A 44,729-nucleotide genomic window follows, 5' to 3' on the forward strand; every position below is an offset into this window, starting at 1 on the left:
TCGACGAGGCGGACGGGCCGCGTTGCAGACGGCGCTCGGCGCGGGCGGCACCGGCCGGGGTGCGGCCGGCGCGATGCGCGGTGCCCAAGGGCAGCTCAAGGACCTGGAGAAGCGGCAGAAGTCGCGGGCCACCCGGGCCCAGCGGGACGCCCTGGACCGGGCCCTGGTCGACCTCGCCGGCTTCTACCGCGACGCGCTGATCGCGGCGCTGCGCGCGCCGGTCGCCCCGGTGCACACCGACACCGCCGCGCTGGCCGAGGCGGGCGCGCAGAAGTGGCACGCCGAGGGGGCGCTGCGCCGGCTGGAGGCCGTGCTGGAGTGCCGGGCCGCCATCGAGGCCAACGTCAAGCCGCGCATCGCGGTGGAGGCGATGATGCTGTCCCTCTGGAAGGGCTGACCGCCGACCCCTGCTCCGTCCACAGGCCATCGACAGGTCCGATTGGTGTGCGGTACGGTCCGGTGATGCCGTGGTGACCGTGGCGGCACACTCAGTGAGTGCGCTGCCGGGAGGAGTCCGCGATGCCTCGGGGGGAGATCGACGAGGCCTGGATCGAGGAGGCGGTGCGGCGCTACCGCCGCATCGAGGCGTTGCAGGCCGAGTTCGACCAGGCGGTGGCGACCGTGGAGGTCACCGTGCGTTCCCCGGACGGGCTGGTCGAGGTGGTGGTCACCGCCGGCGGCCGGATCACCGACGTGCGCTTCCTCGGCCCGCTGCACCAACGCCACCACCGGGACGTCGCCGCCTCCGTGCGCGCCGCCGTGGCCGCCGCCGCCGACGCTGCCCAGTGGGCCCGGGAGAAGCTGCACAACGAGACCTTCGCCGCGTACCGGCCGCTCGCGGGAGCCTGACGTGGACGAGCTGCGCGCCCTCGCCGCCCGGCTGGACGAGGCCAGCGCCACCCTGGAGGCGCTCGCCCGCGCCGTCACCGCCACCGACCCGCCGCACCCGGCGTTCGGCGCGCACGTCCCGGGCCGCCCCGGCGAGATCGGCCGGGCGCTGCACCGGCGGTGGACCGACGCCACCGGCGACCGGGCCCGGGAGGCGGCCGTCGCCGCGACCCGGCTCACCGCCGCCGCGTCCGCCGTGCGCAGCGCCGCCGACCGGTACGCGGGGGTGGACGACGCCGTCCGCCGCCGGCTGGGCCGGGAGGTCTGATGGACGCCCTGGACCGCCTCGCCGAGCCGGGGCTGGACCTGCTTGGCCGGGTCGACACGCTGCTCGCCGGCGGAGCGCCCGAGGGGCACCGGCTCTGGCCGCTGCTGCGCCGCATGCAGGTGCTCCCCGGCGACGCACTGCGGGGCTTCCTCGACCTGCACCCGGCCCCGCTGACCGGCGCCGGCCACGCGGTGCGCGGGCTCGTCCGGGGGTACGACGAGGTGTGCCGCACCCTCACCGACCCCGCCGCCTGGTCCGGGCCGGCCGCCTCGGCGTACGACCAGGCGCGCTCGGCGCTGCTGCGCCACCTCGACGAGGGCCCGGAGAGCCTGGTGGGCCGGCTGGAGGCCACGGCCGGGTACGCGGACGCTCTCGCCGACTGGATAGAGGGCAGCCGCCTCGCGCTGGCCCGCGCGCTCGCCGACGTGCTCGGCTCCGCCGAGGCGGTCCGGGTGCACGCCGCCACCGCCCCGGGAGCCGAGCCCGGCGTGGCGGGGCTGCTCGCGGCGGCCGACATCGCCCACCGGGTGCTGGCCGTGCTCGGGGTGGCGTACGACGGGGCGGAGACGCTGCTGCGCCAGTGGTCGCCGAGCCTCGCGGAGACGACCTGGCGCGGGTCGACGGCCGGCGTCGCGTACCACGACTCGCCGCTGCGGGTCCGATGACCGGCGGTGACGTGCGGGTGGGTGTCGGGCGTCACCGCGTCGTAGGGTGATGGCATGGGCATGCTCTGCGCGGTCAGCTTCAACCGGTACGGGCGTCTCTACTACCTCGACCCGGGCGAGTTCCGGCCGCAGGTGGGCGACCGGGTGCTGGTCCCCACCGACGACGGTCCCGAGGTCGCGGAGTGCGTCTGGGCCGCGCAGTGGGTCAGCGAGGACACCGACGGCTTCCCCCGGCTCGCCGGCCTGGCCGGCGACGACGACCTGCGCCGCGACGAGCTGCTGCGGCGGCGCAAGGCCGAGGCGAAGGTGGCCGCGAAGCGGCTGATCCGCGAGCACGGCCTGCCGATGAAGGTGGTCGCAGTCGACCACGTGCTCGCCACCGCCGACGGCGGCGGGGACCGCACCACGGTCTACTTCACCGCCCCGCACCGGGTCGACTTCCGGTCCCTCGTCCGCGACCTGGGGGCCACCCTGCACTGCCGGGTCGAGCTGCGCCAGCTCTCCGCCCGGGACTCCGCGCGGGTCCAGGGCGGCATCGGCTCCTGCGGGCGCGACCTGTGCTGCGCCACCTTTCTCACCGACTTCGAGCCGGTGACGATCCGGATGGCCAAGGACCAGGACCTGCCGCTCAACCCGCTGCGCATCTCCGGGGCCTGCGGCCGGCTGATGTGCTGCCTGAAGTACGAACATCCGCTGTACGCCAGGTTCCAGGAGTCCGCCCCGGCCATCGGTGCCCGCGTCACGACGCCGGAAGGGGAGGGCCGCGTGGTCGGCCACAGCGTTCCGAGAGACGCGGTGACCGTCCGCCTGGACGCCGACGGCTCCCGCTGCTCGTGCAGCCGGGCCGCCGTCTGCGCCCCTCGCCAGGCCCACGACCAGCACTACACCGGCTGAGGCGGTCAGGGCTCCAGCACGACGGGCGGCTCGGCCAGCCGCGGGGTCAGCGGGTCCTTCGGGGTCAGCCAGGAGGCGGTCGGCGATCGGTCGGGGTTCAGCCGCCAGTCGCGGGCGACCCGGTCCACCGCGATCGGGTAGACGGTCAACGTGCCGTCCGGGTCGATGCGCATCCGCAGGAACGCCTTGGCGTCCTCGATGCCCTGGCCGGCGAACAGTTCGTTGACGTTCACCCCGAACGCCCCGGCGACCAGCAGGTACGCCGCCACCAGTTCGCTGGCGAGGAGACCGATCAGCGGGCCGTACACCACCGCCGCGGCGGCCACCGGCAGCGGCCAGGGCCAGTCGTGCAGGGGCACCGCCAGCCAGGCCCAGGTGCCGGCGGCGGCGAGCGCCACCTGCGCCACCCCATGTATGACTCCGAGGATCCAGTGCCGCACGTGCCGCTTGCCGCTGGCGCTCGGCGGCTTCGCGAAGAAGACCGCACCTAGCATCGTCACCACCAGCATCGCCACCAGCGGGACGCTCAGCAGCCGTTGCTCGGTGCCGCCGGCCCGGCCCGTCGCCACCCCGGCCATGGCCAACATGAGCAGGGTGTGCACGGTGCCCAGCAGGGTGCCGAACCCCGGGTTGCGTCTCGGCAGCCGGGCGAAGACCCCCCAGCCGTACCGGCGGGAGCGGGCCCGGTCGGGGAAGCTGGCCGCGAGGTCGTACGGGAGGCTGCGGCTGGCCCGCCGGGACAGGGTGTCCTTCGGTGGCACCTCGATCCGCTCCGGCAGGTGGTGGGTCGGGTACAGGTACGCCCCGCCGCTGCCGCAGGTGATGAGCTGCCGGTCCGGGCCGGAGTACCGGGCGTAGTGGTGCAGGTCGCCGGAGATCAGCAGCCGCACCCGCGCCCCGGTCGGCGCGACGATGGTCCGCAGGAAGTAGTCGATCGAGTCGTACGCCGTGGGATGGTCGGCGGCCTTGACCCACGTCGGTGCCGGCACGGCCAGGATCACCCGGCTGCGCGGCCCCAGCCGCTTCGCGACGGCGTCGAAGTAGGTGAGCTGCGGGTCGTCCAGGTACGAGCCGGACTGGTCGTCGAGGCCGAGCAGCCACCAGTCGGCGGGCAGCTCGACGGCGAAGTACGAGCGGGACTGGCCGGTGCCCCAGCCGCCGAAGTGCCGGTCCCGGGAGCGGACGAACAGCCGCAGGAAGGCGGTCAGCCCGTCGTACCAGTCGTGGTTGCCGGGGACCGCGAACAGGGTGGGCCGCTCGGGCGGCGTGACCGGCAGCGCGGCCTGGTACGGACCCTTGCACCGGTCCTCGTACGCGGAGTACGACGCCGACGGGTAGACCTGGTCGCCGCCCATCACCAGGGTCTGCGCCCGGGGCAGCCGGTGCCCGTCGACCGCCAGCTCAGGCTGGGCGAGCAGGTACGCGACCGAGTACGTGGCGTTGAAGCCGTCGCCCAGGTCGGCCACGTAGTCCAGCCACAGCCCGCCGTCCGGCCCGACCTGGCGGAAGACCCCGTCGCCGAACGCGTTCTGCAACTCCCGCTTGTCGAGGTACGCCCCGAACAGCGCCGCCAGCAGCGTACGCAGGCCGGTGCTGATCAGCAGCAGCGGCGCTAGCCACGGCACGGGCTTGCGCGGGGTGAAGCCCAGCTCCAGCGGGTCCGTGCTGCGCGGGCGGCGGGACGTCCGGGCGAAGGCGCGGTCTTCGTCGGGATCATCGATGGGGGCCGGGCCGTCGACGGGGGTGCGATCGTCGGTCACCCGCCGCAGCGTAGTCCGGACGGGGCCGATTTGCTGTCGGGTGCGAGCAGGGACGGGCCGGATGCCCGGTTGGCGGGGCGGCACCTCGTGGCCCCGGGGTCGCCGCAAGACATCCCGCTGTGGCGGCGGCGGGGGTGTGCCGTACACTTAACGATCGTCGCCGCCTTAGCTCAGTCGGCTAGAGCGACGCACTCGTAATGCGTAGGTCGACGGTTCGATTCCGTCAGGCGGCTCAAGGTGAGGCCCTGACCAGCATCAGCGCTGGTCAGGGCCCCTGTTCATCGATGTGTTTCGCATCGCCCCCCGAAAACCCCCAGAAACGCCTACCGGCGATCAGGTTCAGCACACCTGCCAGCGGGGGTGCAGGGGTTACCTGGCCCGGCGCTTCCCGCGATCTTGAGGCGCAGAAGCAGTGATCTCGGGACCTGCCCAAGCTGTTCGAGGATGTCGGAGCGCGACGCTGTTTGCGCACCTGCCCGCACTCAAGGCCGCGCTGGAAGCCTGGGCGGCGGTGCCGGTCCAGCCCGGTCCGGTCGGTTCGGAGGATCGTCTTGACCTGATGCGCATGACAGTGCCATCCGGTTGAGGCCGGTTTGCCGCCGTGGGCACGAACGTGGGGTGGCGCTGCTCAGGGGAGCAGGAAGGCCAGCCGTTCATCGGCAGCGCCGGGGGTGATCTCGATGATCTCGGCGGTGACCACGTTCTCGGCGACGAACGGGTCGGCCTTCACCCGGACCTCCAGGTCCGCGGGCGTGGTGTTGTGGGCCAGGACCGCGCCGCCCTGCCCTGGGGCGATGCCGCCGACGAGCAGGAACACCCCGTCGTCGAGTCCCTGCTGGATCCAGGCGTTGTGGCCGGCCATGTGCTGCGGAGCGGCGGCCTTGTTGTCGGAAAACCGGAGCAGGACAACGTACATGTGATCCCTCACGTGGTGGGTTGTAGCGCGTGCAGCCACGCGCGCATCTGGTCGACTTCCCGGCGGATGTAGTTCTCGTCGCGGTAGAGGTTGGCTAGCACCGCCACTCCTTGGCTGAAGGTGAGCACGTGCATCGCCAAGTCCTCGGATCGCTCGGCGTGCCCGAGAAGCCTGAACTGCTCGGTGAGCCAGTCCCGGAACAGGGTGAGCAGCTCCCCGGCCTGCATGAGCATCGTGTGCTCGAGTTTCGCCAGCTCGGTGGTCATCGTCCCGAGCGGACAGCCGTGAGCCTGGATGTCTGCCCGGTTGACGTGCACGATCTCGATGAACCGCAGGATTCGCGCGGCCGGGTCCGGCTCCTCGGCCTCCCACCGGGCCAGCCAGCCTCGACGCTCGTCGAGCCGTGCCGCGATCACGGCGTCGAGGATCGCAGCCTTGGACTTGAAGTGGTAGTAGAAGTTGCCCCGCGACAGGCCGACTGCGGCGGCGATGTCGGCGAACGAGGTGTGCTCGAAGCCGCGCTCGTAGAACAGCCGGTCGGCCGCCCGCACAATCTGCTCACGGGTCGCGATGGCTGTCATCCCGGCCCTCCTCGTTGTAGGACGCCTGACCTGGAACGCGAACTCTAGGTCAGGCGTCCTACGTCCGTCAAGGCGGTTGACAACGCTAGGGCAGTCGCCCTAGCGTCACGCCTCGTCTAGGACGCCCGTCCTACGACGTTCGCGTACCCCGGAGCTCCCGCATGCCCGCTGACCTGTTCGCACCGTTTCCGCTGGGCGACCTCTCGTTGTCCAACCGCCTGGTCATGGCCCCGATGACCCGCAACCGCGCCGACCGCCACGGGCACGTCACGCCGATGATGGTCGAGCACTACCGGCAGCGGGCCACCGCCGGCCTGATCATCGCCGAGTCCACCACCGTCTCGCCCTCCGCCGTCGGATATCCCCTCACCCCCGGCCTGCACAGCCATGCCCAGGCGGAGAGCTGGCGGGCGCTGACCGAGGCGGTGCACACCGAAGGCGCCCGGATCTTCGTGCAGTTGCAGCACTGCGGCCGGATCTCCCACCCCAGCCTGCTGGACGGCGCCACCCCCGTCGCCCCGTCGGCGATCCGGCCGGATGGGCAGGCGGTCACCTACGACGGCATGCGCGACTTCCTGGTCCCGAGGGCGCTGGACGTCGCTGAGATCCCGGGCGTCGCCGGCCAGTACCGACAGGCGGCCGAGCTGGCGCGCACGGCGGGCTTCGACGGCGTGGAGGTCCACGCCGGCAACGGATACCTCATCGACCAGTTCCTCCGGGACGGCACCAACCAGCGCACCGACGGCTACGGCGGAACCGCCGCCAACCGCATGCGGTTCCTCGGCGAGATCCTCGACGTGGTCTGTGACGTGTGGCCGGCAGGCCGGGTGGGTGTGCGCCTCACCCCGGAGAACAGCTTCAACACGATGACGGACTCCAACCCCCAAGCCCACTTCGCGTACTTCCTCCAGCGGCTCAGCCTGCGCGCCCTGGCCTACGTCCACATCCTCGAAGGAGGCATGGCGACCAAGGCCACCGCCCTGGACTACCGCGCACTGCGGGACAACTACGACGGCACCGTCATCGCCAACAACGGCTACGACCTCTCGCGTGCGCAGGCGGCGGTGCGAACCGGTGCCGCGGACCTGGTCGCGTTCGGCACACCGTTCCTCGCCAACCCCGATCTGGTCCACCGCTTCCGGGAAAACCTGCCTCTGGCCCAGGCCGACCCAGCCACGTTCTACGGCGGCGACGAGACCGGCTACACCGACTACCCGCCCCATCGGCCGTCGCCGCAGCCGTCGATGCGCTGACCGGCGGGGCTGCGCGCCTGAGCCCGGCGGCAGGAGCACGCCGGCGCCATGCCTGGCTGCCGTCCCCCCGTTTACTCCCCGAAACCCCTGCGAACGGTTGACCGGCGGCGACAAGTGATGATCACTTTGCCCGTTCGTTTGCGCAGGTCAGCGCCGAATGCTGACAGTCGATGACAACGCCAGAGTCGCAGGGTTCGAGGAGCGTAGGTCGACGGTTCGATTCCGTCAGGCGGCTCGGTGGGGAAGCCCAGGTCAGATGGCCTGGGCTTCGCCGTTTCCAGAGGTCGACAACAGCGCCGCCGGTGGTTCCGGTCCGCAGATAGCCCGCACCCCGGGCCGTGACTGCCTCATCAGGGCCCCGGCTGTCGTCAGATGATGCCGAGGAGGGTCGCGGGCATGACTCACTTCGGCGATCAGCATGGCGTAGAGAAACCTTGATGATCTTCTGAGCCGGCCATGTCCGTCTTGCTGCCCCCAACAGCGGCGCTTCTACGCCAAGCCGCCCAAGCCAGACACCATCACGACTTTGCCGGGCCCCTGCCCGCCGGTACTGCTGGTCCTGGCGTCGTTCAACGCGCCAGAGCAGCTCTAGCCGCCAACTTGCCGCGTCGAGCAGGGAGCGGCCCGGACCGATCTTCGAAAGCGCGGATCGGTCCGGGCCGCGGCGAGGCAGACCTCCAGTCCTACGACATCGGTGCCGCCTCAGCCACGCCGCCACAGCTGGACGGCGAAGCCGTTGCAGGTGTAGAGCGAGAGCCGGGCACCGTTCACGTTCTTCCAGTCATAGTTGTCCAGGCACATGTTGCCGGCGACGTTGCGCAGCGAGAACCAGCCGTTGCCCTTGTCGATGATCTGCCACTGCTGGGCCGTCGTGTTGTCGCAGGCGACCAGGCCGACGTCGGCGTTCAGCGCCGTGCTGGCGTTGATGTTGGTCAGACAGGTGCCGGTGTTGCGGTTGCGGATCTCGTACCCGCTGGTGCCCTTGTAGTTGAATTCGAACTCCTGCGCGGTGTTGCCGTTGCAGGTGTACAGCCGCACGAGTGCGCCGGGGGTGGTGTCGAAGTCGTAGTTGTCGACGCAGCGGTTGCTGTACTGGCCCCGGATGCCGGGCGCGGTCATTCCGTTCGGCAGCGGCTGGCCGAAGAACGGGTCGCCGTTGTCGCCGAAGTAGAGCTGCTGGAAGCGGGTGTGCCGGTTCGGGTCGGTGAGCGCGTCCGGCGTCGGGTTGGCGTAGTCACGGGCGTGGTAGACCAGCACGTCGGTGGTGTTGTCCTCGGCCACGGTGAAGCTGCCGTGGCCCGGGCCGTAGACCCCGTTCGCGGTCTGGAACACCGGGTTCGGGCTCTTGCGCCAGGAGGCCGGATTTAGCAGGTCCGCGGTGTCGTCGGCCGACACCAGGCCCAGCTTGTACCGGGAGTCGGTCGCCGAGGCCGAGTAGGCGATGAACACCTTGCCGTTCTTGACCAGCGGCGATGGCCCTTCCACCACGCCCGCGACGCCTTCCATCTCCCAGGCGTACGTCGGGCGCGCGATCTCGGTGACCGTGCCGGTGATGGCGGTGGGGCCGTTCATCCGGGCGATGTACATGTGGCTGTTGTAGTTGGTGGACGGGCTGTCCTGGGCCCAGGTGAAGTAGCGCACCCCGCGATTGACGAACGAGGCCGGGTCGAGCTGGAAGGACTCCCAGCCGGTGTTGAAGCGCTGGGGCGCGCTCCATTCGCAGGTCATCGGATTGGCGCAGGTGTTGCGGATCCAGTAGAGCCGCTGGTTGAACCGCGCGGTGCTGGGCGACGCCGAGAAGTACATGTACCAGGCGCCGTCGACGAACTGGATGTCCGGCGCCCAGATCCAACCGCTCAGCGCGCCGCTCGACGGCGCGGTGAACGCGTTGATCGTCGCGGCGCTGCCGAGGCCCTGCAGGGTCGTGGCGCGTCGCAGTTCGACCCGCTTGTAGTCGGGGACCGAGGCCGTCATGTAGTAGTAACCGTCGGTGTGCTTGTAGATCGCAGTGTCGGCGCGCTGCTGGATGACCGGGTTGTTGATCGTGATGAACTGCGCGGCGGCCGGCGGGGCGAACACGGCCAGCAGCGCGATGATCATGCCGAGCGCGACCGCCAATCTCTGACGGGCGCGGGTGGACTTTGCCATCGGTGGGCTCCTTGGGGGAAGGAGAGGATCGTGCTCGCGAGCTAGGGGGCTCTGGCGCACGGGCGGGTGTTTATGTGAGCGTTAACAGCCTCTCCAGTGGTTACGGGGATGTCAACAGCAGGTTTCGGGGCGCTAGGTGGGCGGTGTTGGAGCCGTTGCCGCCGGCGCCGAAGCGCCCGGATCGACCGTCGTCATGGAGTAGGCGGCAGTTGATCGACGGGATCGGTGGCGGGTCCGGGCCCGGGGCATCGAGCACTACGGCCGGCTCCACGCCGAGTTGGCCATGCCGTGCTCGCCGACGTGCGCGAACTGGCTGCTCCACGGCGTCCGGCCGGACGGGGTCAAGGCGGGCTTGACCCCCGGCCGCTGTACCGCGATTGAACCGGTCTGCCCGGACTGCCACGCCGTCCGCACCCAAGCGCTGAAAGAACTCCGCGCCCCACGCCGCGAGCGCTTCATCCAGCCGATTGGCTACCGCGTCCAGGTCGTCACCCGGCCCGCGTGCACGTTTAGGGTCACCGACGCCGAGGCGTGCCCGAGCATCCGCTGCGCCGCCTTGACGTTGGCACCCGCCGCCACGGCCAAGCTCGCTGTGCCGCAGACCGCCCGACGAGGACGTCCGCTTAGGACTCGCGGCGCGCAAAGATGATTCCGCCGAGCGAGCTTTCGGCCGAGGTGAGGGTCATCTGTGCCTCGACCGTGAATCCGCCCTCTTGCAGCCATGCCGCCATTTGAACGGGCTGGCGACGGTGAACGTAGACCTTCATCGGATGGCCGCCGTAGCCCTGAGTCTTGAGCCGTGATCCGTCACCGACGTGGAAGCTGAGCAGTAACGGGCTACCGGGACGCATCACCCGTCGGAAGTGTGCGAAGACCGAGCCGACCTGGTCGTCGGGGATGTGGATCAGCGAGTACCAGGCGACCAAGCCGGCGACCGAGCTTTCGGCCAGGTTCAGGTCGGTCATGGAGCCCACCTCGAACCTCAGGCCCGGGTGATCACGCCGAGCCACTTCGATCATCCCGGGCGACAGGTCCATTCCGAAGGCGTCAACACCGAGCTCATGCAGGTGCCCGGTGATGCGCCCTGACCCACAGCCCACATCTACGACTGGCCCACCACCGGCAGCCCGGACGAAGCCGGCGAACAAAGCCAGAGTCGCTCGTTCGTAGGGCGTTTCATCCAGAAAGTTGCGCAGGAGATCTGCATAACTAACAGCGACTACGTCGTAGGAGGCGCGGGTGTCTGCCAACCAGCCTTCAACGCTCACAGCGGCGACACTAGATCAAGCACGACGCAGCCGCCCACGGGTCGGTAGCCGTGGCGCGCAGCGGTCGCGAGAGGGCACCAGACACAACCAGGACGGCCACCTGCCCCAGGTGTTCGGGGCATCACGGTCGATTGAGCTCAGGCGCTAGACGATGCGCAGCGCTCGTACCCGGGCAGTACCGCCGGGGGTTGCGGCGGCTTCGCGAGCGCGACAGGCACGCCAAGACCGTCCCGGAGGCGTGAGCGCTGTACAGCCATCCGTACAGCCAAGGCCATCCGCTGACGCGGCCACCAGCCGGCACCGGCGGGCAGGCTGAGCACGGGGCCGGTCACCTGACCAGCCATCCGCGACCTTCCTCTAGGTGGGCAACTCGATGTGCGCGGCCGTCGCCGGCGCTCTCGCCCTCGTGGGCGTGGCCGCCCTCGCTTACGCCTGGAGGCGCAGGCGGCCTCGACCGACGACGATGTCGGCGTAGTGGCGGGGTTTTGAGCGGTCGATCACCGCCATGTCGCCGACATACCGTCCCGCGCCTCCCCAGTCACCGCCATGTCGCCGACATGCCGTCCCGCGCCTCCCCAGTCACCGCCATGCCGCCGGCATGGCGGCCAGTGCCACTCCGAGGAGATCACCCTCCGTGCTGATAGGAGAGGATTCTTCGGGCTTGGGTGGGGTGGTCGCGCTATCCGAAACTGGAACGTTTTCCCTGGTGAATGCGTTGTTACCTAGTTACCCTTGGGGCGACTGCCCGACGTTGTGCACTGCTTGGTCGGGCTTGTGTCGATTGAGGATCTGCATACTTAGAGTAGTCACCAGGCTCGGCCTCCCGCCTATCCGAAGGGAGTGCCCATGACCCGGGCTCCGGCGAACCTGATGGATGTCCGACGCCTGCTGCTGGCCCACCTGGACGTCGACCCCGAGACCTCACGGCCGCAGGACCTGGAGCCGGCGGAGGTCGGCATCGTGGCCGACGCCTCCCACCGGGGTGGCTACCACTGCGGCTCCGACCGCGTGGTGCCCGGCGACTACTCGGTGGTGGAGTCCACCCGGGACAGTTCCGGGCTGACCCTCGACGCGTCCGGCCTGGACATCGGAACCTTCAGCGTGACTTCCGCCGGCCGCACCCACAACCTGCGTTCGCTCTCGCTGTGGTTCGTACAGCAGTGCGTGGCCGGCACGGCCGACACGCGGGACATCAGGGAAATCATCTATTCCCCCGACGGGAAGACGGTCAGAAGGTGGGACCGGCTCGGCAAGCGCAGCACCGGCGACAGCTCCCATCTCTGGCACACCCACTTCAGCTTCTTCCGCGACTCGACCAAGGCGGGCCGGGACCAGACCCCGCTGTTCCGCCGCTACCTGAGCGAGATCGGGCTGATCAGCCCCCCGGACATGGAGGACGACATGAGCGAGAAGGCCGAGAACGAGATCCACCAGGTTTACACGGGCCTGTTCTACGGCGGGAACAGCATGGGCCGCGCCGTCGACCCCGACGGCACCGGGCCAGCGAAGGCCAGCAACAGCATCGTCACCAAGCTCGACTACCTGATGGCCCGCCTGGACGACGTCGCCAGCGGGGTCACCACCCTGTCGGGCAAGGACTGGACGGACGAGCCGGCCATCGTCGCCGGGGTGCTCGCCGGCCTGTCCCCGCAGCGACTCGCCGAGGCGCTGGCCACCGCCGGGCTCACCCCGGAGGCCATCGCGGCTGCGGTGCCGCCGGACATCGCCCGCAAGGTCGTCGACGAGCTGACCCTTCGGCTGTCCAGCTGACGGCGTCGAGCCCAGGAGGCCCGCCACGCCCGAATCCGCTCCCGTTCGATTCCCGCGCACGCGCTCGCGACCTCCGAGCCACTACTCGCCGTCGGTGTCGGGGGCATCCGCTAGCCTCCGGCCCATGAGCGTGTCAGTGGGCGGTGTCGCGAAGCGGCCCAGCGTCGAGGACGAGGCCCGGTTCTGGTCCATCGTGGAGGCCGCGTGGGAGCGGCTGGGCCCCGAGCCGGCGGCGCTGCGTCGGGCCCTGCGGGAGCGGGACCCGGCGGCCGGCGACGTCGACCCGTACGCCATCGGCGAGTGGTTCTCCCCGTTCCTCGACCAGTTGCGCGCTCTCGCCGCCGACCTGCCGAGCGAGGAGCTGACCGCCCTCGACCGGGTGGTCGAGCGGAAGCTGTACGACCTCGACCGCGCCGACATCCACGCGGTGACCGACGGCTCCGACGACGGCTTCCTCTATGCCCGGGGCCACATCGTCGCCCTCGGGCGCGAGTTCTACGAGGCGGTGCGCGCCGACCCCGCCCTGGCGGTCCCCGACGGCGAGTGCGAGAGCATCTGCTACCTCTTCGCCCACCTGCACGACAAGCTGTTCGGTGACTGGCCGCGCACCGGGTCGGGCATCTCCCGGGAGTCGTTCAGCAACCCAGCGGGCTGGCGGGAGTAGCCAGCGGGCTGGCGGGAGTAGTCAGAAGGCGTGATACATGACGTGCAGGCCGACCAGTCCCAGGCTCGGGTGCGCGAACGCGCCGGGCACGGTCCCGACGACCTCGAACCCGAGCCGCCGGTAGACCTCGACCGCCGCGTGGTTGGACTCGGCCACCGCGTTGAACTGCATTCCGGCGTAGCCGCGCCCGCGCGCCCAGTCCAGCGCGTCCCGGCACAGGGCCGTGCCGACCCCGCGCCCCCGGGCGCCGGCCGCCACCATGAAGCTCGCGGTGGCCACGTGTGATCCCGGTCCTGGCCGGTTGGTGCCCATCTTGGCCGTGCCGAGCACCCGGTCACCGTCGACCGCCACGACGGTCCGCCCGGGCGGGCGTTCCACCCAGACGTCGTACGCCTGCGCGGCGGTCATCGCCGGGTCGTACGTGAAGGTGTCCCCGGCCCGGGCGACCTCGGCGACGATTTCCCACACCGGCGCCCAGTCGGTGTCGGTGAACTCCCGGATCAGCACGGTCACCGACGCTACCGGGAACGCGGGCCGATGTTCCGCGCGGGGAGGTGGTGCTGGCACCACCATGTCCGGTGGTGCGCCCTGAACGCCGGCTGCGCCAGTGAGCCGCAACGACCCGGCCGGCGACGACGACTTCATGGCCGGGTTGGCGAGCGCCCCGCAGCGGGTGTGGACCGATTTCCTGGAGAAGCTGCTCGGGCAGCGTTTCCTCGCCCTGCCGGATCAGCCGTAGATCCTGCTCTCGTACTCCGGGCCGTAGTAGCGCTCCAGATCCGCCAGGCTCTCCGCCGGAGCCTCGACCTCCTTGATCAGTCGGGCCCGGGGCGGCAGCGCGTCGGGCTGCCAGGTCTCCGGCCGCCACAACTCCGAGCGGAGGAACGCCTTCGCGCAGTGGTAGAAGATCTGCTCGATCTCCACGACGATCGCCAGGACCGGCCGGTGGCCCCGGACCACCAGGTCGTCGAAGAACGGGGCGTCGCGCACCAGGCGGGCCCGGCCGTTGATCCGCAGCGTGTCCGTCCGGCCCGGGATCAGGAAGATCAACCCGACGTGCGGGTTGTCCAGGATGTTGCGGTAGCCGTCCGCCCGCCGGTTGCCCGGCCGCTCCGGGATCGCGATCGTCGTGTCACCCAGGACCAGGGCGAAGCCGGGCGGGTCGCCCTTCGGCGACACGTCGCAGGTGCCGTCCGCGCCGGCCGTGGCGACCAGGCAGAACGGTGCGGCGGCCAGCCACTGCCGGTCCCGGTCGTGCAGGACCTGCCGCTCCTTGACCGCTGCCCGGGGCATCGGCGCCCCCAGCAGGTCGCGCAGCTCCTCGTGCGAGGTGATCTCCACCGTCACGTCAGCCTCCCCCGAACCGTTGACCCCGGTGGCGGCCTGCGGCGTCGCTGCCCGGCCCCGTCGGTGCGAGCCTAGGCGAGCGCCGCGACCGCGAGGTTTGTCATTGGGCGTCCCGGGTACGGCCTCCCACGGGGTCGCCGAGCCAGAAACGTCCATCCAATCGGGAACGCCCAGCCCGGAAACGCCCGCCCAGCCCGGAACCGAGCACGGACCGACCAATGGAGGCCGCGATGGAGAGCCGACTCAAGGTGCTCGGGCACCCCGTGCACCCGATGCTGGTGATGTTCCCGGTCGGTCTGCTGGTCACTGCGGTGATCTTCGACGTCGTCGACACCGTCGGCGGCCCGAGCTTCCTCGGCGAGGTGGCGTACTGGAACATCACCATCGGCCTGATCGGCGGCCTGCTGGCCGCGGCGGCCGGCGCGTTCGACCTGCTGGCCATCCCTACCGGCACCCGCGCCAAGCGGGTGGGCCTCACCCACGCCGCCGCCAACGTCGCGGTGATCCTCCTCTTCGCCGCCGTCTGGGCGGTCCGGCTCAACGCCGACTCCCGGGCCGCCGGCGGCGCGCTGATCGCCATCGAGGTCGTGGCGCTGGCCATCCTCGGCGCGAGCGCCTGGCTCGGCGGCGAACTGGTCGACCGGCTCGGCGTCGGCGTCGACCGGGACGCCAACCTCGACGCGCCCAGCTCACTACGGCCCCCGGCGGCCACCCAGCGGATCGGAGACGCGCGATGAACGAACAGTCCAACGGTCGTAGCGGGCGCGGCCGGCAGCAGAGCTGGGACCCGATGGGGGAGCTCCAGTCGCTGCGCGCCGAGCTGAGCCGACTCGTCGGCGGCGGCCGGTCCGGCCCGCCCGAGGTGGAGCTGACCGAGAACGCCGACGGCTGGGAGGTCGTCGTCCGGCTGCCCGGCGTCGCCCCCGAGGAGGTGGCCGTCGAGCTGGACGACCGGGAACTCTGCGTCCGCGCCCGCTCGGAGGCGGAGGTCAACGCCGACCACGGTATCCCCGGTGGCTTCGAGACGAGGGGTTTCGAGTACCGGGTCGACCTGCCCGCCCGGGTGGACCCCGACCGCATCGACGCCGTGATGGACCACGGCCTGCTCCGGGTCCGGCTGCCCCGGGCGGCCCGGCCCACCCCGCGCACCATCACCGTCGGCCGCACCGGCTACCGGGGTACCGGCGGCGGCGCGGGTAGGACGGGCAGCCCCGCCTCCGCCGACCCGGCCGCCGACCGGGAGCTGCACCACCCGGACACGGCCGTCGACGAGATCGACCGGCCGTAGCGGGTCGACAGGTGGTCACCCCGGCAACGCTCGGCCCGCTGGGCGAGCGCGTACCCGATGTCGCGCGGATCGGCGTGCTGCGCGCCAACGCGCTCGGCGACTTCATCTTCGTGCTGCCCGCGCTCCAGTCGTTGCGCGCCGCGTACCCCGGGGCGGAGATCGTGCTGCTCGGCGCGCCGTGGCACGCGAAGCTCTGGCGCGACCGGCCCGGCCCGGTGGACCGGGTGCTGGTGGTCCCGCCCGCGCCCGGCATTCGGGAGCCCGACCCCGGCGAGCCGGAGCCCGCCATGGACGACTTCCTGGCCGCCGCCCGCGCCGAACGCTTCGACCTGGCGGTGCAACTGCACGGCGGCGGGGGCAACTCCAACCCGATCGTCAGCGGGCTGGGCGCCCGGGTCACCGCCGGGCTGCGCGCCGAGGACGCACCGCCGCTGGACCGGTGGATCCGCTACGTCTACTACCAGCACGAGGTGCTGCGCTACCTGGAGGTGGTCGGCCTCGTCGGCGCGCCCCCCGCAGGCATCGTCCCCGTCCTGGCTGTCACCGAAGCCGACCGGGCCGAGGCCGACGCGGTGCTCGGCACCCCGGCCCGGCCCCGGGTGGCGCTGCACCCGGGGGCCACCGACACTCGGCGGCGCTGGCCGTCCGAGCGGTTCGCCGAGGTCGCCCGCGCCCTGGCCGGCGACGGCTACGAGGTGCTGGTCACCGGCACCCCCGCCGAACGCGGCGTGGTGGACCGGGTGGTAGCGGCGGCCGGTGTGCCGGTGCGCCCGATCGTCGGCACGCTCGGCCTCGGCGGGCTGGCCGCCTGCTACGCCGGCTGCGCGCTGGTGATCTCCAACGACACCGGCCCGCTGCACCTGGCCGCGGCCGTCGGCACCGCCACGGTGGGGGTCTACTGGATCGGCAACCTGATCAACGGCGGGCACCTGCTGCGCGCCCGGCACCGCCCGATCGCCTCCTGGACGGTGCGCTGCCCGGTGTGCGGCGTCGACTGCACCCCCGGGATCTACCCGCACCGCCCCGGCGACGGCGAGTGCCCGCACGGGGATTCGTTCGTCGCCGACGTCCCGGCGATCGAGGTGGTGGAGGCGGCCCACGACCTGCTGGCTGTGTAAGGAAGGGCCCCTTGTTGACGCATACGGTCGAGAAGGGTCCCCTTCTCACATCCCGCCTGCCCGAGGCGCTCACACCCGCTCGGGCGAGTCGGCGAGGACGACCTCCCACGCCTCCACGTCCCGTTCGGTGACCGTGGTCGGCGACTCCAGGTGGTACGCGCCGCTGGGCAGGACGCCCGCGCCGCCGTGGCGCTCCAGCACGGCGAGCTGGGCGGCCACGTCCTCGCCCTGATGGTTCTGCTGCACCCGCCGCCAGAAGTCGAAGCCGCCCGAGTCGACCAGCGCCGCCCGGTCGTACAGCACGCACCCACCGATCCAGGAGACCTTGTACGCCCGCCAGGCCCCCGTTGGCAGGCCCAGCCGCTTGGTGACGTGCAGCAGGTTCGCCGCCGAGTGGATCGCCGCCCGCTGCCACTGCGGGGTGCCGGGGCGGACCCGCTCCGGCACCGGCCGGCCCGCCCACTCCTCGTAGTGCTGGTGGGTCTGCGGCCGGACGTCGTCGGCGTACGACAGCCCGTGCACCGCGTTGCCGACGAAGCCGCAGCCCAGCTCGCCGATCGCGGTGACCAGCCGGCGCAGGGTCCCCGGCTCCAGCCAGACGTCGTCGTCGAGGCAGAGCACGTACCGGGCGGCGGACCGATCCAGCAGGTACGCCCGGTGCTCGGCCAGCCCGCGCCGGGGCAGCCGCCGGGTCAGCAGCACCGGGTGGCCCCGGTGGCGCAGAGCCCGCACCATGGTCGCGGCGGCCGGATGGGCGTACGCGGGCTCGCCGTCGGACTGGTCGCTGACCACGACGCCGAACCCGGTGACGCCCTCCTGGGCGGCCAGCCCGGCGAGGGTGACCGCGAGTTCGGCGGGCCGGTTGCGCGTCGGGACCAGCACGTCGAGCTGCCGTTGGCGGCGGAACTCCTCGGCCGCGCCGAGGTCGAGCGGTCGGTTCACGCCGGCCTGCCCGGCACCGATGCCGGACGGGCGTGCGAGTCCACCTGGTCCGGCCCCTGGGAGGTGGGCTGGTCCGAGGTGGGCTGGCTGTGCGCCCGGATGCGGTCGATGATCGCGGAGGTGGAGCGGTCCGGCACGTACCCGAGGGTGCGGACCTGGCCGCCGAGCCGGCGCACCAGCGGCGCTTCCGGCACCATCTCCGGCGGGTAGTCGCCGCCTTTGACGTAGACGTCGGGGCGGACGATCTCGATGAGCCCCGCCGGGGAGTCCTCCTCGAAGATCACTACGTGGTCCACGCAGGCCAGGGCGGCCAGCAGGGCGACCCGGTCCTCCACCGGGTTGACCGGGCGGTCCGGCCCCTTCAGCCGGCGCACGCTGCCGTCGGAGTTGACCGCCACCACCAGCAGGTCGCCGAGGGCCCGCGCCTGCTCCAGGTACCGCACGTGTCCCGGGTGCAGCACGTCGAAGCAGCCGTTGGTGAAGACCACCGACCGGCCCGCGCCGCGCTGGGCCTCCACGATGGCAGACAGCTCGCCCGGGGCCACCAGCACGGGGTGCCCGGCGTCGCCGCCGCGCGCGCCGAGCGCGCCCAGCAGGTCCTCCCGGCGGCACACGCAGGTGCCGGTGTCCGACACGGTGATGGTGGCGGCGAGCTGGGCGAGCTGCGCGGCGGTCGGCAGGGGCGCGTCAGCGGCCAGGGCCAGCGTCATCGCGGCCAGGTACGCGTCCCCCGCGCCCACCGCGTGGCTCGCCGGGACGGGGGTGCTGTGACTGCGCCGGGGCGTGCCGTCCGCGCCGCCGACCACCGCGCCGTCGGTGTCCAGGGTCACCGCGACCACGTCCGCTCCGGTGTGCGCGCGCAGCTCGGCGAGGCGGGACTCGGCCAGCACGGCCCGGTCCACCCCCTCGCCGGCCCGCGCGTTGACCGTCACGCCCGTCCCGGTCACGCTGAGCCCGTCGCCGGTCATCGCCACCCGGTCCTCGCCGGGCGTCGGCTCGCCGGTGATCCCGGTGGGCCGGTCGAGCGGCACCCCGGGCGGCGGCGCGGCGGGAGGAGCCCCCGCAGCCGGCGAACCGGACGCGCCCGGCGAGGTGCCCACGCTCAGCTCCGAAGGCCCGTCTGCTGGGCCCGCCGGGTGGTCTAGGTGCAGGTGCGAGTCGGTACGCGCGGCGGCGCGGGCGAGCAGCCGGGTCGCCTCCGCGAAGCTCGGGGTGACCACGGTCGGCGCGAGCCCCCGCCAGTCGGCCAGGTCGTGCGCGTCGAGGGCGATCGTGGCGTACCGGTCGCGGGCGGCGACCAGCCAGGCGCGGACGGGGGCGGGCAGCGCGCCGAGCCCGTAGTCGCAGACCACCAGGGTCGGCGCCTCGCCACCGGAGGCGGCCCGCAGTTCCTCGGTGGCGCACTCCAGGGCGGTGAGCAGCCGGTCCACCTCGTCGGTGTCGAGCGCGTCGTCCGGGTCGCCGGAGTCCTCGCGCAGCAGGATCTGGTTGCCGGCGAGCATCCGCCGCTTCACCGGGGTGTGCCGGCCGGGTTGGGCGACCGTACGGTCCCAGACCCCGGCCCGGTCGAGGCAGTCGTGCAGCTCGTCCCCGGCGACGTCGGCGCCGACCGGGGCGACCAGCACCGCCCGCCCGCCGAGGGCGGCCACGTTCACGGCGGTGTTCGCCGCCCCGCCGGCCGCCGAGATGCGCCGGCGCAGGGTGAGTACGGGGGCCGGGGCCTCCCGGCAGAGTCGGTCGGACTCGGCGAACCGCCACTCGTCGAGCATGGCGTCGCCGATCACCAGCACGGGGCGACCCAGCCAGCTTTCCACGACGGTGGCGAGCCGGCGCTCTTCCGCTGCTGCTCCTGCCATGCCATCCCGGGTCCCCGTGGGGTGCGGGCTCAAACCCGCCGCCACCGACGGCTCCGGCTTCTGCCCGCCCGGCTCGGCCTCCTTCCCGCCCGGCCCGCATGATCCGCGCGGGGCGGGAAAGAAGGCGGGATGACCACCGAAGAAGCCGGCCGCCTGGTGCTCACCCCCCGGCAGCTACGCCTGCTCATGTTCGGCCTGATGACGGGCATGCTTCTCGCCGCGCTGGACCAGACCATCGTCGGCACGGCGCTGCCCACCATCGTCGGCGAGCTGGGCGGCATCGACCACTACTCGTGGGTGGTCACCGCGTACCTGCTCGCCTCCACCGCCTCCACCCCGCTGTACGGCAAGATGGCCGACCTGTACGGCCGCCGCCCGGTCTTCCTCTTCTCGATCGGGACGTTCCTGCTCGGCTCGCTGCTGGCCGGGCTGTCGCAGGACATGACCCAGCTCATCGTGACCCGGGGTGTGCAGGGCCTCGGCGCGGGCGGTCTGATGACGCTTGCGTTCACGATCATCTCGGACGTGGTGTCGCCCCGCGAACGCGGTCGCTACCAGGGGCTGTTCGGGGCGGTGTTCGGCATCGCGTCGGTGGCCGGGCCGCTGGTCGGCGGGTACTTCGCCGAGACGAGCTGGCGGTGGATCTTCTACCTCAACGTGCCGCTGGCGATCCTGGCCATCGTGGTCTGCTACCACGTCATGCGGCTGATTCCGTTCCAGCGGCGGGAGCACACGATCGACTGGCTCGGGGCGGCCCTGCTGGTCGCCGGGGTGAGCTGCCTGCTGCTCGCGCTGAGCTGGGGCGGCACCTCCTACGCCTGGGGCTCCGCCGTGATCATTGGACTGTTCGCGGCCGGGGCCGTGCTGGGCGGGCTGTTCCTGCTCCAGGAGGTGCGGGTGGCCGAGCCGATCCTGCCCCTGCGGCTGTTCCGCAGCCGCACCTTCGCGCTGGCCAACAGCGCCGGCTTCGTTCTCGGCCTGGTGATGTTCGGGTCGATCATCTTCATCCCCCTGTACCTCCAGATTGTCAAGGGCGCCTCGCCGACCCGCAGCGGCCTGCTGATGCTGCCGATGATGGCCGGCATCATCGTCACCTCGATCCTCACCGGCCGGGCGATGAGCCGGATCGGCCGGTACAAGTGGTTCCCGGTCGCCGGCTCGGCGGTGCTGCTCGTCGGGATGCTGCTGTTCACCCGCCTGGCCGTCGACACGTCGCTGTGGGTGGCGTTCGGTTACCTGGTGGTCCTCGGCGTCGGGCTGGGCCTGTCCATGCAGTCGCTGATCCTCGCCGTGCAGAACGCGGTGGACTCCCGGGACCTCGGCGCTGGCACCTCCTCGGCGACGTTCTTCCGGTCGCTGGGCGGCGCCTTCGGGGTGGCGATCCTCGGGGCGGTGCTGTCGTCCCGGCTCGCCGACCAGCTCGCGAGCCGGATGCCCGCCGCGATCGCGCAGCTGTCGCCGGAGCAGCGGGCGGCGGTGGTGGCCGGCGGCGGGACGGACGTCTCGATCAACGACCCGGCGACGATCCTGGTCCTGCCCGGCCCGATCCGCGCCGCCATCCAGGCCGCCTTCGTGGAGTCGCTGCACCTGGTCTTCCTCACCACCGGGCTGATCGCCGTCGTGGCGGTGCTGGTGACCCTGGCGCTGCCGGACGAGAAGCTGCGCGGCGCGGGACCGCGTGGCGCGACGGGCGGGGCCGACCCGCTCGGCGGCAAGGCAGCCGCCCCGGGCGGCAAGCCGCTGGCGAAGGAGTCGCGGGACGAGGCCGCCGCCGAGATGGAGGCCAAGAGCCAGACGATGCTGTGAACTCCCGCGACTACTTGAGGATCAGGCGGTTGGTCTGCTCGAAGACGTCCAGGTCGGCGAGGGTCTCGGTGACCGAGGCCGAGAGCGGGGCGGGGAACCGGTCGCGGGGGAAGAAGCCCGCGTCGGTGGTCTCGTCGGTGACCCGGGCCAGCTCGCCGTCCCAGTCCTCGACCCGGAAGGCGACGGTGAAGACCTGGTAGGTGTGGCCGTACATGTTGGTGTTGATCCGGTCCGGGCCGGTGTAGAGGGCGAACGCCCCCACCCGCAGGGCGCGCAGCCCGGTCTCCTCGCGCACCTCGCGCACCGCGCAGTCAGCGATCGACTCGCCCAGCTCCATCGCGCCGGCCGGCATGGCCCACTGGCCGTTGTCGGAGCGCCGGATCAGCAGCACCCGGCCGGCGTTGTCACGGACCACCGCGCGGGCACCGACGAACATCAGCGTGCGATCACCGGCGAGGGCGCGTAGCTGCCCCACGTACGAGTCGGCCCAAGAGATGCTCACCCGGACAACCTAACGGGGGTTTCCAACACGTGACCGCCGACACTAGCTTGTTACCTATGCGTAGCACGATGATGGACGCACCGCTCCAGGTCGCCCGGATCCTCGAACACGGTGCCACGGTGCACGGCACCGCCGAGGTGGTCACCTGGACCGGCGGCGAGCCGCGTCGCATGTCCTACGCCGAGCTGGGCCGCACGGCGGCCCAGCTGGCCCACGCGCTGCGCGACGAGTGCGGGGTGACCGGTGACGAGCGGGTCGCCACGTTCATGTGGAACAACAACGAGCACCTGGTGGCGTACTTCGCCGTGCCCAGCATGGGCGCGGTGCTGCACACGCTGAACCTCCGGCTCTTTCCGGACCAGGTCGCCTACATCGCCAACCACGCCGAGGATCGGGTGGTGCTGGTCGACTCGACGCTGATCCCGCTGCTGGCCCGGGTCATCGGGGAGCTGACCACGGTGCGGCATGTGGTGGTCGTCGGCGGGGGCGACCCCGCCCCGCTGACGGCGGCGGCCGGCGGCCGGATCGCCGTACACCACTGGGACGCCCTGCTGGCCGGTCGGCCGGAGGTCTTCGACTGGCCGGAGGTGGACGAGCGTGACGCCGCCGCCCTCTGCTACACCTCCGGGACCACCGGCAATCCCAGGGGGGTGGCCTACTCGCACCGCTCGATCTACCTGCACTCGTTGCAGGTCTGCATGCCGGAGGGGTTCGGGCTCGGGCCGACCGACCGCGAGCTGGCCATCGTGCCGATGTTCCACGCCATGTCCTGGGGCCTGCCGTACGCGGCGTTCCTCTCCGGCGCGTCGCTGATCATGCCGGACCGGTTCCTCCAGGCCGCGCCTATCGCCGCGATGATCGCCGCCGAGCGGCCCACCCTGGCCGGGGCGGTGCCGTCCATCTGGAACGACCTGCTGGCCTACCTCGACGACAACGACGTCGACACCTCCTCGCTCCGGGAGGTGATCGTCGGCGGCTCGGCCTGCCCGCCCGCCCTCATGCACGCGTTCGACGAGCGGCACCACATCGACGTGATCCACGCCTGGGGCATGACCGAGATGTCCCCGCTCGGCTCGGTGTCCCGGCCGCCGGCCGGCGCGACCGGCGAGGACGCCTGGCGCTACCGGTACACCCAGGGCCGGGTCCCGGCCGGGGTCGCCGCGCGCGTCGTCGGCCCGCTGGGCGAGCCGCTGCCCGCCGACGGGACCTCCGTCGGGGAACTGGAGGTCCGGGGGCCGTGGGTGACCGCCCGGTACGTCGGCGACGACGCCCCGGACGAGGAGAAGTTCCGCGACGGCTGGCTGCGTACCGGCGACGTCGGCACGCTGTCGCCCGACGGGTACCTCACGCTCACCGACCGGGCCAAGGACGTGATCAAGTCCGGCGGCGAGTGGATCTCCTCGGTCGAGCTGGAGAACGCCCTGATGGCCCACCCGGCCGTGCTGGAGGCGTGCGTGGTGGGCGTGCCGGACGAGCGATGGGACGAGCGCCCGCTGGCCACGGTCGTGGTCCGGGAGGGCGCCGAGGTGACCGCGGAGGAGCTGCGCGACTTCCTGGCGGGGGCGGTGGCGCGCTGGCAGCTACCGGAGCGGTGGGCGTTCATCGACGCGGTGCCGAAGACCAGCGTCGGCAAGTTCGACAAGAAGGTTGTGCGGTCCCGGTACGCAGACGGGGGCCTGGCTGTCAGGAAGCTGACAACGCCGTAACGCTTTCAGGCGCATCGTCGCCTGAAAGGGCAGGGACGTACTCCTGACGTATCCCTCCCCAAAGGGCGGCCCCGGCGTTCGCACCGCGCCGGGGCCGCCCGCCCAGGGGCGGTTCTCCCGCCCCTCCATTCTCGCGAAACTTGTTCGGCTCTGTCCCGGCGACGGGGAAAACAACCGGTGAACGCGGTCATTCGCCTGCCGTGATTAGCACCTTGCCGACCACCGAGTTCTCCACCGCCACCTGGGCCGCCGCCGTGGCGGCGAGCGAGTGGTGGTGCAGCGGCAGGCCGGCCGCCTCGCCGACCCGTACGCCGCCCTGCGCCACGGCCGCCGCCACGTCGGCGACGGCCTGTGCCTTGGCCACCGCCGGTGCGGTGTAGACCAGCACGAAGTGCCAGCTCGCGTTCGGTGCCATCAGCGGGCGGACCGGGAGGGTCACCTCGTCCCCGCCGTTGTCGGCGTACACGCAGACCGCCCCGCCGGAGCGCAGCAGCCGCACGTCGGCCGCCGCGTTCCGCGCCGGCGACACCTCGACGATCGTGTGCACGCCGTCCGGGGTGAACTTGCGGACCTCCTCGACGACGTCCTGTTCGCGGTAGTCGACGACGAACGACGCGCCGGCCGCCGCCGCGAGGTTCGCCTTCTCCGCGCTGCTGACGGTGGCGATGACGGTGGCGTCGGCCCAGCGGGCGAGCTGGATCGCCGCGTTGCCGACCGCCCCCGCCCCGCCCTGTACCAGCACGGTGTGGTCGGCCAGCGCCCCGGCGTGCAGCTTGCCCGGCATGGCCTCCCCGGCGGTCAGGCAGCGGTGCGCGGTGAGGAACGGGATGCCCAGGGCCGCCCCCAGGTCGAAGGAGGCGTCGCCGAGGGGGACCGCCTGCCGGACCGGGACCACCGTGTACTCGGCGGCGGTCCCCCACGGGCGCTGCCAGGCGGCCTCCCAGAGCCACACCCGCTCGCCGATCAGGCCACGGTCGACCCCCGTGCCGACCGCCTCGACCACCCCCGCGCCGTCCTGGCCGGGAGTCTGCCAGCCCCCTGGCGGCGGCCCGATCCGGCGGGCCTTCCAGTCGGTCGGGTTCACCCCGGAGACGGCCACCCGGACCAGCACCTCGCCGGGCCCCGGCTCCGGCACCGGCCGGTCGACCAGGCGCAGCACCGACGCGTCGCCATTGGTCTCGTACACGATCGCCCTCATCGCCGTCACTCCTCACCCTCGCGCGGCGGGCCCCGTCGCGGGCCTTCCCCGGTCCGCTACCCGGGTGATCTCGCTTCATTCCGATCCCACCCGGCGCCGGAACCGTATAGCCAGGTACACGGAGGTAAGGGAGTGCCGATGCGGGACATAACGGTGGTGGGCGCGACGCCGCCCTCGATGGGGCGGGCGGGGCCGGACGCGGACCGCGCCGACGCGCCGCGCTACGACGAACCCGCGCCGCCGCCCGGCCGCCCGGCCCTGCCAGCGGCCGGGCGGCGGCTGCCCTGGACGAGCCGGAGCCGGGCGATCTGAGCGCCGCGCGGGGCCGGGACAGGCAGGCCGCGATCAGGCAGGCCGCGATTCAGGCAGGCCGGCCGAGCGATCCGCTCAGGCAGCCCGGCCGACCGATCCGCGCGGGATCAGCCGAGGGCGGCGACGACCTCCGGAGTCAGCTCACCCACCGCCGGCAGCACCACGGCAGCGAGCCGCTCGGCGTCCGGATCCAACGGGTACGCCCCGTGCGGCACCGCCACCACCCGCATGCCCGCCGCAGCGGCCGACCGCACCCCGTTCGAGGAGTCCTCCACCGCCATGCAGCGCGCCGGGTCGACACCGAGCCGCCGGGCCACCTCCAGGTACACGTCCGGGGCGGGCTTGCCCCGCTCCGTCTCCTCCGTCGACAGCGTCGCGCCGAACGCGCCGGTCAGGCCCGTCGCCGCCAGCGCCGCCGCGATCAGCCGGGTCGGCGAGGAACTGGCCAACCCCAGCGGCCACCGCGCGGCCAGCCGGCGCACCACCTCGTCGGCCCCGTCGATCACCGGTACGCGCTCGGCGTACCGTCGGGCCATCTCGTCCACCACCTCGGCGGCCACCTGCTCGGCCGTCCGGCCCACGCCCAGCTCGCCGCTGAGGTACCGGGCCCACTCGCCGGTGCTCATCCCCATCAGCCGCCGCTGGGTGTCCGGCTGCCAGGTGCCGCCGTGCGCCGCCACGTACGCCCGGCGCACCTCCTCCCAGACCGGCTCGGAGTCCACGATCACGCCGTCCAGGTCGAAGACCACCGCATCCGCCACGCCCCCATCCTGCCCGAGCCGCCGGCCGCCCATCCGCCCGGGAGGCCCGCTCCCGACGGGCGAGCCGGGCCGGGCGTACCGCTCCCGCCAGGTCTGCTCCCGACAAGCCCGCTCCCGGCGGGTCCGCTCCTGGCGGGGCGTACCGCCGGGGCGGGGTGGTGTCAGGCCGGCAGCTGCGGCAGGCCGATCGGGCTGTCCGGCGGGATCACCGTGTGCCCCGCCCGGGCCACCGGCTCCAGCAACTCGCGCAGCCGGTCCGTACCGTCCGCGCCGAGCGCCTCCCACGGGTGCAGGGCGGCCACGTCGGTGGCGGCCTCCACCGCCCGGAACGCCGCCCGGCCGTGCTCGGTCGGCTTCCCGTCCCCGGTCAACCATCCCCGCTCGACGAGCCGCCCGGCCGCCGCCTGCCACTCCTGTTCCGACCAGCCCCGGCCCAGCAGGTTCACCTCCGGCATGCCCTCAGCGACCTTCCAGGCGAGCGTCTCCACCGGGTCCAGGCCGGCGGCGACCAGCGCCGCGACGTGCCCGTCGCCCCGGTGCTCGCGCAGCGTCGTCGCGGCCTGCCACAGCCGGGCCAGCGGGTACTCGGCGGCCGGCAGGGCGGCGTTCGCGGCACCCAGCACCCGGCCCGCCGTCCGCGCCGCCCGGGCGGCCGTCTCCAGCAGCTCGGCGGCCTCGGCGAGGTGCCCCTCCGGCAACTCGTACGTCAGCTCGGCCAGCGCCTGCACGGCCCCGGTCAGCCGGGCCCGCAGCGCCTCGGCCGGGGTGGCCAGCTGCCACACCGCCGGCAGCGCCCGCGCCACCATGGGCGGTGCGAAGGTGAAGAACGCGGCCACCACCGGGGCTGCCTCCACGGCACCCAGCGGGGCGGCCCGGCCGGCGAAGTACCCCCGCCAGTAGCCGCGCAGCCCCACCGCCTCGTAGGCCGCGCGGGACCGGGGATGGAAGTAGGTGATTGCGTGCACCGGCTCGAAGTGCGTCCACATCAGCCGGGCGAGCCCCGGATCGTCCAGCGCCGCCACGTGCACCTCCGCGTCGGTGGGCATGGTCGCCGCGAGCGGGCGACGCCCGCGGTGAGCTGAACCTACTGCCGCTCGGTGAACGTGCGGAACCCTGCTGTGACCTACTGCGCGGCGAACGGGCCGGCGGGTCGGTCGACCTCATGGCTGTCGGAAGTCTGTCAGCAGACCAGCGAGGTAGCAGGGAAGTGACGTTCATCGATTAATGTGTTGCCCTGCGTGCTCATGTGGATGCACTGAGTCGCCAGAGTGCCGGCTGGGCCGGCTCGGATCGAAGGGATCAGCGATGGGCAGACCCAGTTGGGTCACAAGAAGGGCAATCCTCTCGGTAGCCGTGACGGTGGTGGCCGCCGGGCTCGTGCCCGCACAATCGGCGAGCGCGGCGGCCCCGTCATTCCACTACACGATCAAGAGCGGCACGTCCGAGTGGCGCAGTCTCGGCACGCACGAGGCCATGGTGGAGGCCGTCCAGATCCCCGGTGCGACCATCGCCAGAATGAGCACGGAACAGCTCACCACGGCGGTGCTGGACTATCCCCTGCTTCCCGACGCACTGGCATTCAACAGTGTTCAGGAGGGATTCGAGGCGGTGGCCGCCCGGTTCACCGGGCTCCGGGAGCTGCTGCGCCGCCCTGACGCGGCCGCAGTGCTGCTCGACCGCTACCGGAAACTGGATGTCGGCATCCCTTCGACGGACACCGAGCTGCAGGCGGGCAACCGGACGCTCGACGCCTGGAAGCTGGAGACCGTGCTCGCACAACCGCAGGTTCTCCACGCCATGTCAGCGGGCCAACTCGAATCGCTGTTGCGCGTCGGTCTGGAGAAGTTCGCCGCCAAGCAGAGTCACGCCGAGGTTTACGGCGAAGCGGGGCTGGAGCCCACCGCCGTCCTGCTCGGTCGGGCACTCGCTGTCCGCGAGGGATGGAGCTGGAAACAGTCCCAGCTGCTGCGAGAAGGCATCCAACTCGTTCCGGGCGCCACGCGCGCCACCGTGGACGCCGTGCGCCAGCACCTGACCGCGCCGCTCGCTCGTCATGAGGTCACCGACGGGTTCAGCGCGCAGGACTACGCCAGCACGGTCTACACCCCCAGGGGTACCGCCGTCTCCGTTACCACGACGACCTACGAGCTGAGCAGCGCGCAGATAACGGCCAACAACAACTACGTGACCTCGACCTACCCTTCGGCGACGCTTGAGCGGAACTCCTCACGGAAGTACAACTGCCACTCCTACGCCTGGTACTCCACGTCCACGTCGAACGACCGCTGGATGAACACTCCCGGCGACGACAAGTACTGGCAGGACGGCAGCTACACGCGATGGCAGGTGCCGTACCAGTGGTTCTCCAGCATGAAGTTGTCCTACGCCAGCGACGATCACTCGGGCATCTGGGTGGGCACCGGCAGCTACGTCCGCTCCAAGTGGGGGCAGTTGGGCCAGGTGTACCACGCCTGGAACTACGCGCCGTACAACAGCTCGACCACCTACTCCTACTTCCTAACCTGACCTGATCTGACCGGAGGTCAACGTGTCGCGGGATGCCGGGCCGATCGGCCCGGCATCCCGCCGACGCACCGCAGGGCACCCGGCTGGTGGGAAACCGGCCGGATCGGTCGGCTACTGCGCTGCCAGCACGTCCACGACGAAGCGCAGCGCTCCGGCCGGATAACCGTCCGGCGGGTTGTTGCCGTACCCCAGCTCCGCCGGGAGGTCGAGCTGCACACGGCTGCCCACCGGCACCCCGACCAGACCCTGGTCCCAGCCCTTGATGACGCCGCCGACGCCGATCTGGAAGGTGGCCGGCTGGCCGCTCCGCCAGGAGGCGTCGAACTCCTTACCGTCCTTGTAGGTGACGCCTACGTAGTTGGTGGTGATCTGCTGGCCGGCCTTCACCGCCGGGCCCTTGCCCTTGATCAGCGTCGTCACGGTGAGCTTCTTCAGCTCGCCCTTGCCCGCCTCGACCTTCGGCTTGTTGGCCAGCGCCGGGTCCGACCCCTCGGGCAACTGCGGGGCGGGCGGCGCGGTGGGCTCCTCGGCCGGCGCGCTCGCCGACGGGCTGGCGGCGGCCTGCTCGGGCGCGTCGTCCTTACCCTGGTTCACCACCACGAACACCGTGATCAGCACGCCGACCACGGCGAGACCGGCGAGCGCGCCGAGGATCGACTGCAGGCGGCGCTTCTTTTCGGCGGCCTTCTTCGCCGCCAGCTGGGCGGCCAGCCGCCGCTCCGCCTTGCCCGGGCCCTGGCCCGCCGATCGGTTCTGCACACGCTCGCTCACGTCGACTCCCTGATCAAAAAGGTGGGGGCCCGGCGGCCGCTGCCGAGACCAGCGCTCACGGTACCCGCCCTGCTGCCCACGGTGCTGCCTCGGCAGCCCCCGTCCCGACCCGACTCCGTCGGCGCGTGGGTGCCATGGGGGTAATTTCTTGACCATGGCGATTCTCACCGAAGAAGACCTGGCCCTGCTGGCCGAGCCGCAGCTCGCCCACGTGGCCACCATCGAGCCCGACGGCAGCCCGCACGTCACGCCGGTCTGGGTGGACACGGACGGCGAGCACATTGTGTTCAACACCGCCAAGGGGCGGCAGAAGTACACCAACATCCAGCGCAACCCCGTCGTGGCCGTCTCCGTGGCCGACAAGGCCAACGACTTCCGCACCCTGTGGATCAAGGGCACGGCCGAGTTCGTCGAGGAGGGGGCCGACGCGCACATCGACCGGATGGCGAAGAAGTACCTCGGCCAGGACACCTACCCGTTCCGGAAGCCCGGCGAGGTGCGGGTGATCGTCCGGATCACCCCCACCCAGAAGCTCGGCCGCGGCTGAACCGTAAGGAGGGGCCCCTCGCCGACGCACCCGGCTGACAAGGGGCCCCTTCTCACCTCCCGACGTACGCCGCGAGGTGCTCCCCGGTGAGCGTGGAGCGGGCGGCGACGAGATCGGCGGGCGTGCCCTCGAAGACGATCCGACCCCCGTCGTGGCCGGCTCCGGGGCCGAGATCGATGATCCAGTCGGCGTGCGCCATGACCGCCAGGTGGTGCTCGACGACGATGACCGACTTGCCGGAGTCGACGAGCCGGTCGAGCAGGCCCAGCAGTTGCCCGACGTCGGCGAGGTGCAGGCCGGCGGTCGGCTCGTCGAGCACGTACACGCCGCCCTTCGCCGCCAGGTGGGTGGCCAGCTTGAGCCGCTGCCGCTCGCCTCCGGACAGCGTGGTGAGCGGCTGGCCCAGGGTGAGGTACCCGAGCCCCACATCGGCGAGGCGATCGAGGATCGCCTGGGCGGCAGGCGTACGCGCCTCGCCGGTGGCGAAGAACTCCCGCGCCTCGGTCACCGACATCGCGAGCACCTCGCTGATGTCCCGGCCGCCGAGCAGATGGTTCAGCACCGACGCCTCGAACCGCCGCCCCTCGCACTCCTCGCAGACGGTGGCGACCCCGGCCATCATCGCCAGGTCCACGTAGACGACCCCGGCACCGTTGCAGCCGGAACAGGCGCCCTCGGAGTTGGCGCTGAACAGTGCCGGCTTCACGCCGTTGGCCTTCGCGAACGCCTTGCGGATCGGGTCGAGCAGCCCCGTGTACGTCGCCGGGTTGCTCCGGCGCGAACCCCGGATGGGGCCCTGGTCGATCGACACCACCCCCGCGTCGGCGGGAATCGACCCGTGCACCAGCGAACTCTTGCCCGAACCGGCCACGCCGGTGACGACGACGAGCACCCCGAGCGGGACGTCGACGTCGACGTCGCGCAGGTTGTGCGTCGCCGCACCCCGGATCGGCAGCCGGCCCGTGGGCGTGCGCACCGTCTCCCGGAGGACGGCCCGGTCGCCGAAATGACGGCCCGTCACGGTGTCGCTGGCCCGCAGCCCCTCGACGGTGCCCTCGAAGCAGACGGTGCCGCCCGCCGCACCCGCGCCGGGACCGAGGTCGACGACGTGGTCGGCGATCGCGATCGTGTCTGGCTTGTGCTCCACCACGAGCACCGTGTTCCCCTTGTCCCGCAGCCGCAGCAGCAGATCGTTCATCCGCCTGATGTCGTGCGGGTGCAGGCCCGTGGTGGGCTCGTCGAAGACGTACGTGACGTCGGTGAGCGGGGAACCGAGGTGACGCAGCATCTTCACCCGCTGCGCCTCGCCGCCCGACAGCGTCCCCGAGGGGCGGTCCAGGGAGAGGTAGCCCAGCCCGATCTCCACGAACGAGGTGAGGGTCTGGTGCAGCTTGCCCAGCAGCGGCGCCACCGACGGTTCGTCGAGGCCACGAACCCACTCGGCCAGGTCGCTGATCTGCATCGCGCAGGCGTCCGCGATGTTGACGCCCTCGATCCGTGAGGCACGGGCCGCCTCGCTGAGCCGGGTGCCGCCGCACTCCGGGCACGCGGTGAAGGTGACCGCCCGGTCCACGAACGCCCGGATGTGCGGCTGCATCGCCTCCCGGTCCTTGGTGAGGAACGACTTCTGCACCTTGGGGATCAGCCCCTCGTAGGTGAGGTTCACGCCCTCCACCTTCACCTTGGTCGGCTCCCGGTGGAGGAAGTCGTGCATCTCCTTGCTGGTGAACTCGCGGATCGGCTTGTTCGGGTCGAAGAAGCCCGATTCGGCGTAGAGCCGCACCGTCCAGAAGTTGTCGGCCTTCCAGCCGGGGATCGTGATCGCGCCCTCCGCGATCGACTTCGAGTCGTCGAAGAGTTGGGCGAGGTCGAGGTCGGAGACCGTCCCCCGCCCCTCGCAGCGCGGACACATGCCGCCGGTGCGGGTGAAGGTCTGCCGCACCGTCCTGCCGGCGCCGCGTTCGACCGTGATCGCGCCGCTCGCCCGCACCGAGGGGACGTTGAACGAGAACGCGCTCGGCGGGCCGACGTGCGGCTGCCCCAGCCGGCTGAACAGGATGCGCAGCATCGCGTTGGCGTCGGTGGCGGTGCCGACCGTCGAACGCGCGTCGCCACCCATCCGCTGCTGGTCGACGATGATCGCCGTCGTCAACCCGTCGAGCACGTCGACCTCGGGCCGCGCCAGCGTCGGCATGAAACCCTGCACGAAGGCGCTGTAGGTCTCGTTGATCAACCGCTGCGACTCCGCCGCGATCGTGCCGAACACCAGCGAACTCTTGCCCGAGCCGGACACGCCGGTGAACACCGTCAACTGGCGCTTCGGTAGCTCGACGCTGACGTCCTTCAGGTTGTTCTCGCGCGCACCCTGCACCCGGATCAGATCATGCGGAGCGGCCATTCTCAGCGCAGTTCCTGGATCCGGACCAGGTTGCCGGCGGGGTCGCGGAAGGCGCAGTCACGCATCCCGTACGGCTGCTCGGTCGGCTCCTGGACGACCTCGGCGTCGCTGGCCTGCACCTTCTCGAAGGTGCCGTCCAGGTCGGGGGTGGCCAGCAGGATCCAGCCGTACGTGCCCTTGGCCATCATCTCGGCGATGGTGCGGCGCTCGTCGTCGGTGATGCCAGGGTCCACGGCCGGCGGCGCCAGGAGAATGGAGGTGCTGGGCTGCCCGGCGGGGCCGACCGTGATCCAGCGCATCTGGCCGGCCCCGACGTCGTTGCGGACCTCGAAGCCGAGAATGTCGCGGTAGAAGGCCAGCGAGGCGTCCGGGTCGGTGTGCGGCAGGAAGCTCGTGTGAATGGTGATGTCCATGCCGATCACGCTAGTTGCGCCCACCTGACCTGTGCTTCTCGATTCCTGACCGGCCTGCCCCTCCCCCCTGCGCGCCGATCTTGCAGTTACGGCCCCTTGTCCGTGGTATTTATCCCGATTCGGTGGGGCCGCAACTGCAAGATCGCGGGGGACGGAGGGTGGGTGGGGCTACGCGGTCTTGCGGGGGGCGGCCTTCTTCGGAGCGGCCTTTCGGGCCGGGGCCTTCTTCTCGGCCTTCCCCGCCGCCTTACCCGGGGCCGCCTTCTTCGTACCCTCGGCGGGCTCCGCCCCCGCTGCCTTCTTCGCCCCGCCGGCCTTCTTCGCCGCCGTCTTCTTGTCGGCGGCTTTCCGCGCCGGAGCCTTCGCCGCCTTCTGTGCCGATCGGGCCGACGTGATCGGGGTCGGCTCGCCGCCACGCTCCGGCTGCTCCCCGCGCGCCGCGCGGGCCCGTTCCACCGACGCCTTCAGCGCCGCCATCAGGTCCACCGCCGCCGCCGGGGCCGCCTCGACCTCCTCCGGCTGGACCACCTCCCGGCCCTCCACCTTCGCGTCGATGACCTCCTGCAACGCCGCCCGGTAGTCGTCGGTGAAGACCTCCGGCTCGAACTCGCCGGCCATCGAGTCGATCAGCGAACTGGCCATCGCCAGCTCCGGCGGCCGGACCTTCAGGTCCTCGTCCAGGAAACCGAAGGCGGGGGTACGGACCTCGTCCGGCCACAGCATCGTGTTGAGCAGCAACACCCCCTCGCGTACCCGCAGGGTGGCCAACTGCTCCCGTTGGCGCAGCGCCACCTTCACGATCGCCACCCGCTCGGAGTCGGCGAGCGCGTCGCGCAGCAACACGTACGGCTTGGTCGCCGCGCCCTCCGGCTCCAGGAAGTACGCCTTGTTGTAGAGGATCGGGTCGACCTGCTCCGCTGGGACGAACTCCAGCACGTCGATCGCGTGCGAGGTGGTCAGCGGCAGGTCCGCGAAGTCCTCGTCGGTCAGGATCACCATCTCGCCGCCGCCGATGTCGTACCCCTTGGCGATGTCGTCGTAGGTGACCTCCTCCCCGCAGACCGAGCAGGTGCGCTTGTACCGGATGCGCCCCCCGTCCTCCCGATGCACCTGGTGGAAGCGGATGTCCTTTTCCTCGGTCGCCGAATAGAGCTTCACCGCGATCGAGACCAGCCCGAACGAGACCGCTCCCTTCCAGATCGCCCGCATCCCCCGCTCCTCTCCCCGACTCAGCTCAGGATCCCAAAGGATCGAAGCGGGCGCGATGACTTCTGTTGCCCTACTACAGTCAGACAATGCCCGGCGCGCCGCTGAAGCCGATGCTCGCGACGACCGGCCCGCTGCCCGTCGGCGCCGACTGGGCGTACGAGTTCAAGTGGGACGGCGTACGCGCGCTGGCCGACATCGTCGCCGGCCGGCAGCACCTGTATGCCCGCTCCGGCGTGCAGATCACCGCCGCGTACCCGGAGCTGATCACCCTCGCCGAGCAGGTCGACGACGCCCTGCTCGACGGCGAGGTGGTGCTGCTCAACCAGGCCGGGCAGCCCTCCTTCACCGCGCTCGCCGAGCGGATGCACGTGCGGGACAGTGCGAAGGCGGCCCGGCTCGCGGCGAGCGTCCCCGTGACGTACCTGATCTTCGACGTGTTGCGGCTGCGCGGCGCGGACCTCACCGGCCGGCCCTGGCGCGAACGCCGGGAGACCCTGGAGGGCCTCGGCCTCGGCGGCGCCCGATGGGCCGTGCCCCCGGTCTTCGCCGACGGCCGCGCCACCTACGAGGCGGCCGGCGAACACGGCCTCGAAGGGGTGATGGCCAAGCGGACCGGCTCGGCCTACCGGCCCGGCGTCCGCTCACCCGACTGGGTGAAGGTCAAGCTGGAGGTCACCGGCGACTTCGTCGTCGGCGGCTGGCGACCCGGGGCCCGCAAGATCGGCGGCCTGCTCGTCGGGGTGCCCCGCCCGGACGGCCGGCTCGCCTACCGGGGCCGCGTCGGCGGCGGCATCGGCGCGGCCATCGAACGGGAACTACTGCGCGAGCTGGAACCGCTGCGGACCGGGAACTCCCCGTTCGCCGGCGACGTGCCCCGCGAGGATGCCCGGGGCGCCAGCTGGGTAACCCCCAGGGTCGTGGTGGAGGTGAAGTACGGCCAGCGCACCCCCGACGGCCGGCTGCGTTTCCCCCGGGTGCTGCGGCTGCGCCCCGACAAGCCGCCCGAGGAGGTGGACGATGCCGGCTGACCGGCTCAAAGTCGACGTGCAGGGCCGACCCCTGGAGCTGTCCAACCTGGACAAGGTGCTCTACCCGGCGGCGGGCTTCACCAAGGGCGAGGTGATCGACTACTACACCCGGATCGCCCCGGTGCTCCTGCCACACCTCGCCGACCGGGCGCTGACCCGCATCCGCTACCCCAACGGGGTGGAGGACAAGAGCTTCTTCGAGAAGAACGCCCCCGCTGCCACCCCCGCCTGGGTACGCACCGAGACGCTGCCCGCCCCCGGCTCGACCAAGGGCCGGGAGACGATCGACTACGTGGTCGCCGACGACCTGCCCACCCTCGTCTGGCTGGCCAACCTCGCCGCCCTGGAGCTGCACACGCCGCAGTGGAAGATCGGCGCACACCCCGACCTGCTGGTCGTCGACCTGGATCCCGGCCCCCCGGCCGGGCTGCGCGAGTGCTGCGAGGTGGCGCTGCTGCTGCGCGACCGGCTGGCTCGCGACGGCATCGACAGCTATCCCAAGACCTCCGGCAAGAAGGGCATGCAGCTCTGCTGCCCGATCGCCGGCACCCAATCCTCGGATGCCGTCTCCGACTACGCCCACCGCGTCGCCCGGGAACTGGAGGGCGAACACCCGAAGCTGATCGTGTCGAAGATGGCGAAGAACCTGCGCGGCGGGAAGGTCTTCATCGACTGGAGCCAGAACAACGCGGCGAAGACGACGGTCGCCCCGTACTCCTTGCGCGCCCAGCCGATGCCGTCCGTGTCGACCCCGTTGACGTGGGACGAGGTGGAGGCCGGCGCGGCCGGCAAGCGCCCGGCAGCGAAGCCGTACACCACCGTCGAGGTGCTCAGGCGGGTGGACAGGCACGGCGACCTGCTGGCGCCGCTGCTCACCGCCGGCCCGGAGGTGTGAGGAAGAACCCCCTGCAATCGCATTCCGTTGTACAAGGGGCCCCTCCTAACCAACCAACCAGCCAACCAACCCCGCTAACCGACACCGGCGAGGGCGGCCCCGCTCGTGGCGGTACGGTGACCTACCGTGGCCCGAGTGGGCCGCGCTGACAGGGAGGTGTGCGATGGGAACGCCGGACGTGGTGTCCCTGTCGGTTGCCGGGCCGGCCGACGTCGACCGGCCGCTGTTCACCTTCTGCGACGACGCGACCGGCGAGCGGGTCGCGCTGAGCGCCGCCGACCTGGGCGGCTGGGCGGCGCGCACCGCCGGGCTGCTGCGCGACGGCTGTGGGCTGGGCCCGGGTAGTCGGGTCGCGGTGCTGCTGCCGCCGCACTGGCGTACCGCTGCGGTGTTGCTCGGTGCCTGGTCGGTGGGGATGGCCGTGTCGTTCCGGCCTCGCGCTACCGCCGGGTTGCCGGTCCTGGAGCCGGGCGGGGACCGGCCGTACGACGCGGTGTTCGTCACCCCGGAGCGGCTCGACGACTGGCTGGAGGACGTGCCCGACGGCGTGCACCGGTACCTCGTCGGCACCGGGCGCGGTCCGCTGGCGGAGGTGCCCGTCGGCTGGCTCGACTGGGACGTCGAGGTGCTCCGGCACACCGACGCGCCGCCCGACTACGTCGGCGTCCACCCGGCGGAGGCGGCCACCCCCGACGGCACCAGCTTTGGTGCCTGGGGCCGGCTTGCCCGGGAAGTGGCCGATCAGCTCGACCTGCGGGCCGGCGACCGCCTGTTGGTCGACGCGGCCGAGCACGAGCAGCCGCTGCAGTGGCTCCTGGCCCCGCTGTCCGTCGGCGCGTCCGTGGTCGTCTGCGCCAACCTCGACCGGTCCCGCCTCGACGCCCGGATCGCCGCCGAGGAGATCACCCGGGTGCTCTGACCGCCGACCGCCACGTGACCGGTGCCCCCTGGCCGCCGTGTCGGGAAGGTGGCGGTATCCGAGCGGCGGGATACCGCCATTTCGCCGACATGACGCCGGGGAAGCTTGTTCAACTTCATGGACTACACGCAGGACTCCTGCATGGACATGTTCACGCCCGGCCAGGCGGACCGGATGAGCGACGCCTGGGTGGCGTTCCGGGCCGGCGGCGCGGGCTGACCCGGCACTCCGTCGGGTCGACGGGCCACCATTTTGATGGCCCGTCGACCCCCGGCGTCAGCGCGGCCCGCACCCGGGCGGCAAGGCGTCAGGGTCGGCCGAACACCTTCGCGGCGGGGCCGAGTCGGAGCAGGACCGTCTCGCCCGTGGCGTCCTGGACGGCGTCGTTGTCGGTGACCGCGTACACCTGGCCGTTGCCGGCCACGGTCAGGCCCTCCAGCTTCTCCTGGGTCCAGCCGTCGGTGGCGCGCAGCGCCGGCAGCACGTCGACGGCGAGCGTCTTCGGCAGCACCGCCAGTGGGCCCGGCGCGGCCGGGCCGGCGGGCACCGGCACGGTGTAGACGCGCTTGATCGCGGCGGCGGGGCCGTTCAGCTTGTCCCGTTCGATGATCGCGAGCCGGTTGCCGACCACGGTCACCTCGGACAGCCCGATCCAGTCACCTGGGACGACGGTGGACTCCAACCGGTACCCGAACCAGCTCCACGTCCCGGCCGCCACGTCGTACCGTCCGATGCGGGCGACGCCGGCCGGGTCGGTGGACACCTCGCGCTGGAGCACCGCCCAGACGATCTCCTGGCCGTGCCGGTCGGTGCTGGCGGTGACCCCCTCGAAGCCCTGCTTGCCGAGCCCGGCGGCGACCTCCGCCGGCAGCGGCACGGTCTGCTGGGTCTTTCCGTCGCCGTCGAGCCGGACCAGCTTGTTCTCCGTGCCCTTGGCGCCCTCGACCGCGAGCCAGAAGCCGCCCTGCGGGCGGGCGAAGATCCCCTCCGCGTCGTACCCGGTCGGGTTGCCGTCGGCGTCGGTCACGGGCAGGGAGTTCGTGATCACCGCCGGCGACCGTCGGATGTCGACGGTCAGGATCCGGGTCGGGTCGTACGCCGCGTCGGTGACGCTGTAGAGCTGCTGCGGCCGGCCCGGTGCGGCGGAGAGGGCACCGAGCGCTCCCCAGCCGATCGGCGTGCCCTGCACGTCGTCGGCCGAGACGATGCTCGGGAAGCCGGGGGTGTCCCTGCCCAGCCGGTAGAGCGACACCGAGGCGCGTACGCCCGCGTCGGCGTCGTCGGTCTCGCTGGACACGGCGAGCAGGCCCCGCGACGGGATCGGCAGCAGGCCCTCCGGGCCGTTGGTGGTGGGCAGGACCTGGCGGAAGACCGGGGCGGTCGGCCGGTCGACGTCGTACACGGCGACGAAGTTGCTCCGCTCCGAGCCGACGAACGCGTACCGCACCCCGTGGTACTCGGCGATCGTGACGCCCTCCGGCTCGGTGCCCTTCTTCGCGGCCCGGTCATCGTTGTGCAGGCCGTAGCGGACGGCGAGGCGTTCGAAGGTGTTGCCCGCGTCCCAGGCCACCTGACCGGTCCGGCTGTCGAAGACGGACCAGCCGCGGCTGCCGCCCCGCCAGTCACCCTCGTTGGCCGTGGCCAGGTAGCGGCCGTCGACCCAGGCCACGGCGTCGGGCTCGCGGGGAACGTCGGTGGTCGAGCCGGTCAGGTCGATCCTGCCGTCCTTGACGGTGTCGATTCCGCTGACCGAGGCCGTGCCGGCGCTGAAGGCTCGGGTGATCCGACCGGTGGGTAGGTCCACCAGGACGATGCCGTTGTTCTCCTGGAGGGTGACCGCGAGCTGGTTGCCTTCGCTGATCGAGACGTACTCGGGTTCCGGGTCGGTGGGTTCGGTGATCCCGGCGGCGGCCAGCGCCGGCAGCGCCTGGCCGCCGGCGGCGGTCAGCGGCACGGTCCGCAGCTTCCACCGCTGCGGCGTCGCACTGCCGTCGAGGTCGACGATCTGCACGAAGCCGGCGGGGGCCTGGGGCAGGTCGCCCTTCTTGCCGCCGGGCGGGGTGGCGTCCTCGTCGCGCTCGTTCTCGATCGCGATCGTCGCGTACCGCTGGTCGTGGCTGATCGCGATCGAGTCCGGCTGCCCGCCGAGGTCGATGCTGCGTACCCGCTGGCGGGTGGCCAGCTCGATCACGTCGAGGCGGCCGGAGGGCGCGGTGTGGCTGGCGCTGGTGTTGACCACGACCAGGGCGTACCGGCCGAGGATCGCCACCGAGGTGGGCTCGTCCTCGGCGTCGCCGAGCTGGGCGAGGGAGAGCGTGCCGAGCCCGCGCGGCCGGTCCGGGCGGGAGATGTCGAGGAAGCCGATCCGGCGTGCCGCCGCGTCGGTGTAGACCAGGGTGCGGCCGTCCGGGCTGACGGCCGAGATCTCGGCGACCGTCTCCGTCGCCGGGTCCTCGCCGGCCGGGCGGTTCTGGAACACGGGGTAGGTGGCGGCGCGGTCGAAGGCGAGGCCCCCGGCGGGGCGGTGCCGGCCGGCGTCCGCCGGGCCGGCGACGGCCAGCGTGCCCGTGATGGCCAGCGCGGCGGCGGCGATGCCGGCCGTCGGGGTGCGGGTGCGTTTCGGTGCCACGTGGTCCTCCGTCTGCTCGGACTGCGACGGAGGCTGGCACGCACGGCCGAGCGGGAGCTGTCCCGGCCGTGAACGGCGAGCGAACAACCTCAGGCCAGGGCCGGGTGCGCCAGCGGTCCCGAAATCGCGTTGACGCCGCTGACGTCCGGGCCGCCTACTGGCGGCTCATACCTTTGCCGTACGGCACTGGCGGCGGCGCGAGGAAGGGACCATTGTGGACGCGACGGACGGGTGCGTGGACGCCCTCACCTGGAAGGAGTTCGGTGAGGAACAGCTCGGGGCGCTCACGGAGCTGGCCGAGGCGTGCCTGGCTGCCGACGGCGGGCTGCCGCTGTTCGTCCGCCCCGCACTGCTGCGGGCCCGGCTCCTCCAGACCCGTACCCTCGGCGCCTGGCACGACGGTCGTCTGGTCGCGGCCGTCGGCGTCGGTCTGGGCACGCAGCCGGCCGGCAGCACCGGAATGGTGCATCCGGGCTGGCGCGGGCGGGGTCTCGGCGACCGGCTGCTGGACTGGGCCGTGGAGCAGGCGGGGGATGCCGCCCTGCTGCTGACCACCGAGTCCTGGAGCCCCGGGGCGGAGCGGCTCTTCGTGGCGCGCGGCTTCGAGCGGACCTTCGCCGAGTGGGTGCTGCGGTACGACCTCGCCGCCCTGCCGGACGTGTCGCCGCCCGACGGGGTGCGCACCGGGCCGGTGACTCGGGAGTCCGGCCCCGAGCTGTTCGAGACGTACCGGGCGTCGTTCGCCGACCGGCCCGGCTTCCGGGCGCCCGAGGCGCAGGAGTGGCTGGGCGAGCTGTGGGACGACGACGGGTACCGGCCGGACCTGTCGCTGATCGCCCACGGCCCCGACGGTGCCGCCGTCGGGTTCGTCAACGTCGTCGACAACTGGATCGACCAGGTGGGCGTGGTGCCCGGCTGGCGGCAGCGGCGGGTGGGTGCGTACCTCGTGGGTACCGCGCTGCGGTCGCTGGCCGGCGACGGCGCCGGGGAGGCGTGGCTCTGCGTCAACGACGACAACCCGGCCGCTGTGCTGTACCGGCGGCTCGGGTTCGGCGACGCCGGCCGCCGCGCCCGGTACCTGCACCGACGCTCCTGAACGCGGTCGGCCGGGTTCGCCCCTCCGCCCGGCCCGGGAACAACCGATCCTGGGCCGGGCGTGGCCGGTCCGCGCGTCAGTCGACCGTCGGCAGCGGCGGGCCCAGGACGTCGTCGGCGTCGATGATCGTGTACGCGTACCCCTGCTCGGCGAGGAACCGCTGCCGGTGTGCCGCGTACTCGGTGTCGATGGTGTCCCGGGACACGACGGTGTAGAAGTGGGCCTGCCGGCGGTCGGCCTTCGGCCGCAGCACCCGGCCCAGCCGCTGCGCCTCCTCCTGCCGCGACCCGAACGTGCCCGACACCTGGATCGCCACCGCCGCCTCGGGCAGGTCGATGGAGAAGTTGCCCACCTTGGAGATCACCAGGGTCCGCACCTCGCCTGACCGGAACGCGTCGAACAGCCGCTCCCGCTCCTTGTTCGTGGTCGACCCCTGCACGATCGGGGCGTCCAGGTACTCGCCGAGCTGGTGCAACTGCTCGATGTACCCGCCGATGACAAGAACCTGCTCGCCGGGGTGCCGGTCGACCAGCGCCCGCACCACGGGCAGCTTGGTGCGGGCGGTGGCCGCCATCCGGTAGCGCTCCTCGGACTCCGCCGTCGCGTAGGACATCCGCTCGGCGTCGGTGAGGGTCACCCGTACCTCGGTGCACTGGGCGGGGGCGATCCAGCCCTGCTGCTCGATGTCCTTCCACGGCGCGTCGTACCGCTTGGGGCCGATCAGGCTGAACACGTCGCCCTCCCGGCCGTCCTCGCGGACCAGGGTGGCGGTCAGGCCGAGCCGGCGGCGGGCCTGGAGGTCCGCGGTGAACCGGAAGATCGGCGCGGGCAGCAGGTGCACCTCGTCGTAGACGACCAGGCCCCAGTCGCGGGCTCCGAACAGGTCGAGGTGGGTGAACGCGCCGCCGCGCCGCGAGGTGAGCACCTGGTACGTGGCGATGGTGACCGGACGGATCTCCTTGCGCTCGCCGCTGTACTCGCCGATCTCGTCCTCGGTCAGCGAGGTGCGGGCGATCAGCTCGCGCTTCCACTGCCGGCCGGCGACGGTGTTGGTGACCAGGATCAGCGTGGTGGCCTTTGCCTCGGCCATCGCCGCCGCCCCGACCAGGGTCTTGCCCGCGCCGCAGGGCAGCACCACCACCCCGGACCCGCCGGCCCAGAACGCCTCCACGGCCTCCCGCTGGTACGACCGCAGCGTGAACGGCTTCCCGCCGTCCTTGCCGGCCTCGGCCAGCTCGATCGGGTGCGCCTCGCCGTCGACGTACCCGGCGAGGTCCTCCGCCGGCCAGCCGAGCTTGAGCAGCGCCTGCTTGAGCCGCCCCCGCTCGGACGGGTGCACGGCGATCGTGTCGTCGTCGAGCTTCGCGCCGAGCATCCCGGCGAGCTTCTTGCTCTTGGCGACCTCGATCAGCACCAGCCGGTCCAGGGCGCGCAGCACCAGGCCGTGCGCCGGGTCGTTGGCGAGCTGGAGCCGGCCGTACCGGTCCATCGTCTCCGCCACGTCGACCAGCAGCGCGTGCGGCACCGGGTAGCGGCTGTACTTCAACAGCGCGTCCACCACGGCCTCGGCGTCGTGGCCGGCGGCGCGGGCGTTCCACAGGCCGAGCGGGGTGAGCCGGTACGTGTGCACGTGCTCCGGCGAGCGTTCCAGCTCGGCGAACGGCGCGATCGCCATCCGGCAGGACTGGGCGTCGGGGTGGTCGATCTCCAGCAGCAGGGTCTTGTCCGACTGCACGATCAGTGGTCCACCGCTCACGCCAGCGTCCTCTCCTCGGCCTGGTCGCCGGCCGCCCGGGGGGCGGCCACCCCGCCCCAGACCGACCATCCAGTGTTGCACGAAGCCGGTTTGGGGCCGAAAATTCGGACACCAGGTGCAACCATTCCGGTACGTCCGGCGTCTAGCAGAGGGACGACCGACTCGGGGAGGCCCCATGAGACAGGTTTGGTTCACCACCCGGGTCGTCGCCCTGGCTGTGGTCACGCTGGTCGGCGTCGGTGCGTGCACGCCCGATCAGCAGGCCGACCCGGGTGGCCGTGGAGGAGGGCTCGCCCAGGCCGGCTCTGCGGAGAAGGCAACGGGGGCGGGCGGTTCGTCCGGCTCCGACCAGCGGACCCGGCCGGAACCGAAGCCCACCCCCACGAAAGCCAAGCCGAAGCCCACCCCGACGAAGGCGAAGCCCAAGCCGAAGCCCACGCAGCCGGCCGGTTGCCCGCTGGGCGAGCACCAGCGCGAGGTGGAGACCTACCTGACCAGGCTGGGCGGGTTCGGGCGGGTGACCGTGGACGGCCGCCAGTCCGCCGCCGACTGCGCCGCGATCAAGAAGTTCCAGCAGCGGTACGACGTCCGCCCCGCCGCCGGCCGCGCCGGCCCCACCACGTACGACGTGGCGAAGCGGCTGGCCACCACCGACACCAAGCGCTGCAAGGCCGGCTCCGGCACCACGTTCTGCATCGACCTGACCCGGCAGACCACGTGGGCGGTGCGCGGCGGCAAGGTGGTGTGGGGCCCGACGGTGACCCGGACCGGGATGCCCGGCTACGCCACCCCCGCCGGCACGTTCACCATCAACTACCGGAACGTGAAGGAGTGGTCCGACCCGTACGAGGTGTGGCTACCGTACTGGCAGCACTTCACCCAGGGCATGGGCTACCACCAGACCACCACCTACCTGCACGACAAGTCGATCGGCTCGCACGGCTGCGTCAACCTGCTCCCCGCCGACGCCCGTCGTGCCTGGGAGTTGGGCAAGGTGGGCAGTCGGGTGGTGCTCTTCGGTCGGCGGCCCGGCACGTGACCGCCGAGGACGATCCCACGCCGGCCGGCGAGGTCTCGGGGGCGGCCCTGTTCGGGTACGCGACCGCCGCCGTGCTCCTCGTCGGCTGGTTCCTCTACGGCTGGCTGGTCCAGCGGCAGGGCTTCGTCGCCTCCGTCGGCGAGTCCGCCGGGGCCGGGTTCGCCCTGCTGCTGGCCGTCTCCGTGATCGGCACCGTCCGCCGCAACCGCCGCTGAACACTCGGGCGGCTCAGGTCCCCTCCAGCACCGCCGCGGTGATCCGGTGCAGCGCGAAGGTGTGCAGCATCTCCGTGCGCTCGTCCTCGGCGCGCAGGTAGCCCGCCCCGATCGACACCGGCCGGACCAGCCGGGACGCCGTCGCCCCGTGCGCGTCGACGTACCCCACCCAGACCAGCGCCTTGTCCCGCACCGCCTGCTGGAGCACGGCGAGGGCGTCGGCGTGCCCGTGCGCCGGCGCCGGGCCGATGCCGGCCGTGCTGCCGCGCACCACCGCCGGGGCCCGCCGGGCTGCCCGCGCCGCCGCCTCGCCCCGGCGGATCTGCTCCACCACCCCGAGCAGCCGGGGCATGGCCAGCTTCGGCGACGCCAGCGGGTCGACGGCACGGCTCACCGGTGCCCGACCCGGGGCGCGCCGGGTCCTCGGCCGGTACAGCACCGCCGCCCCGGAGGCGTCCTCCGGCACCGGGGCGTACCCGGCGTCGCGCAGCGCCATCAGCATCCGGTTCACCTGGTACGGGGTGGCCAGCACCGTCGGGGCCAGCCGCCGGAACGCCAGCGACTCCAGCCGCCGGTCCGACAGCACCTCCGCGAGCAGCGCCTCGTCGTCGCTGCGCACGTACCCGCCGGCGGAGCCGACCCGCAGCCCGCCGTGCTTGCGCGCGACGTCGTCCACCAGGTACGTCAGCCCCTGCGGGACCGGGGTGCGGGACCGGCGGCGGAACAGGTCGTGCAGGTCGTCGGCCGAGTACCCGGCGTCCAGGGCCCGGCGCACACTGGCCGTGGTGACCCGGTGCACGCTCGCCCCGCCCGCCGACTCGTGCTCGGCCACCACCTCCAGCTCGCCGGCGAGCGCCGGGTCGGGCGGGCCGGGCACCACCACGGTCAGGTCGGCCTGCACCAGGAAGTGGTCGACCGGCGCGGGCAGTAGCCCGTCGAGCGCCCGCACCGCCGTGGACGCGTCCTCGGCGTCGGCGTGCAGCCCGAGCGGGTCGTCCCCGCCCCGCTCGTCGGCCTCGGCCACGTCGGTCAGCAGCAGCCGCCCGTACGAGGTGAGCGCCCCGAGCCCGGTCACGCCCAGCCGGGCCGCCTCCACCAGCGCCTCCCGGTGCGCGGCCTCCCGGCCCCGACTGCGCCGGGGCGCCCGCCAGTCGAGCAGTTCCAGCACCTCCTCCGGGGTGGGCGCGACGGCCGGTTCCAGGTCGGCGAGCTCCGCCAGCACGGCCCGCCGGGCGGCCGGCGCATTGGCCCGCTCCGCCTCGGGCGAGAGCGCCCCGATCGGCCGGTCCCGGTCGTCGCGCTGCCCGACGAGGCCCACCTGGCGGGTCATCAGCAGCCAGGCCCGGGCCAACTGCTCCCAGCGCCGGGCCAACGACA

Annotated in this window: 42 protein-coding genes, 1 tRNA gene and 1 pseudogene; 24 read left to right on the top strand and 20 right to left on the bottom strand. The window is 72.3% G+C overall.

Features of this window, described 5'->3' with window-relative positions; translation table 11 throughout:
* The 5 genes and pseudogenes from MCAG_RS16810 to MCAG_RS16830 all read left to right on the top strand — a co-directional run.
* Positions 1 to 397 (top strand): annotated as a pseudogene (locus tag MCAG_RS16810) (DNA polymerase III subunit delta'); the annotation flags it as partial.
* 122 nt (positions 398 to 519) lie between these two features.
* Positions 520 to 849: a YbaB/EbfC family nucleoid-associated protein gene (locus MCAG_RS16815; RefSeq protein ID WP_007074184.1), complete on the top strand. Its 330-nt coding sequence runs from the start codon at positions 520 to 522 to the stop codon at positions 847 to 849.
* Position 850: 1 nt separating this feature from the next.
* Positions 851 to 1,156, top strand: a complete 306-nt coding sequence (locus MCAG_RS16820) for a hypothetical protein (RefSeq protein WP_007074185.1) — start codon at positions 851 to 853, stop codon at positions 1,154 to 1,156.
* Positions 1,156 to 1,821 carry a hypothetical protein gene (locus MCAG_RS16825; RefSeq protein ID WP_007074186.1) on the top strand — a complete coding sequence of 222 codons (666 nt, stop codon included), beginning with the start codon at positions 1,156 to 1,158 and terminating at the stop codon, positions 1,819 to 1,821. The genes MCAG_RS16820 and MCAG_RS16825 overlap by 1 nt, the downstream gene beginning before the upstream one ends.
* Before the next feature lie 54 nt (positions 1,822 to 1,875).
* Positions 1,876 to 2,715, top strand: coding sequence for a regulatory iron-sulfur-containing complex subunit RicT (locus MCAG_RS16830; protein WP_007074187.1), 840 nt, complete (start codon positions 1,876 to 1,878; stop codon positions 2,713 to 2,715).
* Positions 2,716 to 2,720: 5 nt separating this feature from the next.
* On the opposite strand, the gene MCAG_RS16835 is transcribed toward MCAG_RS16830, so the two are convergent.
* A complete protein-coding gene (locus tag MCAG_RS16835; protein ID WP_036373802.1) occupies positions 2,721 to 4,475 on the bottom strand; it encodes a metallophosphoesterase in 1,755 nt (584 codons plus the stop codon).
* Between the two features lie 159 nt (positions 4,476 to 4,634).
* On the opposite strand from MCAG_RS16835, the gene MCAG_RS16840 reads away from it, so the two are divergent.
* Positions 4,635 to 4,708: transfer RNA gene (locus MCAG_RS16840), tRNA-Thr, on the top strand.
* A gap of 395 nt (positions 4,709 to 5,103) precedes the next feature.
* On the opposite strand, the gene MCAG_RS16845 is transcribed toward MCAG_RS16840, so the two are convergent.
* Both MCAG_RS16845 and MCAG_RS16850 read right to left on the bottom strand, forming a co-directional pair.
* Positions 5,104 to 5,403 (bottom strand): YciI family protein, encoded by a 300-nt coding sequence (locus MCAG_RS16845; protein WP_232290198.1) that lies wholly within the window; start codon positions 5,401 to 5,403, stop codon positions 5,104 to 5,106.
* The gene (locus tag MCAG_RS16850) at positions 5,400 to 5,972 is read right to left on the bottom strand and encodes a TetR/AcrR family transcriptional regulator (protein WP_007074190.1); all 573 of its coding nucleotides are present in this window, start codon (positions 5,970 to 5,972) and stop codon (positions 5,400 to 5,402) included. Before MCAG_RS16850 ends, MCAG_RS16845 begins: the two co-directional genes overlap by 4 nt.
* A gap of 161 nt (positions 5,973 to 6,133) precedes the next feature.
* Between MCAG_RS16850 and MCAG_RS16855 the strand changes: the two genes are divergently transcribed.
* Positions 6,134 to 7,225 (top strand): alkene reductase, encoded by a 1,092-nt coding sequence (locus tag MCAG_RS16855; protein WP_007074191.1) that lies wholly within the window; start codon positions 6,134 to 6,136, stop codon positions 7,223 to 7,225.
* A 702-nt stretch (positions 7,226 to 7,927) separates the two neighbouring features.
* Here the strand turns inward: MCAG_RS16855 and MCAG_RS16860 are convergent.
* Both MCAG_RS16860 and MCAG_RS16865 read right to left on the bottom strand, forming a co-directional pair.
* On the bottom strand, positions 7,928 to 9,373 hold the full coding sequence (locus tag MCAG_RS16860) for a family 43 glycosylhydrolase (protein ID WP_036373805.1): 1,446 nt from the start codon (positions 9,371 to 9,373) through the stop codon (positions 7,928 to 7,930).
* A gap of 623 nt (positions 9,374 to 9,996) precedes the next feature.
* Positions 9,997 to 10,641, bottom strand: coding sequence for a class I SAM-dependent methyltransferase (locus MCAG_RS16865; protein WP_007074194.1), 645 nt, complete (start codon positions 10,639 to 10,641; stop codon positions 9,997 to 9,999).
* An 846-nt stretch (positions 10,642 to 11,487) separates the two neighbouring features.
* On the opposite strand from MCAG_RS16865, the gene MCAG_RS16870 reads away from it, so the two are divergent.
* Entirely contained in the window at positions 11,488 to 12,411 is a 924-nt protein-coding gene (locus MCAG_RS16870) for a hypothetical protein (RefSeq protein WP_036373808.1), read from the top strand.
* Positions 12,412 to 12,535: 124 nt separating this feature from the next.
* Positions 12,536 to 13,075, top strand: coding sequence for a DUF4240 domain-containing protein (locus tag MCAG_RS16875; protein ID WP_036373811.1), 540 nt, complete (start codon positions 12,536 to 12,538; stop codon positions 13,073 to 13,075).
* A 21-nt stretch (positions 13,076 to 13,096) separates the two neighbouring features.
* Here MCAG_RS16875 and MCAG_RS16880 read toward each other — a convergent pair whose 3' ends face one another.
* Positions 13,097 to 13,582 carry a GNAT family N-acetyltransferase gene (locus MCAG_RS16880; RefSeq protein ID WP_036377319.1) on the bottom strand — a complete coding sequence of 162 codons (486 nt, stop codon included), beginning with the start codon at positions 13,580 to 13,582 and terminating at the stop codon, positions 13,097 to 13,099.
* Between the two features lie 100 nt (positions 13,583 to 13,682).
* Between MCAG_RS16880 and MCAG_RS35745 the strand changes: the two genes are divergently transcribed.
* Positions 13,683 to 13,814 carry a hypothetical protein gene (locus tag MCAG_RS35745; protein WP_255348995.1) on the top strand — a complete coding sequence of 44 codons (132 nt, stop codon included), beginning with the start codon at positions 13,683 to 13,685 and terminating at the stop codon, positions 13,812 to 13,814.
* On the opposite strand, the gene MCAG_RS16885 is transcribed toward MCAG_RS35745, so the two are convergent.
* The gene (locus MCAG_RS16885) at positions 13,805 to 14,422 is read right to left on the bottom strand and encodes a pyridoxamine 5'-phosphate oxidase family protein (RefSeq protein ID WP_007074198.1); all 618 of its coding nucleotides are present in this window, start codon (positions 14,420 to 14,422) and stop codon (positions 13,805 to 13,807) included. The two genes, MCAG_RS35745 and MCAG_RS16885, sit on opposite strands and share 10 nt — an antisense overlap.
* Positions 14,423 to 14,652: 230 nt before the next feature.
* Here MCAG_RS16885 and MCAG_RS16890 point away from each other — a divergent pair, with 230 nt between their 5' ends.
* From MCAG_RS16890 to MCAG_RS16900, 3 genes are read left to right on the top strand one after another with little or no spacing between them, the layout of a single operon-like run.
* Entirely contained in the window at positions 14,653 to 15,159 is a 507-nt protein-coding gene (locus MCAG_RS16890; RefSeq protein WP_007074199.1) for a DUF2231 domain-containing protein, read from the top strand.
* A complete protein-coding gene (locus MCAG_RS16895) occupies positions 15,156 to 15,710 on the top strand; it encodes an Hsp20/alpha crystallin family protein (protein WP_007074200.1) in 555 nt (184 codons plus the stop codon). Before MCAG_RS16890 ends, MCAG_RS16895 begins: the two co-directional genes overlap by 4 nt.
* 11 nt (positions 15,711 to 15,721) lie before the next feature.
* Positions 15,722 to 16,828, top strand: a complete 1,107-nt coding sequence (locus MCAG_RS16900; RefSeq protein ID WP_007074201.1) for a glycosyltransferase family 9 protein — start codon at positions 15,722 to 15,724, stop codon at positions 16,826 to 16,828.
* Positions 16,829 to 16,897: 69 nt separating this feature from the next.
* Here MCAG_RS16900 and MCAG_RS16905 read toward each other — a convergent pair whose 3' ends face one another.
* Positions 16,898 to 17,770 (bottom strand): glycosyltransferase family 2 protein, encoded by an 873-nt coding sequence (locus MCAG_RS16905; protein ID WP_007074202.1) that lies wholly within the window; start codon positions 17,768 to 17,770, stop codon positions 16,898 to 16,900.
* Positions 17,767 to 19,626: a D-glycero-beta-D-manno-heptose 1-phosphate adenylyltransferase gene (rfaE2, locus tag MCAG_RS16910; protein ID WP_007074203.1), complete on the bottom strand. Its 1,860-nt coding sequence runs from the start codon at positions 19,624 to 19,626 to the stop codon at positions 17,767 to 17,769. Before rfaE2 ends, MCAG_RS16905 begins: the two co-directional genes overlap by 4 nt.
* A gap of 129 nt (positions 19,627 to 19,755) precedes the next feature.
* On the opposite strand from rfaE2, the gene MCAG_RS16915 reads away from it, so the two are divergent.
* Complete coding sequence (locus MCAG_RS16915) at positions 19,756 to 21,432, top strand: MDR family MFS transporter (RefSeq protein WP_007074204.1); 1,677 nt, start codon at positions 19,756 to 19,758, stop codon at positions 21,430 to 21,432.
* Positions 21,433 to 21,442: 10 nt separating this feature from the next.
* Here the strand turns inward: MCAG_RS16915 and MCAG_RS16920 are convergent, their stop codons facing one another.
* A complete protein-coding gene (locus MCAG_RS16920) occupies positions 21,443 to 21,934 on the bottom strand; it encodes an NUDIX domain-containing protein (RefSeq protein WP_007074205.1) in 492 nt (163 codons plus the stop codon).
* Between the two features lie 71 nt (positions 21,935 to 22,005).
* Here MCAG_RS16920 and MCAG_RS16925 point away from each other — a divergent pair, with 71 nt between their 5' ends.
* Positions 22,006 to 23,640 (top strand): fatty acid--CoA ligase, encoded by a 1,635-nt coding sequence (locus MCAG_RS16925; RefSeq protein WP_198141748.1) that lies wholly within the window; start codon positions 22,006 to 22,008, stop codon positions 23,638 to 23,640.
* 187 nt (positions 23,641 to 23,827) lie between these two features.
* Here the strand turns inward: MCAG_RS16925 and MCAG_RS16930 are convergent, their stop codons facing one another.
* A complete protein-coding gene (locus MCAG_RS16930) occupies positions 23,828 to 24,838 on the bottom strand; it encodes an NADPH:quinone reductase (RefSeq protein WP_007074207.1) in 1,011 nt (336 codons plus the stop codon).
* A 138-nt stretch (positions 24,839 to 24,976) separates the two neighbouring features.
* On the opposite strand from MCAG_RS16930, the gene MCAG_RS16935 reads away from it, so the two are divergent.
* Positions 24,977 to 25,150: a hypothetical protein gene (locus MCAG_RS16935; protein WP_157548104.1), complete on the top strand. Its 174-nt coding sequence runs from the start codon at positions 24,977 to 24,979 to the stop codon at positions 25,148 to 25,150.
* A 107-nt stretch (positions 25,151 to 25,257) separates the two neighbouring features.
* Here MCAG_RS16935 and MCAG_RS16940 read toward each other — a convergent pair whose 3' ends face one another.
* A complete protein-coding gene (locus MCAG_RS16940) occupies positions 25,258 to 25,944 on the bottom strand; it encodes an HAD family phosphatase (protein ID WP_007074208.1) in 687 nt (228 codons plus the stop codon).
* 128 nt (positions 25,945 to 26,072) lie between these two features.
* Positions 26,073 to 26,897, bottom strand: coding sequence for a hypothetical protein (locus MCAG_RS16945; RefSeq protein WP_036377322.1), 825 nt, complete (start codon positions 26,895 to 26,897; stop codon positions 26,073 to 26,075).
* 367 nt (positions 26,898 to 27,264) lie between these two features.
* On the opposite strand from MCAG_RS16945, the gene MCAG_RS29735 reads away from it, so the two are divergent.
* Positions 27,265 to 28,437, top strand: a complete 1,173-nt coding sequence (locus MCAG_RS29735; RefSeq protein ID WP_050777986.1) for a hypothetical protein — start codon at positions 27,265 to 27,267, stop codon at positions 28,435 to 28,437.
* Positions 28,438 to 28,548: 111 nt separating this feature from the next.
* Here the strand turns inward: MCAG_RS29735 and MCAG_RS16955 are convergent, their stop codons facing one another.
* On the bottom strand, positions 28,549 to 29,208 hold the full coding sequence (locus MCAG_RS16955) for an FKBP-type peptidyl-prolyl cis-trans isomerase (RefSeq protein WP_007074211.1): 660 nt from the start codon (positions 29,206 to 29,208) through the stop codon (positions 28,549 to 28,551).
* A gap of 154 nt (positions 29,209 to 29,362) precedes the next feature.
* Between MCAG_RS16955 and MCAG_RS16960 the strand changes: the two genes are divergently transcribed.
* Positions 29,363 to 29,755 (top strand): PPOX class F420-dependent oxidoreductase, encoded by a 393-nt coding sequence (locus MCAG_RS16960; protein WP_036373823.1) that lies wholly within the window; start codon positions 29,363 to 29,365, stop codon positions 29,753 to 29,755.
* Between the two features lie 52 nt (positions 29,756 to 29,807).
* Here the strand turns inward: MCAG_RS16960 and MCAG_RS16965 are convergent, their stop codons facing one another.
* The 3 genes from MCAG_RS16965 to MCAG_RS16975 form a co-directional block, all read right to left on the bottom strand.
* A complete protein-coding gene (locus MCAG_RS16965) occupies positions 29,808 to 32,153 on the bottom strand; it encodes an excinuclease ABC subunit UvrA (RefSeq protein ID WP_036373826.1) in 2,346 nt (781 codons plus the stop codon).
* A gap of 2 nt (positions 32,154 to 32,155) precedes the next feature.
* Positions 32,156 to 32,566: a VOC family protein gene (locus MCAG_RS16970; protein WP_007074214.1), complete on the bottom strand. Its 411-nt coding sequence runs from the start codon at positions 32,564 to 32,566 to the stop codon at positions 32,156 to 32,158.
* Positions 32,567 to 32,734: 168 nt separating this feature from the next.
* Positions 32,735 to 33,775 carry a Ku protein gene (locus MCAG_RS16975; protein ID WP_007074215.1) on the bottom strand — a complete coding sequence of 347 codons (1,041 nt, stop codon included), beginning with the start codon at positions 33,773 to 33,775 and terminating at the stop codon, positions 32,735 to 32,737.
* An 86-nt stretch (positions 33,776 to 33,861) separates the two neighbouring features.
* On the opposite strand from MCAG_RS16975, the gene ligD (MCAG_RS16980) reads away from it, so the two are divergent.
* The 3 genes from ligD (MCAG_RS16980) (at position 33,862) to MCAG_RS16990 (ending at position 36,617) form a co-directional block, all read left to right on the top strand.
* Positions 33,862 to 34,803, top strand: coding sequence for a non-homologous end-joining DNA ligase (ligD, locus tag MCAG_RS16980; RefSeq protein ID WP_007074216.1), 942 nt, complete (start codon positions 33,862 to 33,864; stop codon positions 34,801 to 34,803).
* Complete coding sequence (ligD, locus tag MCAG_RS16985) at positions 34,793 to 35,698, top strand: non-homologous end-joining DNA ligase (RefSeq protein WP_007074217.1); 906 nt, start codon at positions 34,793 to 34,795, stop codon at positions 35,696 to 35,698. The genes ligD (MCAG_RS16980) and ligD (MCAG_RS16985) overlap by 11 nt, the downstream gene beginning before the upstream one ends.
* Positions 35,699 to 35,861: 163 nt before the next feature.
* Positions 35,862 to 36,617, top strand: a complete 756-nt coding sequence (locus tag MCAG_RS16990; protein ID WP_007074218.1) for a TIGR03089 family protein — start codon at positions 35,862 to 35,864, stop codon at positions 36,615 to 36,617.
* 307 nt (positions 36,618 to 36,924) lie between these two features.
* Here MCAG_RS16990 and MCAG_RS16995 read toward each other — a convergent pair whose 3' ends face one another.
* Positions 36,925 to 39,246: an esterase-like activity of phytase family protein gene (locus MCAG_RS16995; protein WP_007074219.1), complete on the bottom strand. Its 2,322-nt coding sequence runs from the start codon at positions 39,244 to 39,246 to the stop codon at positions 36,925 to 36,927.
* A 214-nt stretch (positions 39,247 to 39,460) separates the two neighbouring features.
* Here MCAG_RS16995 and MCAG_RS17000 point away from each other — a divergent pair, with 214 nt between their 5' ends.
* Positions 39,461 to 40,342, top strand: coding sequence for a GNAT family N-acetyltransferase (locus MCAG_RS17000; protein WP_007074220.1), 882 nt, complete (start codon positions 39,461 to 39,463; stop codon positions 40,340 to 40,342).
* 76 nt (positions 40,343 to 40,418) lie between these two features.
* Here MCAG_RS17000 and MCAG_RS17005 read toward each other — a convergent pair whose 3' ends face one another.
* Positions 40,419 to 42,098 carry a DNA repair helicase XPB gene (locus tag MCAG_RS17005; protein ID WP_007074221.1) on the bottom strand — a complete coding sequence of 560 codons (1,680 nt, stop codon included), beginning with the start codon at positions 42,096 to 42,098 and terminating at the stop codon, positions 40,419 to 40,421.
* Between the two features lie 175 nt (positions 42,099 to 42,273).
* Here MCAG_RS17005 and MCAG_RS17010 point away from each other — a divergent pair, with 175 nt between their 5' ends.
* Both MCAG_RS17010 and MCAG_RS17015 read left to right on the top strand, forming a co-directional pair.
* Entirely contained in the window at positions 42,274 to 43,137 is an 864-nt protein-coding gene (locus tag MCAG_RS17010; protein ID WP_007074222.1) for a L,D-transpeptidase, read from the top strand.
* The gene (locus MCAG_RS17015) at positions 43,134 to 43,352 is read left to right on the top strand and encodes a hypothetical protein (protein WP_007074223.1); all 219 of its coding nucleotides are present in this window, start codon (positions 43,134 to 43,136) and stop codon (positions 43,350 to 43,352) included. Before MCAG_RS17010 ends, MCAG_RS17015 begins: the two co-directional genes overlap by 4 nt.
* Positions 43,353 to 43,365: 13 nt before the next feature.
* Here the strand turns inward: MCAG_RS17015 and MCAG_RS17020 are convergent.
* Positions 43,366 to 44,729 (bottom strand): helicase-associated domain-containing protein (locus tag MCAG_RS17020; RefSeq protein ID WP_036373830.1); only part of this gene is annotated, 1,364 nt, incomplete at its 5' end.

The organism is Micromonospora sp. ATCC 39149, from assembly GCF_000158815.1.
Classification (GTDB): Bacteria; Actinomycetota; Actinomycetes; order Mycobacteriales; family Micromonosporaceae; genus Micromonospora.

Excerpts from the sequence above, each read along its gene's own strand:
- MCAG_RS16815 (WP_007074184.1), top strand. The coding sequence starts at position 520 with ATGCCTCGGGGGGAGATCGACGAGGCCTGGATCGAGGAGGCGGTGCGG.
- MCAG_RS16825 (WP_007074186.1), top strand. The coding sequence starts at position 1,156 with ATGGACGCCCTGGACCGCCTCGCCGAGCCGGGGCTGGACCTGCTTGGC.
- MCAG_RS16830 (WP_007074187.1), top strand. The coding sequence starts at position 1,876 with ATGGGCATGCTCTGCGCGGTCAGCTTCAACCGGTACGGGCGTCTCTAC.
- MCAG_RS16850 (WP_007074190.1), bottom strand. The coding sequence starts at position 5,972 with ATGACAGCCATCGCGACCCGTGAGCAGATTGTGCGGGCGGCCGACCGG.
- MCAG_RS16855 (WP_007074191.1), top strand. The coding sequence starts at position 6,134 with ATGCCCGCTGACCTGTTCGCACCGTTTCCGCTGGGCGACCTCTCGTTG.
- MCAG_RS16860 (WP_036373805.1), bottom strand. The coding sequence starts at position 9,373 with ATGGCAAAGTCCACCCGCGCCCGTCAGAGATTGGCGGTCGCGCTCGGC.
- MCAG_RS16870 (WP_036373808.1), top strand. The coding sequence starts at position 11,488 with ATGACCCGGGCTCCGGCGAACCTGATGGATGTCCGACGCCTGCTGCTG.
- MCAG_RS16875 (WP_036373811.1), top strand. The coding sequence starts at position 12,536 with ATGAGCGTGTCAGTGGGCGGTGTCGCGAAGCGGCCCAGCGTCGAGGAC.
- MCAG_RS16890 (WP_007074199.1), top strand. The coding sequence starts at position 14,653 with ATGGAGAGCCGACTCAAGGTGCTCGGGCACCCCGTGCACCCGATGCTG.
- MCAG_RS16895 (WP_007074200.1), top strand. The coding sequence starts at position 15,156 with ATGAACGAACAGTCCAACGGTCGTAGCGGGCGCGGCCGGCAGCAGAGC.
- rfaE2 (WP_007074203.1), bottom strand. The coding sequence starts at position 19,626 with ATGGCAGGAGCAGCAGCGGAAGAGCGCCGGCTCGCCACCGTCGTGGAA.
- MCAG_RS16915 (WP_007074204.1), top strand. The coding sequence starts at position 19,756 with ATGACCACCGAAGAAGCCGGCCGCCTGGTGCTCACCCCCCGGCAGCTA.
- MCAG_RS16925 (WP_198141748.1), top strand. The coding sequence starts at position 22,006 with ATGGACGCACCGCTCCAGGTCGCCCGGATCCTCGAACACGGTGCCACG.
- MCAG_RS16930 (WP_007074207.1), bottom strand. The coding sequence starts at position 24,838 with ATGAGGGCGATCGTGTACGAGACCAATGGCGACGCGTCGGTGCTGCGC.
- MCAG_RS16935 (WP_157548104.1), top strand. The coding sequence starts at position 24,977 with ATGCGGGACATAACGGTGGTGGGCGCGACGCCGCCCTCGATGGGGCGG.
- MCAG_RS16940 (WP_007074208.1), bottom strand. The coding sequence starts at position 25,944 with ATGGGCGGCCGGCGGCTCGGGCAGGATGGGGGCGTGGCGGATGCGGTG.
- MCAG_RS16945 (WP_036377322.1), bottom strand. The coding sequence starts at position 26,897 with ATGTGGACGCACTTCGAGCCGGTGCACGCAATCACCTACTTCCATCCC.
- MCAG_RS16960 (WP_036373823.1), top strand. The coding sequence starts at position 29,363 with ATGGCGATTCTCACCGAAGAAGACCTGGCCCTGCTGGCCGAGCCGCAG.
- MCAG_RS16965 (WP_036373826.1), bottom strand. The coding sequence starts at position 32,153 with ATGGCCGCTCCGCATGATCTGATCCGGGTGCAGGGTGCGCGCGAGAAC.
- MCAG_RS16970 (WP_007074214.1), bottom strand. The coding sequence starts at position 32,566 with ATGGACATCACCATTCACACGAGCTTCCTGCCGCACACCGACCCGGAC.
- MCAG_RS16975 (WP_007074215.1), bottom strand. The coding sequence starts at position 33,775 with ATGCGGGCGATCTGGAAGGGAGCGGTCTCGTTCGGGCTGGTCTCGATC.
- ligD (WP_007074216.1), top strand. The coding sequence starts at position 33,862 with ATGCCCGGCGCGCCGCTGAAGCCGATGCTCGCGACGACCGGCCCGCTG.
- ligD (WP_007074217.1), top strand. The coding sequence starts at position 34,793 with ATGCCGGCTGACCGGCTCAAAGTCGACGTGCAGGGCCGACCCCTGGAG.
- MCAG_RS16990 (WP_007074218.1), top strand. The coding sequence starts at position 35,862 with ATGGGAACGCCGGACGTGGTGTCCCTGTCGGTTGCCGGGCCGGCCGAC.
- MCAG_RS17010 (WP_007074222.1), top strand. The coding sequence starts at position 42,274 with ATGAGACAGGTTTGGTTCACCACCCGGGTCGTCGCCCTGGCTGTGGTC.